Origin of the sequence: Oryzomonas rubra (assembly GCF_008369015.1) — a bacterium.
Taxonomy (GTDB): Bacteria; Desulfobacterota; Desulfuromonadia; order Geobacterales; family Pseudopelobacteraceae; genus Oryzomonas; species Oryzomonas japonica.
In genome coordinates this window covers 1-56,337 of record NZ_SRSD01000012.1, presented here as the reverse complement: position 1 = coordinate 56,337, position 56,337 = coordinate 1, and the positions used below count along the sequence as shown (strand labels likewise).

67 protein-coding genes, 1 tRNA gene and 1 pseudogene (1 of these 69 only partly in view) are annotated in these 56,337 nt (G+C 49.3%); 53 read left to right on the top strand and 16 right to left on the bottom strand.

Annotation, left to right across the window (positions count from 1 at the left end):
- The 6 genes from ET418_RS17120 to ET418_RS17095 all read right to left on the bottom strand — a co-directional run.
- Nucleotides 1-712, bottom strand: partial view of an HlyD family secretion protein gene (locus ET418_RS17120; RefSeq protein ID WP_149309717.1) — the 5' portion only. 377 nt of this gene lie to the left of the window's left edge; only the first 712 of its 1,089 coding nucleotides appear in the window; its start codon is at nt 710-712; its stop codon lies off the left edge, out of view.
- A gap of 4 nt (nt 713-716) precedes the next feature.
- Entirely contained in the window at nt 717-2,291 is a 1,575-nt protein-coding gene (locus ET418_RS17115; RefSeq protein ID WP_149309715.1) for an MFS transporter, read from the bottom strand.
- Entirely contained in the window at nt 2,288-3,865 is a 1,578-nt protein-coding gene (locus ET418_RS17110) for an efflux transporter outer membrane subunit (RefSeq protein ID WP_246153142.1), read from the bottom strand. Before ET418_RS17110 ends, ET418_RS17115 begins: the two co-directional genes overlap by 4 nt.
- Nucleotides 3,866-3,916: 51 nt before the next feature.
- Entirely contained in the window at nt 3,917-4,234 is a 318-nt protein-coding gene (locus ET418_RS17105; RefSeq protein ID WP_149309713.1) for a DUF190 domain-containing protein, read from the bottom strand.
- Between the two features lie 97 nt (nt 4,235-4,331).
- Complete coding sequence (locus tag ET418_RS17100) at nt 4,332-5,246, bottom strand: DsbA family oxidoreductase (protein WP_149309711.1); 915 nt, start codon at nt 5,244-5,246, stop codon at nt 4,332-4,334.
- Between the two features lie 100 nt (nt 5,247-5,346).
- Nucleotides 5,347-5,952: an isochorismatase family protein gene (locus ET418_RS17095; protein ID WP_149309709.1), complete on the bottom strand. Its 606-nt coding sequence runs from the start codon at nt 5,950-5,952 to the stop codon at nt 5,347-5,349.
- A gap of 217 nt (nt 5,953-6,169) precedes the next feature.
- Here ET418_RS17095 and ET418_RS17090 point away from each other — a divergent pair, with 217 nt between their 5' ends.
- Nucleotides 6,170-7,699, top strand: a complete 1,530-nt coding sequence (locus ET418_RS17090) for a sigma 54-interacting transcriptional regulator (RefSeq protein ID WP_149309707.1) — start codon at nt 6,170-6,172, stop codon at nt 7,697-7,699.
- A gap of 71 nt (nt 7,700-7,770) precedes the next feature.
- On the opposite strand, the pseudogene tnpA reads toward ET418_RS17090, so the two are convergent.
- Nucleotides 7,771-8,202 (bottom strand): annotated as a pseudogene (tnpA, locus tag ET418_RS17085) (IS200/IS605 family transposase).
- Nucleotides 8,203-8,563: 361 nt separating this feature from the next.
- On the opposite strand from tnpA, the gene ET418_RS17080 reads away from it, so the two are divergent.
- Both ET418_RS17080 and ET418_RS17075 read left to right on the top strand, forming a co-directional pair.
- Nucleotides 8,564-9,013, top strand: a complete 450-nt coding sequence (locus ET418_RS17080; RefSeq protein ID WP_149309705.1) for a DUF4118 domain-containing protein — start codon at nt 8,564-8,566, stop codon at nt 9,011-9,013.
- Between the two features lie 270 nt (nt 9,014-9,283).
- On the top strand, nt 9,284-9,637 hold the full coding sequence (locus tag ET418_RS17075) for a DUF4118 domain-containing protein (RefSeq protein WP_476703889.1): 354 nt from the start codon (nt 9,284-9,286) through the stop codon (nt 9,635-9,637).
- A gap of 12 nt (nt 9,638-9,649) precedes the next feature.
- Here the strand turns inward: ET418_RS17075 and ET418_RS17070 are convergent, their stop codons facing one another.
- Nucleotides 9,650-10,351 (bottom strand): GGDEF domain-containing protein, encoded by a 702-nt coding sequence (locus tag ET418_RS17070; protein ID WP_188055668.1) that lies wholly within the window; start codon nt 10,349-10,351, stop codon nt 9,650-9,652.
- A 279-nt stretch (nt 10,352-10,630) separates the two neighbouring features.
- On the opposite strand from ET418_RS17070, the gene ET418_RS17065 reads away from it, so the two are divergent.
- From ET418_RS17065 to ET418_RS17035, 7 genes are read left to right on the top strand one after another with little or no spacing between them, the layout of a single operon-like run.
- Complete coding sequence (locus tag ET418_RS17065) at nt 10,631-11,581, top strand: CopD family protein (RefSeq protein WP_149309699.1); 951 nt, start codon at nt 10,631-10,633, stop codon at nt 11,579-11,581.
- 7 nt (nt 11,582-11,588) lie between these two features.
- Complete coding sequence (locus ET418_RS17060) at nt 11,589-11,918, top strand: cupin domain-containing protein (RefSeq protein WP_149309697.1); 330 nt, start codon at nt 11,589-11,591, stop codon at nt 11,916-11,918.
- Complete coding sequence (locus ET418_RS17055; protein WP_246153140.1) at nt 11,908-12,531, top strand: HAD family hydrolase; 624 nt, start codon at nt 11,908-11,910, stop codon at nt 12,529-12,531. The genes ET418_RS17060 and ET418_RS17055 overlap by 11 nt, the downstream gene beginning before the upstream one ends.
- Before the next feature lie 47 nt (nt 12,532-12,578).
- Entirely contained in the window at nt 12,579-13,445 is an 867-nt protein-coding gene (locus tag ET418_RS17050) for a YitT family protein (RefSeq protein WP_149309695.1), read from the top strand.
- A gap of 47 nt (nt 13,446-13,492) precedes the next feature.
- Entirely contained in the window at nt 13,493-13,930 is a 438-nt protein-coding gene (locus ET418_RS17045; RefSeq protein WP_149309693.1) for a (deoxy)nucleoside triphosphate pyrophosphohydrolase, read from the top strand.
- Entirely contained in the window at nt 13,927-14,856 is a 930-nt protein-coding gene (locus tag ET418_RS17040; RefSeq protein ID WP_246153139.1) for a DMT family transporter, read from the top strand. The genes ET418_RS17045 and ET418_RS17040 overlap by 4 nt, the downstream gene beginning before the upstream one ends.
- Before the next feature lie 36 nt (nt 14,857-14,892).
- Nucleotides 14,893-16,131: an MBL fold metallo-hydrolase gene (locus ET418_RS17035; protein ID WP_149309691.1), complete on the top strand. Its 1,239-nt coding sequence runs from the start codon at nt 14,893-14,895 to the stop codon at nt 16,129-16,131.
- Between the two features lie 50 nt (nt 16,132-16,181).
- On the opposite strand, the gene ET418_RS17030 is transcribed toward ET418_RS17035, so the two are convergent.
- On the bottom strand, nt 16,182-16,436 hold the full coding sequence (locus tag ET418_RS17030; protein ID WP_149309689.1) for a hypothetical protein: 255 nt from the start codon (nt 16,434-16,436) through the stop codon (nt 16,182-16,184).
- Nucleotides 16,437-16,721: 285 nt separating this feature from the next.
- On the opposite strand from ET418_RS17030, the gene ET418_RS17025 reads away from it, so the two are divergent.
- Nucleotides 16,722-16,811 (top strand) — tRNA-Ser (locus tag ET418_RS17025).
- A gap of 102 nt (nt 16,812-16,913) precedes the next feature.
- Nucleotides 16,914-18,284, top strand: coding sequence for a tyrosine-type recombinase/integrase (locus tag ET418_RS17020; protein ID WP_149309687.1), 1,371 nt, complete (start codon nt 16,914-16,916; stop codon nt 18,282-18,284).
- On the opposite strand, the gene ET418_RS17015 is transcribed toward ET418_RS17020, so the two are convergent.
- The 6 genes from ET418_RS17015 to ET418_RS16990 form a co-directional block, all read right to left on the bottom strand.
- A complete protein-coding gene (locus ET418_RS17015; protein WP_149309685.1) occupies nt 18,281-18,619 on the bottom strand; it encodes a hypothetical protein in 339 nt (112 codons plus the stop codon). The genes ET418_RS17020 and ET418_RS17015 overlap by 4 nt on opposite strands.
- A 36-nt stretch (nt 18,620-18,655) precedes the next feature.
- A complete protein-coding gene (locus ET418_RS17010; protein ID WP_149309683.1) occupies nt 18,656-19,513 on the bottom strand; it encodes a hypothetical protein in 858 nt (285 codons plus the stop codon).
- A 404-nt stretch (nt 19,514-19,917) separates the two neighbouring features.
- A complete protein-coding gene (locus ET418_RS17005; RefSeq protein ID WP_149309681.1) occupies nt 19,918-21,549 on the bottom strand; it encodes a type IV secretion system DNA-binding domain-containing protein in 1,632 nt (543 codons plus the stop codon).
- Nucleotides 21,536-21,892 (bottom strand): hypothetical protein, encoded by a 357-nt coding sequence (locus ET418_RS17000; RefSeq protein WP_149309679.1) that lies wholly within the window; start codon nt 21,890-21,892, stop codon nt 21,536-21,538. Before ET418_RS17000 ends, ET418_RS17005 begins: the two co-directional genes overlap by 14 nt.
- The gene (locus tag ET418_RS16995) at nt 21,882-23,105 is read right to left on the bottom strand and encodes a TraI domain-containing protein (RefSeq protein ID WP_149309677.1); all 1,224 of its coding nucleotides are present in this window, start codon (nt 23,103-23,105) and stop codon (nt 21,882-21,884) included. The genes ET418_RS17000 and ET418_RS16995 overlap by 11 nt, the downstream gene beginning before the upstream one ends.
- A 3-nt stretch (nt 23,106-23,108) precedes the next feature.
- Nucleotides 23,109-23,678 carry a hypothetical protein gene (locus ET418_RS16990; protein ID WP_149309675.1) on the bottom strand — a complete coding sequence of 190 codons (570 nt, stop codon included), beginning with the start codon at nt 23,676-23,678 and terminating at the stop codon, nt 23,109-23,111.
- 1,849 nt (nt 23,679-25,527) lie between these two features.
- On the opposite strand from ET418_RS16990, the gene ET418_RS16985 reads away from it, so the two are divergent.
- The 39 genes from ET418_RS16985 (at nt 25,528) to ET418_RS16805 (ending at nt 53,235) form a co-directional block, all read left to right on the top strand.
- Nucleotides 25,528-25,755, top strand: coding sequence for a hypothetical protein (locus ET418_RS16985; RefSeq protein WP_149309673.1), 228 nt, complete (start codon nt 25,528-25,530; stop codon nt 25,753-25,755).
- Between the two features lie 150 nt (nt 25,756-25,905).
- Entirely contained in the window at nt 25,906-27,012 is a 1,107-nt protein-coding gene (locus ET418_RS16980) for a hypothetical protein (protein WP_149309671.1), read from the top strand.
- A 1,279-nt stretch (nt 27,013-28,291) separates the two neighbouring features.
- Complete coding sequence (locus ET418_RS16975; protein WP_149309669.1) at nt 28,292-28,501, top strand: helix-turn-helix transcriptional regulator; 210 nt, start codon at nt 28,292-28,294, stop codon at nt 28,499-28,501.
- Between the two features lie 72 nt (nt 28,502-28,573).
- The gene (locus ET418_RS16970; protein WP_149309667.1) at nt 28,574-29,086 is read left to right on the top strand and encodes a hypothetical protein; all 513 of its coding nucleotides are present in this window, start codon (nt 28,574-28,576) and stop codon (nt 29,084-29,086) included.
- Between the two features lie 4 nt (nt 29,087-29,090).
- Complete coding sequence (locus ET418_RS16965; protein ID WP_149309665.1) at nt 29,091-29,588, top strand: hypothetical protein; 498 nt, start codon at nt 29,091-29,093, stop codon at nt 29,586-29,588.
- A 34-nt stretch (nt 29,589-29,622) separates the two neighbouring features.
- Nucleotides 29,623-30,180, top strand: coding sequence for a type II secretion system protein (locus tag ET418_RS16960; RefSeq protein WP_188055666.1), 558 nt, complete (start codon nt 29,623-29,625; stop codon nt 30,178-30,180).
- Nucleotides 30,181-30,183: 3 nt separating this feature from the next.
- Nucleotides 30,184-30,729 carry a hypothetical protein gene (locus tag ET418_RS16955; protein ID WP_149309662.1) on the top strand — a complete coding sequence of 182 codons (546 nt, stop codon included), beginning with the start codon at nt 30,184-30,186 and terminating at the stop codon, nt 30,727-30,729.
- A 4-nt stretch (nt 30,730-30,733) separates the two neighbouring features.
- The gene (locus ET418_RS16950) at nt 30,734-31,291 is read left to right on the top strand and encodes a hypothetical protein (protein WP_149309660.1); all 558 of its coding nucleotides are present in this window, start codon (nt 30,734-30,736) and stop codon (nt 31,289-31,291) included.
- A 12-nt stretch (nt 31,292-31,303) separates the two neighbouring features.
- Nucleotides 31,304-31,804: a hypothetical protein gene (locus ET418_RS16945; protein ID WP_149309658.1), complete on the top strand. Its 501-nt coding sequence runs from the start codon at nt 31,304-31,306 to the stop codon at nt 31,802-31,804.
- Nucleotides 31,785-32,420 (top strand): hypothetical protein, encoded by a 636-nt coding sequence (locus ET418_RS16940; RefSeq protein ID WP_149309656.1) that lies wholly within the window; start codon nt 31,785-31,787, stop codon nt 32,418-32,420. The genes ET418_RS16945 and ET418_RS16940 overlap by 20 nt, the downstream gene beginning before the upstream one ends.
- 65 nt (nt 32,421-32,485) lie before the next feature.
- Complete coding sequence (locus ET418_RS16935) at nt 32,486-32,989, top strand: hypothetical protein (RefSeq protein WP_149309654.1); 504 nt, start codon at nt 32,486-32,488, stop codon at nt 32,987-32,989.
- A gap of 10 nt (nt 32,990-32,999) precedes the next feature.
- Nucleotides 33,000-33,542, top strand: a complete 543-nt coding sequence (locus ET418_RS16930; RefSeq protein WP_149309652.1) for a hypothetical protein — start codon at nt 33,000-33,002, stop codon at nt 33,540-33,542.
- A 15-nt stretch (nt 33,543-33,557) separates the two neighbouring features.
- Nucleotides 33,558-34,025 (top strand): hypothetical protein, encoded by a 468-nt coding sequence (locus ET418_RS16925; RefSeq protein WP_149309650.1) that lies wholly within the window; start codon nt 33,558-33,560, stop codon nt 34,023-34,025.
- A 154-nt stretch (nt 34,026-34,179) separates the two neighbouring features.
- The gene (locus ET418_RS16920; RefSeq protein ID WP_149309648.1) at nt 34,180-34,716 is read left to right on the top strand and encodes a fimbrial biogenesis chaperone; all 537 of its coding nucleotides are present in this window, start codon (nt 34,180-34,182) and stop codon (nt 34,714-34,716) included.
- A gap of 62 nt (nt 34,717-34,778) precedes the next feature.
- The gene (locus tag ET418_RS16915) at nt 34,779-35,387 is read left to right on the top strand and encodes a hypothetical protein (RefSeq protein ID WP_149309646.1); all 609 of its coding nucleotides are present in this window, start codon (nt 34,779-34,781) and stop codon (nt 35,385-35,387) included.
- 10 nt (nt 35,388-35,397) lie between these two features.
- Nucleotides 35,398-37,485, top strand: a complete 2,088-nt coding sequence (locus ET418_RS16910) for a hypothetical protein (protein ID WP_149309644.1) — start codon at nt 35,398-35,400, stop codon at nt 37,483-37,485.
- Nucleotides 37,388-39,172 (top strand): hypothetical protein, encoded by a 1,785-nt coding sequence (locus tag ET418_RS16905; RefSeq protein WP_149309642.1) that lies wholly within the window; start codon nt 37,388-37,390, stop codon nt 39,170-39,172. Before ET418_RS16910 ends, ET418_RS16905 begins: the two co-directional genes overlap by 98 nt.
- A gap of 350 nt (nt 39,173-39,522) precedes the next feature.
- Nucleotides 39,523-40,131, top strand: coding sequence for a zinc ribbon domain-containing protein (locus ET418_RS16900; RefSeq protein ID WP_149309640.1), 609 nt, complete (start codon nt 39,523-39,525; stop codon nt 40,129-40,131).
- A complete protein-coding gene (locus ET418_RS16895) occupies nt 40,128-40,439 on the top strand; it encodes a helix-turn-helix domain-containing protein (RefSeq protein WP_149309638.1) in 312 nt (103 codons plus the stop codon). Before ET418_RS16900 ends, ET418_RS16895 begins: the two co-directional genes overlap by 4 nt.
- Nucleotides 40,436-40,636 (top strand): hypothetical protein, encoded by a 201-nt coding sequence (locus ET418_RS16890; protein WP_149309636.1) that lies wholly within the window; start codon nt 40,436-40,438, stop codon nt 40,634-40,636. Before ET418_RS16895 ends, ET418_RS16890 begins: the two co-directional genes overlap by 4 nt.
- The gene (locus tag ET418_RS16885; RefSeq protein WP_149309634.1) at nt 40,633-41,268 is read left to right on the top strand and encodes a hypothetical protein; all 636 of its coding nucleotides are present in this window, start codon (nt 40,633-40,635) and stop codon (nt 41,266-41,268) included. Before ET418_RS16890 ends, ET418_RS16885 begins: the two co-directional genes overlap by 4 nt.
- 12 nt (nt 41,269-41,280) lie before the next feature.
- Complete coding sequence (locus ET418_RS16880) at nt 41,281-42,348, top strand: hypothetical protein (RefSeq protein WP_149309632.1); 1,068 nt, start codon at nt 41,281-41,283, stop codon at nt 42,346-42,348.
- A 719-nt stretch (nt 42,349-43,067) separates the two neighbouring features.
- A complete protein-coding gene (locus ET418_RS16875; RefSeq protein WP_149309631.1) occupies nt 43,068-43,709 on the top strand; it encodes a hypothetical protein in 642 nt (213 codons plus the stop codon).
- A gap of 441 nt (nt 43,710-44,150) precedes the next feature.
- Nucleotides 44,151-44,348, top strand: coding sequence for a hypothetical protein (locus ET418_RS16870; protein ID WP_149309629.1), 198 nt, complete (start codon nt 44,151-44,153; stop codon nt 44,346-44,348).
- Nucleotides 44,349-44,363: 15 nt separating this feature from the next.
- On the top strand, nt 44,364-44,537 hold the full coding sequence (locus ET418_RS18265; protein WP_188055664.1) for a hypothetical protein: 174 nt from the start codon (nt 44,364-44,366) through the stop codon (nt 44,535-44,537).
- Nucleotides 44,538-45,029, top strand: a complete 492-nt coding sequence (locus ET418_RS16865; protein ID WP_149309628.1) for a hypothetical protein — start codon at nt 44,538-44,540, stop codon at nt 45,027-45,029.
- Between the two features lie 160 nt (nt 45,030-45,189).
- Nucleotides 45,190-45,888 (top strand): hypothetical protein, encoded by a 699-nt coding sequence (locus ET418_RS16860; protein WP_149309626.1) that lies wholly within the window; start codon nt 45,190-45,192, stop codon nt 45,886-45,888.
- Between the two features lie 4 nt (nt 45,889-45,892).
- Nucleotides 45,893-46,291, top strand: a complete 399-nt coding sequence (locus tag ET418_RS16855) for a hypothetical protein (RefSeq protein ID WP_149309624.1) — start codon at nt 45,893-45,895, stop codon at nt 46,289-46,291.
- A 166-nt stretch (nt 46,292-46,457) separates the two neighbouring features.
- Nucleotides 46,458-47,111 (top strand): hypothetical protein, encoded by a 654-nt coding sequence (locus ET418_RS16850; RefSeq protein ID WP_149309622.1) that lies wholly within the window; start codon nt 46,458-46,460, stop codon nt 47,109-47,111.
- Between the two features lie 481 nt (nt 47,112-47,592).
- On the top strand, nt 47,593-48,063 hold the full coding sequence (locus ET418_RS16845; protein ID WP_149309620.1) for a hypothetical protein: 471 nt from the start codon (nt 47,593-47,595) through the stop codon (nt 48,061-48,063).
- A 434-nt stretch (nt 48,064-48,497) separates the two neighbouring features.
- Nucleotides 48,498-48,788: a hypothetical protein gene (locus ET418_RS16840; protein WP_149309618.1), complete on the top strand. Its 291-nt coding sequence runs from the start codon at nt 48,498-48,500 to the stop codon at nt 48,786-48,788.
- Nucleotides 48,769-49,041, top strand: coding sequence for a hypothetical protein (locus tag ET418_RS16835; RefSeq protein ID WP_149309616.1), 273 nt, complete (start codon nt 48,769-48,771; stop codon nt 49,039-49,041). The genes ET418_RS16840 and ET418_RS16835 overlap by 20 nt, the downstream gene beginning before the upstream one ends.
- Complete coding sequence (locus tag ET418_RS16830) at nt 49,026-49,457, top strand: DUF6573 family protein (protein ID WP_149309614.1); 432 nt, start codon at nt 49,026-49,028, stop codon at nt 49,455-49,457. Before ET418_RS16835 ends, ET418_RS16830 begins: the two co-directional genes overlap by 16 nt.
- A gap of 176 nt (nt 49,458-49,633) precedes the next feature.
- Entirely contained in the window at nt 49,634-50,299 is a 666-nt protein-coding gene (locus ET418_RS16825) for a recombinase family protein (protein WP_149309612.1), read from the top strand.
- A 3-nt stretch (nt 50,300-50,302) separates the two neighbouring features.
- Entirely contained in the window at nt 50,303-50,626 is a 324-nt protein-coding gene (locus ET418_RS16820; RefSeq protein ID WP_149309610.1) for a hypothetical protein, read from the top strand.
- 349 nt (nt 50,627-50,975) lie between these two features.
- Entirely contained in the window at nt 50,976-51,137 is a 162-nt protein-coding gene (locus tag ET418_RS18260) for a hypothetical protein (RefSeq protein WP_188055662.1), read from the top strand.
- A 64-nt stretch (nt 51,138-51,201) separates the two neighbouring features.
- Nucleotides 51,202-52,065 carry a hypothetical protein gene (locus tag ET418_RS16815; RefSeq protein WP_149309608.1) on the top strand — a complete coding sequence of 288 codons (864 nt, stop codon included), beginning with the start codon at nt 51,202-51,204 and terminating at the stop codon, nt 52,063-52,065.
- Between the two features lie 32 nt (nt 52,066-52,097).
- On the top strand, nt 52,098-52,619 hold the full coding sequence (locus ET418_RS16810; protein WP_149309606.1) for a hypothetical protein: 522 nt from the start codon (nt 52,098-52,100) through the stop codon (nt 52,617-52,619).
- 97 nt (nt 52,620-52,716) lie between these two features.
- Nucleotides 52,717-53,235 carry a hypothetical protein gene (locus ET418_RS16805; RefSeq protein WP_149309604.1) on the top strand — a complete coding sequence of 173 codons (519 nt, stop codon included), beginning with the start codon at nt 52,717-52,719 and terminating at the stop codon, nt 53,233-53,235.
- 185 nt (nt 53,236-53,420) lie between these two features.
- Here the strand turns inward: ET418_RS16805 and ET418_RS16800 are convergent, their stop codons facing one another.
- Nucleotides 53,421-53,708: an integration host factor subunit alpha gene (locus ET418_RS16800; RefSeq protein ID WP_338045094.1), complete on the bottom strand. Its 288-nt coding sequence runs from the start codon at nt 53,706-53,708 to the stop codon at nt 53,421-53,423.
- 213 nt (nt 53,709-53,921) lie between these two features.
- Between ET418_RS16800 and ET418_RS16795 the strand changes: the two genes are divergently transcribed.
- Together ET418_RS16795 and mscL are read left to right on the top strand one after the other, a co-directional pair.
- Nucleotides 53,922-54,803, top strand: coding sequence for a hypothetical protein (locus ET418_RS16795; RefSeq protein ID WP_149309602.1), 882 nt, complete (start codon nt 53,922-53,924; stop codon nt 54,801-54,803).
- Between the two features lie 756 nt (nt 54,804-55,559).
- Nucleotides 55,560-55,955 carry a large-conductance mechanosensitive channel protein MscL gene (gene mscL, locus ET418_RS16790; protein ID WP_149309599.1) on the top strand — a complete coding sequence of 132 codons (396 nt, stop codon included), beginning with the start codon at nt 55,560-55,562 and terminating at the stop codon, nt 55,953-55,955.
- Nucleotides 55,956-56,337: the final 382 nt, after the last annotated feature.

The following is a 56,337-nucleotide window of genomic DNA, read 5'->3' as shown; positions in this document are numbered from 1 at the left end:
GCGAGCCAACATTGACAAAAGCACCTTGACGCACGGAGCGGCGTGCCACCGTACCATTGATCGGAGCGATAATTTTAGTATACGAAAGGTTGAGTTCAGCAACCGCCTGTGCGGCCTTCGCCCGATCCAGCGAGCTCTCCGCTTTTTTCAGATCAGCTCCGAGTATTGATATTTGCAATCGTGCCGCTTCCACCCCGGCCTTGTCGCGATCCAACGCGGCCTTATGTACCAACAATTGAGCATCTGCATTCTGAGCTTCCTGGCGAGTACCCGAACCATCGGCTGACAAATTGCGATAACGCTCGGCATTGGCTTTAGCCAGAGCTATCGAAGCTTCATCAGACCTCACAGCGGCCTGAGCCTGCTGTATAGTTGCTGCTTGTCGCTTAATGGTCGCTTTCAGGCTTTCAGTGGCGGCCTGCGCTGATGCTGTCTCAGCTTGTGCACTCTGTACCGCAACCCGCAAATCGCGATCATCTATCTCCGCTAGCAATTGACCAGCCTTTACGGTTTCGTCATCGCTAACCAGCACACGTGCAATCTGCCCATTAACCCGCGGGGCTACCAGCGTAAAGTCCGCTCGCACGTATGCATCATCAGTGGATTGTTGATTCGCATCAGATTGATGATGCGTAAGAAGATAAATGCCTCCTCCGAGTACGGACACAAGAACGAGGCCGGTGATGATTTTTGCTGTTTTTGGAAGTGCCATTGTCTTATCCTTTGTTTGAAGAATTAATCGGTGCTGCGCTTTGCCGAACTGGCGCTGGTATGTAATTCATGCGTAATACGAAGGGAATAAGCAGCACCGCCAGCACGGCCAGCATCAGATAGCTATCGGCGTTGGCCAGTACAAAAGCCTGCTGTCGAGTACTGTCGTTTAATGCTGCAAGGTTGTCTGGAAATATCGGAATACTGGCTGACATCTGGCCAATACGATCAACGAGCATCTCCGAATGAAAATGTTGCCGCAGGTGGAAAAAATGACCGACCACCGCACCACCGAAGATTACTCCAAAGGCGCGCAACGTATTGATGGTGCCGGCCACAAAGGGGCCTTCCATCGGCTGCACAACGCTGGTTGTCAAAAACAGCAGACCAACCACGGCCATGGCCTGTCCAACGGCCTGCAACACCTGGGTCAGCACGAGTTGTTCGACAATCCAGTTGGATGTTATATGGGTACAGAACAGGCAAGCGACTGCAATCAAAGCGATTCCCGATGCCATCACAATACGGGCGTCTACCCACTTTCGATAAAACAATGCAGCTACCGCCAGCGATAGGACCGGCTGAGGCAGAGCAATGAGCAGTCCGATTGGTGCGCTTTGCTGACTGCGGTAGCCCCATAAAGCTTCAAGATGCATCGCCGGCAATTTTGAACTGGACATCATGACCATCAGAAGGAAAACGAAGACTGAAAACCCCACCCCCAGATTCCGTTTTTGTATAAGCAACTGCGGCTTGATGAAGGGGATCGGGTAATACCACTGGCTGATCAGAAAAACTACTGTCATCGATACACCACCACCAATCAGCCAACAGATCAGATCCGAGCGCCACCAATCCATGCGTTCTCCCTGATCAAGCCCAACAGCAATCATGCATAATCCGAGTACACCGCAGACCATGCCGAACCAATCGGTCTGCTCAAGTCGCTCGGGTCTGGTTGGATCCTGCGGAATACCCCAATAAACCATCACTATCGCCAGCAACCCGAGAGGCAGGTTCTGCCAATAAACCAGACGCCAATCAAACAAAACATCGGTCCAATTACCGGCCAGCCAGAACCCCAGATTAGGCGAGCAAGTGGCCGTCAGGGCATACAGTGACATGCCGTAGAGGCGAATCGGTAAGGGGAAGAAACGTAGCGCAGACAACATCAGAATCGGTATCAGCATGCCCCCTGACAAGCCTTGCAGGCTGCGCAACACCAGCAAGGCTGACAAGTCGTGCACCCAGGGGATGACAAAAGAGATCAGGACAAACAGTCCGGTCATCAGCATATGGAAGCGCCGTAGGGAAATGATCGTAGCCAGCCAGATAGAGAACGGCATGGCGATCAATTCTGCGGCTATATAAACAGTATTAAGCCAACTCCCCTCATCGGCCCCGAGGCCAAGTACTCCGCGGACATCGACCAGCGCCAGCGTGCCGACTCGGTTGCTGAGACCGGCCATCATGGCAGAAATCAGGATGCCAAGAAATCCGGTGAAAACGCGTCCACTGAAGGGTGTCGCAGACGGATTGCTTGGAGGCGTAGGAGTTGGCGTTCCCTGATTCATACTCATTGCAGCTTTCCTCCGGTGGTGTCTGCCTGTGCTGCCCACCCACCTCCAAGCGCCTTGTACAGGTTAACCATGGCTATGGAAATTCGGCTTGTGTTGTCTGCAAGTTCCAACTGACTGGCTAATAACGAGCGTTGCGCGGTCAGTACCATCAGATATTCGGCGGCACCTTGTTCATAGCGCCGTAGCGCAACATCATAAGCTTGTCGGTACTCATTGAAAGCCAGTGCCAGCTGTTCATCACGCCGCTGCACATCAGCATAAGTGCTCAACGCATCATCTACTTCATGCCAGGCATTCAGTACTGTTTGCTGGTACGCAATTGCGGCTTCCTGTTCGCGGGCCTTGGTTAACGCCAGCGAGCCTCTTAACCGCCCTCCCTCAAAAATAGGCAGATACAACGTTGGCCCGACTGAGAACGTGCGCGATGCCCAGTTACCAAAAGTATTAAGGTCCAGCGATTCTAACCCCAGATTACCAACCAGACTAATACGAGGATAAAAATCCGCTTTTGCAGCGCCGATAGCAGCTGTAGCCGCATGCAGGCGTGCTTCGGCTTGAAGGATATCGGGGCGACGGCGTGCAAGTTCAGACGACAATCCGATTGGCACCTGCCGTGGGACGGGTGGAATTTGGTGCGTCGGCATCAATAAGGCATTCAAAGCACGGGGGGGCTCGCCAAGCAATAGCGCAAGTGCATTCATCAGCGCATCACGTTGCTCCTCAAGGCGAGGAACGAGCGCTCTGATTGATGCCAGTTGTGCGCTGGATGCGGCTGACTCAAATTTGGTAGCTACGCCGTTTTTCACGCGGCTGTTCGCCAGCTTTAACGCCTGCTCTGCAATAGCAAGGTTTTGCTGTGTAATGTCCAATTGTGTCTGGACATGGCGTAACTGGATGTACGTGCGTGCAACCTCCGCTGCAATGGATACCCGCACACCTTCTCTTTGAAACGCGTTTGCCAGCATCGATGCCGCCGCAGCTTCGTTGTTCCGCCGGGCATGGCCCCACATGTCGATTTCCCAACTGGCATTAAATCCTGCCCGCATAATATCGTATGGAGCGTCAGGAGCACCCAGTAGCGCCATTTGGCCATTGGCGCTATCTGCTGCACGGGCATACATACCGCCAACTCCGAGATGCGGAAGCCCAGCTGCGTTGGCAATGCTAATTTGCGCACTACTTTGCGCCACACGCGTAGCGGCCAACTGTAGATCAAGATTGCCCTTCTGGGCACGTACTTGCAGTTCACTCAAAATATCGTCATTGAATAACGTCCACCATGATGTTTCCACTGTTCCGGCTACTACTTGGCTTTGCTGTGCATTTTTGTCGGTAGTGGCCTTAAAGAGATCAGCAGGTGGTACAACCTCAGGCCGTTTGAAGTCCGGCCCGACAGCGCAGGCGCTCAACATGCAGAAGCTCATCAATACTGGCAGAATGCGCATATGGCTCATATGCACCGAATATTTTCGTGTGACGTATGATCTTGTGCAAAATCTAGCCTTAGACTCTTCGAAATCATTATTATTTCCAAAACACATGATCTTCCCCAGAAATAGTGTTAAAGGTGCCAACCATACATCATAAGAACAGCACTAAAGTAGACACCTTACATTGAGCGATTTTTAGCAATCATCGGTCCTTCCGAATTCGATAGGTGACTTGACATAGAAAACATTTACTTTTTCCCGCTTTAAATGTTCTAAAAAGATCTTGGCGTTATCATCGCTGACAGCCATTGAGACTTCTATTGGTTGGTCAGACATGTCAAAATAGCCTACGAAGTGCAGCTTTCTCTCGCGGCCAAAACCCTCAGCAGCGGTGAACAATGTTGCGCCTTTGATGCCCAAGCTACGAGCCTCCTCAAGGAGCCACTCGCCCAAACACCGATCCTTATGGGTTCGATCCTGCTGGGTAAAAAATGTCAATTGATACCCATACATTGTCTTCTCCTCCTTGCATTGCTTAATCAATGGCAGCGAATTCCCGGTCTTCAAGCAGGATTTTTTGATGAATCATCGGTCTTGTGCTGCATGGCGATTAAACTGCTGCGCAGATGCCGGTCGCGGTGTCGCAAGCCATTGAACTGATTTGGGGTGAAATAAAATATCCGTTTCCCGCTTCACGTCGCGTAATCATCTGTTGGGTCAGTAGTGAGTCCACTGTTGACTGCAATTCGGCATCAGTCAGATCGAAAGTCATTTTGATTTCTATCGGCGAGACAGAACCATAAGTTCTTATAAACGCCATGATCGCCGCTTCGCTTGCCGGAGTTGGGCGTTCGAGTATTGTTCCGCTTGTCAAATATTCGATCACGACCTTGAACTCTTCATAACTTTTGTAGCCGCGAAGAAGAGTCTCCTTTTTCCCAAATCGTACAAGAAAAGTGGGAAAACCATGTGCACGGTATCGTGCCGTTGTCGCAAGGTCCTCTTCGAAAGCCTTCTGGGCGGCGCCGTGAGAAAAATCGTCCAGGAAACGGGCAACATCCAGGCCGACTTCTGATGCCAATTCCACCAGCACTTCGGCAGTATTCGTCAACTTCGCCTCGGCAGCCGACGCTTCACGGATGCGCCGGAGAAACCTGTTTGCCAGCACTTGATCCTGTATCTGTGCGGCTTTATAGGCAATGTTTTGCGGGTACGTGGACGGGTATTCTTTGGAAAACAACTTGAATTCTTCGCTTTGTACCGGCATTCCGTGGCGTTCGGAGGCTTCTAGCCAATGCTTGGCAATTTGTGTATTGGAGCGGACCGGATCTCCTCCGATATCGTTGTAGCTGTCGTAAAATGCCGTGATGTCCTTTACCAGTCCTGCCATGACATAACTAATTTTTACCTGTTCGCCAAATCTGGTTTCCAACTTGCGCAGAACAGGTTCGCTGCCCCAGCACCAAGTGCAAACCGGATCAGTAAATTCGATTATTTCAACAACATTGTTAATGGTTGTAGTCATGACTTCTCCCTTCCTTCATGAACGGGGCGTCTTCAAGCAGACGCCCCGTAGGTGCTACCGCCAGATTTTCGCTAGTCCCGCTGTAGGTCTGTTGCTATGCTTAGCTGGACGCTTTACCAAGGTGTACCAATATTTCCTCGAACAATACCTGGATCAGTTTGGAGCCACTTTCGCTTGCCCACGACCCCGCCAGCCCGGCGATAAGTTGAGTGGTCGAGGTGAGTGTCACGCCCGCCCGTTCCATGCGACGCAAGGCGGTTTCGTCGGATATCTGGGTCGGTGACCCTCCGGCATCGACTACCACCTGCACGTTGAATCCTTCCTCCACCGCGCTCATCGCCGGGTACACGACACATACGTCGTTGGTGAGACCCGCTATAATAAGGTTCTTCCGCCCAGTAGCCATGACGGCCGCTCTGTAGTTGGGATCGTCAAAGGCGTTCACTACGCCAGCACGTTTCACCCGGCGTGCGTACTCTTCCGGTGCGATCTCCTCCAGGTCTTTGATCAGAGGCCCTTGTGCCTGATCTTCCATGCTGCTGGTGAGAATCAGGGGCATATCAAGCGCCTTTGCCGCGCGAGCCAGCGCACGAGTATTGTTCCTGATCAATTCCTGTGGGATGTTTTGGCACCAACCCAAGGTTCCAACTTGGTGATCGATGAGCAGCATTGCAGTGTTTGTTGCCGTGAATTTCTCAGTTTTCATGTTTGTCTCCTTTCTTTCGGCCTTGTCTTTCTGATTAAATTATAGCGATATTCGTGCCAAATAAAAAAACAAATAATATCGGAATGTAACGTCTTACAGATTGGAATTAATACCAAATAAGGCAAGCAGATATTGCTAAATTTGACATAATATTATAAATTGTTAAATGCAGTAATGTGGTGGTCGCCGTCAGACTTTTTATATGGGAGTAATCATAATGGCCGTCAACAGAGATGAATTTTTTAGGGAAGTGACACTCAGGATATGCAGCAGCCTGGATATTGGGGTTGCCGTAAATCGCGCTTTCAACTACCTGCGAGAGCATTTTCCCTTGGACGAGATCTACCTGGACATCTACGACAGTAAACTCGGGGCGATCCGGCGCATCGTACACTTTGCGAAAAGTGGCGGCGAGGCTGCGGAAGAGATCTTACCTTTGACGGAACTGGTGTGGAAGTGGGGCAGTAGCCTTGCCGGACCACTGATTATGGATGCAGAGACTGTAAGCGGCCCCGCTAAGGCGATTGCAGAACTTGTCAAGTTGGAGGAGAATACGGATCTAGTCCTCCCTCTCCGGGTTGAGCAAGAGTTAATAGGGGTTCTTATTTTACGAGCATACGGCGAGAGGAGATACGAACAGGAGCATGCAGAGCTTCTGTCAGTTGTAGCAGACCCGTTTGCGTTAGCGCTAGCGAACGCCCTTTCTTACCGGGAAGCAATTCATTACCGGGACATCCTTCTTGATGACAACCGTTTCCTTAAGATGGAGCTACTCTCCCAAGCGGGAGACGAGATCATCGGCGGGAACTCAGGGCTGCGAAACGTCATGGAGATGGTTCGACAGGTTGCGCCGTTAAACAATACGGTGCTTTTAATGGGGGAAACAGGAACAGGGAAGGAAGTGATCGCAAATGCGATACATTTCGCCTCTTCGCGGAAAGACGGCCCCTTTATCAAGGTCAATTGCGGCGCAATCCCGGAAGGCCTTATTGACAGCGAGTTGTTCGGCCATGAAAAGGGAGCTTTCACCGGGGCTCTCACGGAAAAGCGCGGGCGCTTCGAGCGGGCCAGCGGCGGCACCATCTTTCTTGACGAGATCGGTGAGTTGCCGCCTCAAGCCCAGGTGCGGCTCCTGCGTGTACTCCAGAATCGTGAGATCGAGCGGGTTGGGGGGGATAGACCGATCCCGGTTGATATCCGGGTCATTGCGGCCACGCATCGCAACCTGGACAGCATGGTCTCGGAAAACAGGTTCCGGGAAGATCTCTGGTTCCGCCTAAATGTCTTTCCGATCATCGTCCCGCCTTTGCGGCAGCGTAAGGAAGATGTACCGGCTCTCACGAGGTACTTCGTCGAGCTGAAGAGCCAGGAACTTGGGGTTGCCATCCCCCCTGCCATTGCACCCGGTGCGCTGGAAAGGCTTGTGAATTATGGTTGGCCAGGAAATGTCCGGGAACTGGAGAACCTGGTGGAGAGAGAGCTGATAAGGCATCGGGGCGGGCAGCTTAGATTCGATTCCCTGCTGCCGAGTGATGGAGACAGTAAAGCACAACCTGATGCGGAAGGAAAAGCTGACGGCCCATTAAATCTTGATGAAGCAATGTCCTCGCATATCGGCAAGGTTCTCAGAATTACCAACGGAAAGATTCATGGTCCGGGAGGCGCAGCGGAGTTGCTCGGCATCAATCCCAATACGCTGAGGGGGCGAATGGGTAAACTCGGTATAATGTACAGACGAAAAAAGTGAAATACTCATAATAGATCACCAGTCATGACCACCCGCAAAGCGGGTGGCTTGAGGAAAGCTCCTAAAAAGGGCTAAGGGTTTTGGGTAAAGTCCAACTCCTCTTGCTTATCCTGATGCTCTTGGTCTCTCACATAAGCACGGATCATTTCTTCATCCAAGCCTATCGTGCTGACGCAGTACCCGCGAGACCAGAAATGTCTCCCGGTGAAACCCTGTTTGATACCATGTACTTTACGGTGGATGTGGATAGCTGATTTGCCTTTCAGATACCCTAACACCATTGCAATGCTGTACTTCGGTGGGGCACTCAATACCAGGTGAACGTCGGGCATGGCGTGACCCTAGATAAGTTCCACTTCCTTCTGGCTGCACAACTGGCGGATGATTTTTCCGACTTCTCCGCGAAGTCGCCCATAAAGTACCTTTTTACGATACTTCGGGACGATCACCACATGATATTTGCACTCCCATTTAACAGGGGATAAACTTTGCCACTCTCGCATGGCATTTCCTCCTGTTGAAACCCTTCTGGGCTTTCCTCAGGAGGAAGTGCCGCTGGAACGGCATAGATTTTTCAAGTCTCACCGGCAGAGCAGGTGGTTTGCTGAACCTCATCAATTATGATTATCATAATTGATGACTCCGTTCACTCACTCCCATGGTAGTATAATATTTTATGAGGCCATTCCCCACGGTCCACGCATGGAAGAGCCTTGAGCCAGGAGGAAAAGGAGATTGGCGTCCTGGCCCTCTATTCAGATATTTAGGACTTTTTTCAATGAACAGCAATTTGAACTGATCCTGCAAACGGGAGAGGATTCTACGTCTGTTCGGCCAGTTCCATTTTCCTGCCCAGGAGACGGCATGACATCCCCAAACGCAATTATGATACGAGGATGGAGCTATAGACATCCTCTTGCACTTGCACAGTACAAAACAGCGGCAATGCTCGTCAGTGGAGCATGCCTTATCTTACTGTGTTTCCTAGACTTCATAACCGGCTATGAATTCGGCTTCTTTATTTTCTATTTCATTCCTGTTGCCTTTGCTTCCTGGTACGGGGGAAAGAGAGAAGGCCTCGCAATGGCATTGCTGTGCGGTATCTGCTGGTACGTTGCTGATCGTCTCACGCACCATCCGTACTCGCGCCCATACTTCATATACTGGGAAACATTCATGCGCTTATTATCGTTCATTACCACATCCCTGACCCTTTCCCGCATCAGAGACCTAGTGCTAAACGAAGAGAGGCTTGCAGCGGAACTTCTAGCCGCCTACGAAGAACTGAAACAGTTGCGACGGCTATCTTCCTAATGTGGGAGCAGACATCAAAATCTCCAAAGGGACGATGGTCATAAAAATGTAAGTTTAAGTGATCTGTTTCATTTGGTTTACAATCATCGTACAGAAATACACAGTAGGCTTATTCTGCATAGTTTACATTTTGATGACTGATAAATCTGTTTACAATAAGTTTACATTTAGCCGGCCTTATGGTTATTTAAATGCCCATCCATAAACATTATACAATGCACTACCACGCATGTGTGATGACGAGGTAACGGCTACGAGTTCGGTTTTTTCATCTTTTACTTCATCCCGGTTTCGGTTTCGGCCTGGTTGGGCGGCAAACGCCCCGGCCTCTTCATGGCAGGCGCCTCGGCCATATGCTGGTATTTCTCGGACAAGTATACCAACCATCCTTACTCCCACGCCTACTTCATCTACTGGGAGATGTTCATGCGCCTGATCTCATTTCTTACCACGGCGCTCACCATCGCCAAGATCAGACAGATGCTGCTCAACGAAATGCAGCTCAATCAGAGATTGGAAGAAGCGCTCCACGAACTGGGCAAACTGAGGGAAAGCATCCAGGGAAATGAGCCCTCTCCCCCGGCGGGGCACGGGGGAACGCCCGAAGGCATTGAAGGGGATTGAAAGGGGTGAAGGTTACGGCTCGGCAATATAACGGTTTTTCCCGCTTTTCTTGGCCTGCTGCAGGGCATGGTCGGCCCGGCTGATGCATTCGAACAGCGCCTGACCGGGCTTGTACTCGCTGAGTCCTATGCTGATGGTGGTCCGGATGCCCGGTTTGTTGGCCTTGAATTCCGTCATGGCAATCGACTCGTGGATTTTCTGGGCCACCGCCAGAGCCCCCTCAATCGTCGTTTCGGGAAGAAGGATAAGAAACTCCTCGCCCCCCCAACGGGCACAGACATCCTCTTGGCGAACACAGCCCATGAAAACGCGCGAGATTTCCACCAGAACATCGTCTCCGGCATTATAGCCGTAGGTGTCGTTGATCTTCGTGAAGTTGTCGATGTCGGCCAGAATGATGGAAAAAATGCGATTGTGACGCTGGGCGCGGCTATATTCCTGTTCAACCTTTTCCTTGATGTGGCGGCGGTTCGCCAGACCGGTCATGGGGTCTATCCTGGTTGCCAGGTCCAGGGAGCGGTTAAGCTCCACAAGCTGGGTACCGAGAAGTTCATTCTCGTAGGCCAAGCCCTCCGCGTGGTGGGCGAGCTTTTTATAGCTCTCCAGCAGTAACTTGAACTTGGGGTACAGGGGGTTGCCCTCGGCGATGATATTCTCGAACTGACCGATGTCGTCAGGCAATGCCGATCCGGATATTTTTCTGTCCAAGGCCATGGTCCGCCCTCCACATGATGCTGCGAAGATCACCGCCGGAGAAATTGCCGGCATGTGGCTGTAATGTGTTACATTATCTGATTATATCTGTTTTGTCACGCTTCATCGCAGGTAGCCCCAATCATCCGGTCGGCATGCCGGAAGCCTTGCGTCGGGCGATGAAATAACGTAAGAATTGAGCATCACTGGAAACTCGTAATGAGCGGCAAACGGCAGATTGGGCGATTCAGGCGGTCTGCGTTCCGCCCAGTGTAGTGGTATCAGACAATGGAGGACCGCATGAAAATTGTGTTATATGCATTAACAATCGCCTTGATCGTATTTTTCAATACTTCAGCCAACGCCTCGGAAGAGTATGCGCAGCAGACCGGCAAGGAATGCGGTTACTGCCATCTGAGCCAGACCGGCGGCGGTGAACTGACCGCGGCAGGCAAGCGCTTTGAGCTGCACCATTCCTTGGCGGACGTCACGCCGAAGGCCGCCGAAGCGGCTCCCCGCGAACGCACCGGCGGTGGTGCCCTCTCCCACGCCGTCCGACTGGTGAGCGGTTACATCCATCTGCTGGTGGCCATATTCTGGTTCGGCACGATCCTCTATGTGCATCTGGTGCTCAAACCGGCCTACGCATCCCAGGGGTTACCCCGGGGAGAGGTGCGGGTCGGACTGGCCTCCATGGCAGCCATGGCCCTGACCGGCGCCGTCCTGGCACACTACCGGATCACCTCCGGCGAGATGCTCTTTCACACCCGTTTCGGTATCCTGTTGATGATCAAGATCTGCCTGTTCGCCATTATGGTCATCTCCGCCCTGGTGGTGGTATTCGTGATCGGCCCCCGCTTACGGGCAAAGAAGGAAGAAGCGGCCATCCCGGCCCCATCGGGCAAATCCACTTTCACGCCGGACGAACTGGCCTTTTTCGACGGATCCCTTGGCCGACCGACCTACTTCGCCCACAACGGCACCGTCTATGACGCCAGCGCCAGCGCACTCTGGAAGGGGGGCAAACACGCCGGGCGCCACCCAGCCGGCCAGGACCTGACCATGGTTCTCGGTCAAGCCCCCCATGGCGAAGACCGGCTGCTGGCCCTGCCCCGCGTCGGGACCGTCGCCCAACCCCCGGGCACGCCGACGCGGCCGCTCCATGAGCGGGTATTCTTCTTCATGGCATACATGAACCTGGCCATGGTGTTTGCAATCACCCTGATCATCGCCCTTTGGCGCTGGTGGTGAGATGGCCATGACGGAATCCGGTAACATGTTCAGCCATATCCCCCCCGATCTGCCTGCGGAGCTGTTCGAAACCCTGGCCCACAAGGGAACCGTACGCATCGAGCGCATCCTGTCCCACGGCCAAGCCACACCGGAGGGGGAATGGTACGACCAGGACCGGGACGAATGGGTGCTGCTGCTGGCGGGTAGCGCCGGGCTCCTTTTCGACGGGGAACCGGAGTTGCGCCGCCTGACCGCGGGCGATTATCTCATGATCCCGGCCCGAAGGCGCCACCGTGTGGCCTGGACCGCTCCGAACGAAACAACGATCTGGCTGGCGGTGTATATTGACGGATAACGGCACCAGATACGCTGACCCCATCGCGGACCGTTCCCACTGGGTTTTCGACCTGGACGGCACCCTGACCGTGGCGGTGCATGATTTTGCCGCCATCCGGCAGGAGTTGTCCATCCCCGATGGTTGCGATATCCTCGGTCACCTGGCCTCCCTGCCGGAGCACCGGGCGCGTCCGCTGCATGTCCGTTTGCAGGAGATCGAACTGGAACTGGCCCACATCACGGAGGCTGCCCCAGGGGCGCAGGAGTTGCTGGACCGTCTCTACAGCGCCGGCGCCTCCCTGGGGGTACTGACCCGCAATACCCGCGATAACGCCCTGCGCACCCTGGAGATGATCGGCCTCGGCGGGTATTTTGCTGTGGACGATGTGCTGGGGCGGGACGAAGCCCTCCCCAAACCGGACCCGGACGGCATTCACCGCCTGATGGCACTCTGGGGCGCGGAGGCGGCAACCACCGTCATGGTGGGGGACTATCTCTACGATCTGCAGGCCGGGCGCCTCGCCGGAGCGCTGACCGTGCATGTGGACACCACCCGTTGCTTCCGCTGGCCGGAACTCGCCGACATATGCGTCGGAACCCTGGAAGAGTTGGCTCTGCGGCTCGACCGGTAAGGCTCCACCGCCACACTATTTCTTGATTTGGGAGGATTTTTCAGATAATGCTCCGGACTCTATCCAAAAAAACGATCCTGCGGGAATCCCTGAATACGGTCCTGATTGTGTTGGGCGTCTTTTCTGCCGGCCTGGGGCTGAAAGGGTTTCTGCTCTCCAGCCACTTCATCGATGGCGGCGTGACCGGCATCTCGATGCTGCTCTCCCACGTATTGGGCATCCCCCTGGCGCTCCTGATCCTGCTCATCAACCTTCCCTTTATTGCCCTCGCCTACCGCCAGATAGGCATCATGTTCGCCATAAAGAGCACCCTGACCATCGCCGGCCTCTCCCTCTGCCTGACCTTTGTCCAGTACCCGGACGTCACACCGGACAAACTCCTGACTGCGGTTTTCGGCGGCTTTTTCATCGGCGCCGGCATCGGGCTGGCCATCCGGGGGGGGGCGGTCCTGGACGGCACCGACATCGTGGCGCTCTTGATCAGCAAGAACAGTAATCTGCTGAAGGTCGGCGACGTCATCCTGCTCATGAATCTCTTGATCTTCGCCGCCGCGGCCTTCTTCCTCGGCATCGAATCGGCCCTATACTCGATCCTCACCTACCTGGCGGCGTCAAAGACCGTGGATTTTCTGATCCACGGCATCGAGGAATACACGGCGGTGATCATCGTCTCGGAGAAAAGCGACGAGATCCGGGAGTCGATCGTGCGGGTCCTGAACCGGGGCGTAACAGTGTATAAAGGCCGGGGAGGAAAAACCGGCAAGGATATGCACATCCTCTACTGCGTCGTCACCCGCCTGGAGATCGGCAATGTCAAGAATGCCGCGACGGAAATCGATGAATCGTCCTTCATCCTGGTCCACCCGCTGTCGGATGTTGTCGGCGGCATCATCAAAAAACCGGCCTTGCATTAAGCGTAATAACGAATGGCGGCCGCAACCGCGCACCTCAAGAGCACTGAATGAAAGCGAATCCTGTGAAACCTCATATCCACGTAGCCTGCGCCATTATCGAACATGATGGGAGGACCCTGGCCGCCCAACGCAGCGAAACCATGAAGATGCCCCTCAAATGGGAATTCCCCGGCGGGAAACTGGAATCGGGCGAAACGCCCGAGGCCTGCCTTGTCCGGGAGGTGCGGGAGGAGTTGGCCATCGGCATCAACGTCGGCCGGGCGCTCCCGGTCGCAACCCATGCCTATGAAGCCTTCACGGTCACGCTCTATCCCTTTGTCTGCACCCCCGAAGACGGCACCGTGACCCTGATCGAGCACCGGGCCGTGGCCTGGCTGAAACCGGAGCAGATGCTCGTCCTGGATTGGGCCGAGGCCGATCTGCCGATCATCGCCGGCTATCTGGCAACCCGGTCCCTCGGGGCTGGAGAGGGGACGCAGCCGTGACCTCTCCCCAAAAGCCCGCCATGGGACAGGTCTACTTCATCCTGATCCTGACCACCTTCTTCTGGGGAGGCAGCTTCCTCTTCACCAAGATCGGCCTGAGAGAGATCCCGCCCCCACTCTTCGTCCTGATGCGTTTCAGCCTGGCAGCCATGATCATGCTGTTCGTCTCCGGCCGCCGGCTCAAAAATTTCAACCGGCAGATCCTGTGGCGCGGCGCCGCGGTCGGTGTCACCCTGGGGCTGACCAACATCAGCTTTGTCTTCGGCGTCCAGGGGACCAGCATCTCCCGGGCCGGAATCCTCAACAACCTGTTTGTTCTATTCATTCCGTTCATAGTAAAGATCGTCTGGGGCGATAGAATCGGCCGCATCAACCTGGCCGGCATCATCCTGGCCTCAGTCGGCATCTGGCTTTTGGCCACCGGCGGCAGTGAGGGGTTCAACCGGGGCGACCTGATCTCCACGTTCTGCGCCCTCATGATCGCCTGCCAGGTCGTGGCCGTTTCCAAACTGCTGAGGGACGACGATGTTTACCTGGTCTCGCTGGTGCAATTTGCCACGGCATCCCTGATGGCGGGATGCATCACCCTGCTGCTCCCGTTGCCGCATGTGACGCTGCACCGCTCCGCCCTCCTGTCGGTGGCCTACTGCGCCCTGTTCCCCACCGTGTTCTGTTTCACCCTCCAGAACGCCTACCAGCGTTATGTCACCGCCACCCGGGCCGGGCTCATCTACACCCTCGACCCGGTCTGGAGCCTGGTCGCCGGCTTCTTTATCCTGGGTGAACGACTCTCGGCCCGCGAATGGCTGGGCTGCGGGATCATTTTCATCGCTGTTGTCATTCCCCTGGGGGTACGCTACCTTATGGAGCGGAGGTTGGTGAAAAGGTATGTGGAAACAGAGGATGGGGTCCCCGGAGTGACATGATACAGCGCCGGGCCCCTGAGGAGGTGTTGAACAGCCATGGTCAGCGGCAACCATCGTCTTCCATTCCGCTATTGCGAGCCTGCCTGCTTCGGCGGCCTGCTGGATGATCCGCTCATTTTCCTGCGCATCCGTCCCATGGGACGGGCTCTGCTCTTCGACTGCGGCCAGATCGCCCACTTGGCCAAGCGGGTCGTCAAACCCATCGTAGCGGTCTTCATCACCCACGCCCACATGGATCACATCATGGGGCTCCCCACCCTGGTGCGCCACCACCACGCATCCCCTCGCCCTCTGGACGTCTTCGGTCCACCCGGCATCGCCGAACGGGTCCAGCATCTGTTGGGGGGATACGACTGGAATCTGGCCGAACCGACCTGGTTTACCCTGCGGCTTCACGAGGTCCACGCCGACCGCATCCTCCACTACCGTTTTCCCGGGCCAGACCGGTTCATAGGCACCTGTGAGGGGGAAGAACCCCGCATCGGCCGGGAGATCTGGGCGTGCCGTTACCTATCCGTCGAGGCCGAGATACTGGATCACAAGCTGCCGGTGCTGGCTTTCCGGGCCAACGAACAACCCCACTTTACCATTGACCCCGCCAAGCTGGAGGCCCACGGGCTGGTAGCCGGCGAGTGGCTGCGGGACTTGAAGACCAGGGTGTGGAAAGGTCACGGGCAGCATGAGGTGCTGGTCACCCGGCGGGACGGAGAAGGATCGAGGGAAGAACCGGCCGACGATCCAACAGCCCTGTACGAGGCCATCCGCGCCCAGGAGACGACCGCCTCCCTGGGCTATGTCACAGACGTCGGCTGGACCAGGGAAAACGTGGCCGTCATGGAGCGTTTCATGGGAGGCTTGACGCTACTCTGTGCCGAGTGCACCTTTCTGGAAGCGGATGTGCACAAGGCCCGGGCTTCCTACCATCTCACCACTGGCGACCTGAACCGTCTGGCGGGACGCCTGGCGCCACGTTACCTGCTCCCCCTGCACCTCTCCAAGAGCTACCTGCGCCGCACCGTGGATCTGTACCACGAACTGCAACCACCCCAGGGAACCGAGATCCTACGGCTCCCCAAGCACATTGTCCCCGCGCCGGTCGGCGTTGCCGACGTGGATGGCTGGCTGCGGCCAGGCGGAAGGAAAGGGAGAGAAACCGGAGACGCCACGGCAACCGACAGGAGTGTGGACACGTCAGCAACAACGGTCGAAAACAGCAATCAAGACCGGTGCAATCCAAGCAAAACAAGCCATGATAAGGAGCGTAGTATACTGTAACGAATCTGGAATCCGTCAGCACACTCGATACGAAAGGAGAGTTGGAGGGCTTAGCGGGGCTTAGTCTGTGGGGCCGCATCTTTGGTCTGGGCATCCTTGCCGCTGCCGTGCTGGGCGTCGGCCTCTGCAGCCTTTGCCATGGCTTCCCGCGAAATGGTCACTGAATCGCTCTTTGCCTTTTGCGTGTTCTTCTGGGCTATGGTGCCGACGACCGCCGCCGTAGCGGTGTTGTTCGCCTGGGCCAGTGGATTGAGGTTTGTCGGGTTCCCCACAATGACAGCGGGTGAAAGTTGAGCCAGCGGCATTGATAGCCTCCCTGTGATCGATATAGTATCTTTATCGGCAACGTAGGAACTATTTCAAGCGTTGCCTTCCGGTGGCGGCCGGAGCCGGCCCTCTTTCTTCTGCTCTTCTCTATGCAAGAGGAGACGTTTGGGTGGGCTCGGGGTCGATTGCCATTAATCCTGATACCCATCTTACGATCTGTCAATTTTTTAATATGACAAACAACGTGCAAGGCTTCTCGACGCCAGCCGCCATCTAGGGCTTGAGTTTTGAACAAAATTAGGATAGGGTACGCACTCATTTTTGGAGAAGTGGCCGAGTGGTCGAAGGCGCTTGACTCGAAATCAAGTGAACGTTTACTCGTTCCTAGGGTTCGAATCCCTACTTCTCCGCCAATATCAAGGGTTTGCGAGAACCTTAAAAAATATCTGATTGACCAAATGTGATATTTTTGTGATAACCCTCCTTGGAAATCGTTTCCGAGGAGGGTTTTTCATATGCCGAAAACAACGAAAACATCGCAACCAGCGCAACAATCTCCCGCTTCTGCCTCGAAAAAACCGGCCTCAAAAACCCCGAAAAACCAAAAAGCCAAACAATCTAAGCTACCTAAGGGAATTTTCACACGCACGAGTGATATCCTGTGGATAATGTGGACTGACGAGCACGGCAAACAGAAGAGAGTAAGCACCGGAACTACCGATGTTGAGATTGCTAAAACCCTATTACAGCGGCAGCGCGATAGGGTGCTAGTCATCAAACATCCTGAGCTGGCAGCGCATTACGAGCATATCGCCAGAAATGAATGCGGATTATTAGATTTTTTACAGAATATTTATTATAAATCCACCGATGCCGGCGAATTGAAATCCTTCGAGAGCCGAAAAACGATACTCAATAAATTTTCCAGATTTTACTGCCCCAATACTGACGAGAACGGCGAAAGGATTGACAAACCGTTATATTTATTGACTATTTCCGACCTCATGGAATACCAACGAAAGCAGATTGCCGAAGGCGTTAAACCTGGAACCATGAACCGACACCGGAGCCACATAAAAGTTATGCTGAAGTATGCCAGAGACACCGGTTATTTCCCAAAACTCAGCTATAAAATAATAGACGAAACAGACAGTTATAGGAAATTAACGGAAGAACAGCTTAGGCGGCGGGCGTTTTCGGCAGCTGATATTATCAAAATCCTTGAGACAGCTAAAAAATCAAAGCAATGCCCTGATTTATATGATGTTATTCGGATTGGACTGCTAACGGGATTGCGAAAAAGCAACATTACAAAAATGCCGTGGAGTGCTGTCAATTTTGAACAGAAACTGATTTACGCGCCGCCCAAGGGCAAGGGCAAGGCTATTCAAATAATACCGATGTCAGAACCTCTTAAAGAAGTTCTTGAAGCGCGCTTCAAGAATAAAAGATGTGACTATGTATTTTACATGCCTGACACCATGAAACCTCCGAAAAACGCATACAGGACGGCTTGGGAGGGGCTGTTGGACAAGTTGGGAATCAGAAAAAAATGGAAAAAAGGCGAGACAAGAGTTAAAGAGAATTCAGACATCGTTTTTCATACCCTGCGGCGGTCGTTTTCCTCGCACCTCGAAGACCGCGGCACACCAGTGACAATTATCCAAAAGCTGCTCGGACACGCTCACGTATCTACAACTGAGAGATACCTTGCTCAAATTCGTCCTATCACAGACCGCGTTGATGTGCTCAACGGCCTCGGGCCGCTGGTCGGCATCGTGCCCCCTCCGCCGGAGCCGGTTGAAATAGACGACGAAAAATATGCCGAACAGGTCTTCGGAGATTTTGAAATTTTTGACGATTTTGGTGACGATTTCGGTGATTAAGCCGCCATTGGCTGGCGGCTAGAAATTACGTCGTTTCCAGCACTTCTGAGCACATCTGCTAACATCCGCAGAATTTTTTCGCGTTCCGGCTCGCTCTGGATGCGCTGGCTGACCGTTACATCCACAACATCAAACAAGTCGCCGGCCGACGCCCATATAGCGTCATCAGTGCAGTCGATGGCGCCGTGAACAATAGCAGCAATTTCCGACATCAAACGATACTCGCTGTCGCCGTGCGCCTCGCAGCCATCCATGATAATATCGTAGATAGCTGTGACATTATTCGAAAAATCCGATACTATCGCCCTACGCTTTTCAATTAGTTTCTTTTCCATAACCCCTCTCCTTTTCTTTTCTTTCTTTTTTCCTTTTTATAGGGTCTCGCCGCAGGCTCGACCCATAGGGACTCCGGCTTGAACGCCTCCGTCCCTTGCGACGGATTCTATGTCCGTCGCAGCGGGCTTGCGTTGGTCAGATTGGATTCCACGCCCCGCTGGTTTGATGATGCGAATAGCTTCACGCAGCTCGTCGCTTGCCTTTTTCAAAATTTCAACAGGTATCCGCCGGTCGATGGTAATCTCCGACCTTGCCCCCGCAATTCTTTTAAAAACCCGCACAGTGGGCATCTTTATGCCTGCTTCACGGCAAAAATATTTAATGACCAGTGCCGGAAGGTGAATACTCCGGCGGTTCAGGACAATATCGACCCGCAGCACTCCGTGTTCATCTACTGTGCTGATATTGTTGATGTAAAATAACCTTTTCATGCCAGCCCGCAGTTCTTTCAGGTCGTGGGGCAATAAGCAATTTTTATCACAGCGCCCAATGAAGACATACCCGCCTGGAAATGGCGTCAGGACAGTCACAGCATCCCTTTCGACACGGTCGATGGTGCCGAGAATAATAGATTGTTTCCATTCAGCCAAATTCCCATATGCCTCCAAAGCGGCGTCGCGGGTAAGCAACTGCTTTATGGATTGAGCGACATAATGAATAAACCTCCGACCCAGCCGAGAAGGGTCAATATCAACATGCTTAATGCCGTCATCCCCTTTATCGCGCCAGGCATAAATCAGCACCTCATCGTCGGCCATTTTGACGTTGACATCGAGGTGCGTCACTGTCATTAGACACGTCTCAATCGCTCCGCGCACGGTCTCGGATACCCGTGCCTGGGGTAGCTCGTATTTGTCTGCCAGACCGGATATATAGCGTTTATTGAGCTTCATTTTGTTGCTTCCTCGTGAGCCATTTACAGAATTCGTGTCTCATCTACTGTCATATCGAATTTCATCTTTCCTGATTTGATGTAGGGGCGAAAATATGGAGAATCAGAGTCTCGCCGCGTGTCATATGTAATACGTTGCAAACGCTGGAAAAATTACCGCGTATAGCACAAAAAAATCACACCACCTGGACCCCCCAAGAAACCAAAAAACCAAGAAACCAAGAAACTCCCACCAGCCTCCATCTCCAACCTTCAACCCCACAAGAAACAAAGAAACCAAGAAACTAAAAAACAACCCCCTCCCCCTCCATCCAGCCCCTCAAAACAAAGTCGATAAAAAGAAAAAAATCGGACAGGAGTTTGCCCCCTGCCCGACCATTATTTTCATGCCACTTCACAGCTATATCAGTTCCACTTTATGGGACCATAATCCTTTTTCTGCGGCTGGGTTTTTCCGCCGCCTTTGGCTGGCGATGACTTCATTGCGCCAGCAGGGGTAACGTTCGCATGAGTGCGCTCAAATACCCGCTTCGAGAAATCGAGGGGTTCCCAGACCCGAGCTGGCTCATAAGTGGCTCGTATTTTTGGAATATCAACACCAATCCTAATTTTGCTTCTGGTAACGAATGCCGGAGTGCGGGTTTTGTTCGGCGTGTATCTCCATATTTTTCCGTCGATGTCAGCAATGAACCCGCCGACCGTATTCCCGCCATCACGGAATTTGGTCTGCCCTTTCAGCAGGTTTGGGTCAACAATGAATTTTTCTTCGCCGAAAAGCGCCCCAATAAGTGGTAGCTTGCTCCATGGCGATTCTGGCAGTGTCCCTAAGTTTTTCGCCAAATATTCGCAAGTGTCCATATCTTTTATCTGCATGATGATTTTCACGGTCGTGTTACTGAACAAAGACTTACCGAAGTATTCACTCCCCATGTCCTGCGCGAGGTCGGCTTGGGTTTGATGGGCGACAATCACATACAAGCCGGCGTCGCGGGCTTTATTGAACAGGTCGAGCTGGTTGCCGTCAGCCAGCGAGTTGTATTCGTCGATAATCAACGCCATCTTGACCGCTCTGCCGTAATAAGCTTGAAGGTGAGCAAGCGCCAATTTAAGCGATGCAACCAGCATTTTCATGGCACATATCATCATTCTCCGATTGAGCATAACAGGGAAATAGCAAAAACTGATTTGCCCCTGATGCAGCGCCGTCTCGGGGTCCCAATTTGGGGACGTAGAACAGAATAGGGGAGCAAGCAGGTCACTGCACAGAGCACGCATCAGCATTTGTGTGCCCTTATAATTTTTCAGGGCATCGCGGGGGCTGACCCGCCATTCCTCAACATAATTAAACGTATCCATATAGACATTCTGGTCTATGATTTCTCCGGCATCGTTGTAGCACAACTTCAACAACTCCTCGGCGCCGGCAAGGCCGCTTAGGGCTGCTTCAATGTCGAAATATGTGTACCCCATGTTAGTCAGCTCGAAAACCGACATAATTTTGGTTATCACGTCAATTTTTAAGTCTTCATACCATTCGGCCTTGGCATTATTCGAACGCTTAAATGCGTCATCGTGGACAGCGACCTTTTCCTCTTTCGAGAAAACCAAAAGTGGGTTCCAGGTAGCCGAGGTCTCACAGTATTCCGGCGACTTGACGGGTGAGACAAAAGCAAACTTGTCAGTTTTCCCAAATTTAACGCACGCTCGCCAGATGTCGTGGAATGTTTCGATGGTGCCTGGCCCGCCCTTGCCGTCGATATAAAACAATCCGTAGCCATTTTTGACGAGCTGATAAGCAAACTCGCGCAGGAGCACCGTTTTCCCGCACCCCGTTGAGCCGAGAATATAGACGTGACGGTTTAGTTCTCCCTGTGAAATCACGATTGGTCGAACGAGACCCTCAATAGCTTCATCAGTCAAGCACTCGCCTTCCCCCAGCACAACCCCGCCCTTTGAAATATCTTCATTTCCGGCGGTTTGCTGTTTAGCTTCAATCCTGTCGGCAATTTTTGCCGCAACGAAATTAATCAATCCCATTTTCAACCCCCTTCATATCAATACCTATATCAATGCCATTTTCTTTATCAGGACCAAACAGTGGTACCCACACATCCTGGGCTTTTATAATTTCCCCGCCGGCACTAATTTTCGGAAAATCTTTCTTCGGGATGAATCGCGCAAACCGTATATGCTTATTCACGTTGGTCACATCGCGAAGCACCTCAGCAGCTGTTCTCATGCGATAAATCCTGCGTTTGGATAGTTCACGCGCTGCCGAATTTAGCAACTGTGCCAGCATTGAAGAATTCACATATCCGGCTGTTTCGGCTATTTCAATCAGTTGATATCTGATGTCCATTAATCTGATGTCATTCATCATAAATACTGCCCTCCTCTTCTAGTTTCGCTTCCGGCGCCAACGCCGGCTGTTCCACCGGCTGTTCGCCGGCCGGCGCGAGATGCGCGCCCTGAAACCTATTAATCTGTTCTGTGTTAAAAACTTCATCCAATCTGAGCATAATGAGGTTAAGTCGAATATCTTTGAAAGACCCGTCTTTTCTGGCTTTACGGATATTCCAGTAGGCAAATTCATTCCCATTTTCTCCGCGCATCTGGACCATGCCGGCTCTATCAAGCATGCCGACAATTAGTGCGTCGCTGACCCTGTATTTAAGCTCGTTTATGTAAGCCTCACGGAGTTTTTCCCACTGCACGGGGTTCAAAATGCCGATAGCGTTAAGCTCTTTAAATATAAAGAATTGCTTGTTTTCTTGCCATTTGAACGCCCCGTTGAAAATTTGCATTTTCAGTAATCCGAGAAACCGCAATGCTTCATCTCGACCTTCGCGATTAGCATCTTCCGCAGATTGTTCTTGGACCTCTGACGGCAACGGCAACACCGGTAAAGCCGGTTTCTGGCCAGTTTTAATATCTACGACCTGATTTCTGTTTGCTTCTCCTGTCGCCTCAGCGGCGGATGCCCCGTCAGCATTTTTGAGGAGAAGTGCAATTTTCGAATCGGCGACGCGGTCGGTGTGGTGGTTCACCACCGCTTCAACCATCTCAGCCAACAATGACGGCTCCACGGATTTCAGAAAAAACTCAGGCAAAAACTGATACATCAGCAACGCCGAAAGCCAGCGATGCTGTTCGCCATTGCGGTCAGATGTCTTTCCGTCTGATACCCAATCCTGCCGCCATCCATTCAGCAACAATGGATGATAGTAGTAGCCATTGGTCTCAACGCCGTAATAGCCAACCTTGCCGATGTCATGGAGCATTCCCGTTAAAAACAGCGCTATGCGCGTCATTTCGTCGCAATCTCCGGTTTTGCTCAGTGCTACCATGCGAAATGCCACGTCCATTGAATGGACGAACAGCCCCCCGCGCTGTGCGTGATGATGGCGCATTGAAGCGGGGTGGCCACCGCAGACTGTCATGAATTTCTCGACGCACGGGATGACCTCGGGGTTTCTGATACCGATGCAAATCTCGACTTTCGAGCGCACATCGTTCGGCAATCCCCCGTTTACGGGGGGTACTGACTGTTGTGCCGGCGCTGGCGCTTGTTTATTTCTCGAAAATCCGAACATTTCTTATTCCTCGTTTTCCTGCCTACTTTTTATAAGTCTCAATTTTGTCCGCTCTTGGTTGGCTGGTATCAGCCCCTCGGCCACCGCCTCGGCCAGTACCCGCGCGCGCATACGGTAAAGTTGGGCGCGGGATTTAAGGCCCAGGTAATCGCTGATTTTGATGATTTTCTGCTGACGCACCAGCGCGCGCATGCTAAACAGAATGTCCATTTCGTCGTGCTCACAGCGGATTTGATGGGGAATACGCAGGTACCGACGCGCCCATCCGAGCTGGTTAAGCCTTATGAGCAGATTTTCGGCAATGCGCTGCTCGTAATCGCCGTAAACAGGACAGTTGTCGTTGATATACCTATCTATTGCTCGCACGCGCAGTTGGTAGATGTAGGGGGCGCTGATAAGGCCCATGTAGTCACGAGCGTCAATCACACCGCCGGTTTCAAGAACGTCTTGCATGTCGCCTGACACTGCGTCAGCCGCACTGACTGCTATATGGGTCATCGGGCGGACGTAGACTCGTCGCCCCCCGTAGCCGATTTTGATGAATGACTGCTTGATTTTGTCGATGAGCCGCATGTTTTCTCCGTTATTATTTCGGTGGTGTTCGCGTGTGTCTCTATTGTTTAATACGTTGCAGCACGGAGAAAAATTACCGGCGACTGGATATTTTTTTAGTTGACGCAATGGCGCTTTATGGGACTGCGATGCTTAATGGTGAGACGGGCTTTATGGGGAGGCAGGAATATGCTGAATGGGGGTGCAATGCTTTATGGAACGGCGTGCAGGCTTTATGAGGTGCGATGCTTTATGGACCGGCTTGTATGCTTTAAGGGGACAGCTTTTAGGCTTTATGAAAGGGCAGGCAGGCAGGCTATACGGGAGTGGCTTTATGGTTAGACTGCTTTGCTGATTTGCTTCGCTGTTTTGATTGGTTGATATGATTAATGCTCTGATTGATGATTAGCACAGACAAACCCAACATCCGCGCGCATGACTGCGTTTTGGTCGGTTGTTGGGATTTTTGTTTGTGCGCTGCTAGGGGTTTTTGTGGTTTTGACAGCCTGCTTCATGCCCGCCACAGCGGGCGCTCCCCCTTCGTCGCTCGGCGGCCCCAGCCGCCAGCAGCGACTTGCCTCGGGTCGAACGCGCATGACAGTGCTATATGCGAGACCCCGCCGAGACAGCGCAAATGTCATCATCAACGCCTGTCTCCAGCTTGGGGGTCGAACGCGCATGCAAAGCCACGGCGAGACCCCACCCCGTAGCCGCGCGCATACTATCCCTCGGGCGGCCCCGCTCGGGTCGAGCGCGCATACCAAACTCACGCCGAGACCCGCCCCGTGGGGGAACGAACGCGCATACTATCCCCTTTGCGAGTTCCCCCACCCCAGAGACGGTGCGCATGCCATCCACCACGCCCGTCTCCCGCCGGAGGCGGCAGGAGACGCACTGACAGTTGCTTTTCGCGCATGCTGATAAAAGGACGGCAAGATGAGCGCAGTGCGGGGTGACAGCCGAAGTAGCTGCAGATGACAGTCATGCGCAGCTACCACCGGCAGGGGAGCCGGCGGATCTGACTGTCATGTGCGTCGACTCGAGGCGGGTTTCCACAAAAGCACTGTCAGATTTCTTCGGCGGAAACCCGTATACGAAAATACGGAGTCAGACCATGACTGTCAGTGCGAAAGGCGGCAGGCGGGAACCGGCGAAAATAACGGTAGCTGCGCGGTTTTACGGGTGGGAACTCGCAAGCAGGATGGCATGTGCGTTCGTTCCGAAGGGGGTCTCGGCGTGGGGATGGCATGCGCGCTCGACCCACCCATACAGCAAGCCGAGAGTAACACTGATGCAGGTTTAATGAGGCTTTTCGGGCAAAACCCGTGGCGCTCCGCGAGAATACGAGAATATCTGGCTCGGGGGTGCGGGTTGTTTGTTCGTTTTTTTAAAACAAGGGGTTTTTTATTTTTTTGTGCTTCATGGGGTTGTTTATTAGTTTCTTAGTTTCTTCCGCCTTTCGGCGTTGAAAACCACGCTGGCTGCGCATCTTCGTAAAATGATAGTTGCTAAAATCCGACATGCCGTGAGGGAAATAGTTGCTATTTTCAGACACGGCTTGGCGGTGATTAGTTACTAAAATCCGACATAACATCCTTCCATTGGTTTTTCCGGCAGTTTTTTTCGTTCAACTCACCGTTTATCAAAAAAAATACGGGCCATGAAAATATTTTTTTTCGTGCTGATAAGCGTGGTGTGGTGGCACCCTTCTTTGACAAAACACAAAATACATGATAGATAACTATATGTATTTATTGATGTTTTGTTTGACAAACGCATTTTTTGTGTTACACTGTATACATAGGTTGGAGATGCAGGGCAACGGTTTGAATTTGCAAACCGACCCGTGACGCGGCAGGAGGGTGAAGTTATGAAAGCGCAATTTATTGAAAAAGGGTTTTCGGAGGCAGAGATTACACAGGCAAACAGCATCGCGCGGCAGCATGGCTATGGTGGAGCAAAGGTAAAGAGAATAAAATCGTTTCGAGGACGTCTCCTGGTTACAGAAAATACACCACTGGTGAGTATGTGCCAAACTCATATCTATCTAATTTTGGTTGGAAAAACACGTACTATCAGAATGCCGAGACAGTCGTAATGATTAAGACATCAAAAAAAGCCAAAAAAGCCAATTAAGCCAGCTAGGGGGCGGCGATCCGCCGCCCCCTTCCCCATAGACCCCAGCCGACTCGTAACACCCCACCTGACCAAGCCGACCCATAAAGCACATTATAAGGAGTTTTTGAATATGGGAAAAGATAAGAAGGTTGAATATGTCGCGCTTGATTACGAACTAACGCACGCCGGATTTTTCCGGCTTAAACCAGGGCGGTCTGATATCAAAATTCCATGCACTGGCGGCTACTGGGAGGTCAATGGCGAGATGCCTACCTATAAGCACCTCGACGTATTTTTGGGTGCTTTAAGACATTTTGAGGAGATGGAGCGCAAAGGCCAGGTGCAGCGTGCCGAAACATACAACGTGTCGGTCAAAAACCCGAAAACTGGCATTATGGAAGAGCGAAAGCGGGGGTCGTTGACGGTTTCCGCCTCCCGCCGGCAGTTATGTTTGTATTCCGGTCTGGAACCCAACGGGGCAAATTATCGCCTCCTAGATGATGCATTGTGGCACCTGGCGGGGCTGAACGCACGGAAGCTGATTTTTGCCAACGGCGAAAAATACCCGAGCGAAATTCGCATGATGAAAATATTAGCTATTCACGACCGCTATGGCGATAAAAACGTGTTGGTTTGGGATGAGGATTTTATCGAACACTGCAAATCGAACCGACTGCTCATTAGATATCGCGAAATTCAACAGCTGCGGACCCCGCTGCTGAAAGCTTTGGCGTTATTTGTTGAAGGCAATGAAAAACACTTCGCTGGCCAAGGCGTTGTTGAAGAACGCATATTTTCATACCTCGGACTTACAAAACCGAAGCGTCCGAAAAACGAAAATTTGCTTGATATGGCAGCCTATGATGTGACGGTGAAACAATATGCTCTGGAAACAAGAACGCTCAGATTTAAGCTAAAAAAAGCTCTAAAAACGCTTGAAGAGATGGGTTTTATTCTGAAATTCCACGTCCGTCCATATAGAAAAACCAACGTTTACTATGTTGGTAAGGATAAATTATGTCCAACTCGTGGCAGCCGTAAGAATAAAAATGATAAAATACCGGCGCAGGTAACGATAGCTCCCCCGATAAATCGCCCAAATTTTAAAGAGGAGAGATTTTATTACTGCAAAAATCCGAAATTGGCACCAGATGCAGTGCTGTATCCGCGCAAATATTATATCGAAAATAGTATTGAACAAGCATGGACTGAGGGAGGGCATGAAGTATTTTTTTAGCTCTGGAAAAGTTCGACGAATTTGAAACAAGATAATCAGCTCTGGTTGTAAAAAGTTCGACTAATTTGAAACAACTCGAAAAACATAGCCCCGTAAGTCTTTAATTTATAAAGGTTTGCGGGGCTTCTTATTGCGAAGTTCGACGAATTTGAAACAAATCAAAAAGTTCGACGAATTTGAAACAAAAAGTTCGACGAATTTGAAACAAATCGCCTGAAAAAGTTCGACGAATTTGAAACAGAAAAGTCTGTGAACTCCTATTTTATGCGTTTTCGCGGGTTTTACAAGATTATAAAAGCTTTAAAGATTTATCAAAAAAGATAAAAAATAAAAGACTATAACTCCGGCGCCCAAAAAACTCCGGCGCCACCCGCGAGGGCTTCGCTTACAAAACCAACTCTCCGAGTGTTATACATCCGATAGATAAATACATCGTAAAAATCGCTTACAGGTCATTTTTGGCGTTATTTCCGATTGAAGCACACTACCCCATTGGTTTTGAAATTTATGCGCTCTATCGAGCTAAAATCGCTTAATTTAACAAAAAGCAGATGAATGCTGGCCTTGCGGCCAGAACTTAGTTGCCTTCGGCAACCATCACGGGGGCTGCTAGCGCCCCCTACGGAGCTGATTTCCCCTATGGTGAAATCACTCCTCCCCCGCAGACCGATGACATTTTTTCTGATATTGTCTCCGCTCCGCTTCGAACAACATCAGAAAAAAGTCTCGGTCCTTTACCAGTCCTGATAATTATTTATTTTGAAGCCTCTTTAAAAGCTTGCCGTAAGCAACAACATGTGGAAGAAACCCCGCCAGAACCAGCATTATCCGCATCACCTCTCGGCGGATTTTAGCAACTAACCGGCCCCCCAAAAGCCCGCTACCTCTATTCGGAGGCTACATATGCCTCCGAATAGGCGGAGGAATTCAAATTCCAGCCCCGAGAGTAGCAGCACAGCCCCATCAATCAAGCGCTAAATCATCGCTACCTCATCTATCAGTTTCGTTTTTACGGCTCATTCAGGTTCTAATTCCGGCGCCCCAGCGCCGCGCGGAGGGGATTCTTCAAAATCGGCAGCCACGCGGAAATTTTTCATTATTTTTAAATCATCAAAAATATCGCAGCCAGCGTTATTTTATGTGACATATTGTAATATATATCATAATAACATATTGATATTACGTTATTATTTGTAAATAATTACTTGCACACAGTATACATTTTGAGTAACAATTAATTATAGATGATTGATTATTTCTGACACGGAGGATTTATAAAATGAGAAACAGAAAAAGCAATGCTGATGGGCTGGAAGTGGTCTTCGTTACTGACATCTGCGAAGTTTTGCAGGTTGAAAGACAAACGCTATACGCCTGGTTTCGGAGTGGCAAATACCCATTTTTACGGCGTATTGGCGGAAATCGTATAGGCACTACGCGAGGCGAACTGAAAAATTTCATTGAAGGAAAAATTTCGAAGCACAAGTAATTTTTCTCCGCGCCGCAACGTATTACCAATTAGCGCACCGCGCATACCCTAAAAAAAAGGAGCAACAAACACATGAAAATGAGAATTACAGCATTGGTAGCAGCAATTTTGGCCCTTTCCGCCGCCTCAGCTATGGCTACGGATACATCATTTAACGCCGCAGTCAACGTGACCACGCCCATCCAGGCAACCGTGGTTCAGAATTCTATGAGCGTCAATTTGACTCGCCTAAATCCAGCTGTCACCGATTTTGCCGCCGGCGACGCAGCCTGGCTGTCGAGCACGCCCGTCCGCATCGACTTTGTGTCGAACCCTGGTCAGGCCATTGGCGTCAGCGGTTTGTATAGCTCGCTTACGCTCAACAACGGTAGCAATACAGCCACCCTGAATTCCACTTGCCGTTGGACCGAAACCCCGCCGCTGACCTCGGCCACCGACGGTACCGCTTGCGGAACGTCTATCACGCCGGTGGGGTATTCGTTTTCAGTGTATCTGTTCCCGACCTCCGCAACTCTGGCAGCCGGCGCGGCCGGTCAGGGCGCATTCAGTGCTAACAACGGCCACTTGACGATGGAATACATGTAAACCAATGAAGAGCTTGATTTTACACATACTCTTCGCAGTTATGCTCATGCCGGCTGCTGCCATGGCCGGCGTGAGCACGCTGCCAATTCGGGGTGAGCTGATTATCGTGACACCAATCCAAATCGAGATGCTTCAAAACACGATGAGCGTCAGGATTGACCGCCGCTTCGGGCACGACACACACTACGCAGACACTGACCAGGCTTGGATTTCATCGACGCCAGTGGTTGCAAAGGTTGTCACTGAAACTGGCCGAAAAATGCACATCAGCAACACCCCACTCACCATGGTGGGAGCCGCCGGAACGGCACAGATGAAATACACCTGCCGCTGGGGTTACGCTCCAATGGCAAACCGGCACCAGGGAATGGACTGCGGAGAAACGATTGACCCCATTGGGGATTTTTGGATTTATCTGTTTCCGACTGAGGTCACAACGGATGAGTTGGACCTGTATGACAGCTACACTAATAGCACAAACGTATTAATAAATTTTCAGTAACACTGCATCTGCAAATGTAATGGAGGGAATTACAATGAAAACGAAAGTGTTTAAAAAAGGCAATAACAAGGGATTTACTCTGGTAGAACTACTGATTTCGCTGGTAGTTATAGCACTGATAATCGGTCTACTTGTCGCATTTTTCGGCAATCCGTTAAGCAAATCCAACAGTGATAGCGCTGCTATCAGCGTAATGGACGATATGCGTCAGTTTTGCCAAGCGGAAGCACAATATTACGACAAAAAAGGCACTGGAATTACTGCTCTCAGCAATTTTGTGAGCGCAGGATTGTTCCCCAAAACAGGCGCGGTCCCTACGCCGAATGCGCATGCAGTCAGCGTCGCTGGGACTGCTTATACTCTTGATACAACCACTTTTGCCGATATCACCGGAAAAGTGCAGAGCACGGCAGTTTTGACTAACGTGCCTGATGCTGTATGCAAATCATTCAACCGCCAGTTCGGTTCGAATTCCGTAAACCCAATCGGTGATGCGATTGCTGCTGGTTTTTCGGCTTCGCAAGACCCTCAGTGTTTTGCAACCGGAACCGCCGACACGAACACCATCGTCAAATTTCTCGATAAGCCATAAACCATGACGAAACGTATATTTTCCATAGCCGCGGCACTCGTCGCGGCCCTGTTCTCCGCCGGTTCGGCGGATGCCAGCACTTATACCGGCACTGTTAATCGTTCGATTACGGTCTATGGTTCGCCGATTATTGTGAGCAAATATGCTGATATGAGCCTGTCCATAAAATCAAATGCTACCGGCAAAAATACTTATGCAGATACTGATGCCGAGTGGTCCCTAACAAGCCCGCTAATTTATACAGTTTCTTCTGACTGTAATGGCACCTCCGCCAGCGTGACGCTATCTCCAACCTTAAATGCTTCGGCATCCCTCTCAGGTAATCCAGCTAATATTCAGTTCGTATGTCGAGCTGCATCTGGGAGCATTCCGACGACGAAAACCATGGGTGTTGATTGTTCAGTGTTTTACAATCAAAATTCATCCGGTGAGACCTGTAACGCAGTTTATTTTTCGTTTATTCCTGTTTCAGTAACGTTCGGCACTGCGAACACTGCTGGCACCTACTCCGGCGCCGGCACGGCAACGCTGGATTACATGACATGGTGAAAGCATGAAAAAGCTATTGATTATCATAACAATTTTGTTAATTCCGGCATTTTCGTTTGCGGCAACTCAGACCGCCAACGTGGCTATGACATATTCATCACCATTGAGCATCACCGAAATAACGCCCTGGTCGCTGCCGTTGCAGTTTTGGAATCCGCGAAACTATGGAGCTGCGGCTATAAGTAATGCCGACCTCAGTTTGACGACCACCAAATTTGGGGGAACAGTTGCCCCGCTAAATGGACAAACTCCAGGATGTTTTAAAGTCACCGGCCAGGGAGGCATGAGCTACACGATTTCCGGTCTCACTTGGACTTCGATGAGCGGTGATAAAAGCGGAACCATCACCCTTGGAGCGAACACATTTGTTGCATCGACATCGACCGTGAGCTGCGCAGATGCGCTCACTCAGGCTTACTCAACATGGGTTTCGACTCGCACGATGGCTGCCGGCGGAGTCCAATACATCAGTTACAAATTTTCTGGATTGACACTTAGTTTTTCGAGCAATCTTCCTCAAAACTACTCGTTAGCATCAATGCTAACGTTGAGCTACAACTGACTGAGGCGCACCATGGGACGAATTATACACATAATTTCAATTATTATCGGCGTGATGCTGGCCGCTTCGGCAGCATGCGCTTCGACTGGTTCCATGCCGATGAGCGTCACCGTCTCAGCGCCGGCTTTTTCAGTGACCAAAAACTCTGACATGAGCGTTAACGTTTCACCGCTCGGACAGACTTCGTTCGCGGATACCGATGTGGCTTGGCTTTCAGCCACGCCGGCCAAATTTGGAATTACCAGCGACTGGAACATTCAGATGAACATAATCCCCCCGCCGACGATTATCCTTAGCAATGGTGCAGACACAGCAACCATAACGGTTTTATGTCGTTTTGGGTCGACATCCCAGCCGCTTTCGAAAACCGATGGAGTGGCGTGTGGGGTCAATACCGTTACTCAACAAAACTCCTATGTGACGCTATTTCCCACATCCATCACGTTTTCCAGCACACCATCCAACGGCGGGAAATACACCGGTGCTTCAACCCTTGGAACTGAATATTATTGAGGGCTTTATGATGAAACGCATAATTACATTAATACTCGCAATTACACTATTTTCGGTTGTTTCAGCACATGCGGCGACCACCGCTGGCAGCGGTTCGGGGAATATAACCATAGCGTACATGTCGCCGATTTCAATCACAGTTGAAACCCCTTGGTCCCTCGCGCTCACCAGGACCGGCGGCACTTCGTATCGTAACTCATCTTCGACTTCAGGGACGTGGAATAGTGTTGGTATCAACGGCAGTTCGTCAGATTTTGACGCATCACAAACCCTTTCAGCACAGCAAACGGTGGGCTGCATTCAGATGTCTGGATACCCGAGTAAATCCTTTATTTATTCTATTTCTCTTCCCACGTCGTTGGCGGGCAGCCATGGCGGGACCATGGCACTCCAATGGAATTCCGGTTATGCCCAGGACGCAAGCTCTTCAATTTCATGTGCTGATGCTATATCTCAGCTCGGGAATCGCACCTCGGACGCTGGCAGTTCGCTGACTTTATCTGCTTCCGGCACACGTTACGTCGCGTTTCGGTTTATCGGCCTTGACGTAAAAATCACCAGCGTGGAGCCGCAGGCGTATAGCGGGGGCGCCAATTTTACGATGGCTTATCAATAATTTTGCGGAGCAGCGGTAATTTTTCTGCCACTCGCAACGTATTAATAATCATGGAGACATGCGGAGTGAAAGTCATAATTATAATCATAATAGCGGTCATTATGAGCGCCAGTGCAGCGTTTGCCGGTGCTATATCATCACAGATGACGTTCACTATTAACGGATATCCGATAACGTTGACGAAAAATGCGGATATGTCATTTCGGCTCGGCTCCGACGGCTCCACACTTACGCACAGTGACACGGAAAGTGGCTGGGTCACGGCATCGCCGGTCCAAATTTTGATGACCAGCGGATACGGTTATTTAATGACGCTTATGTGGGATAACAGCGTCGTTTTAACAAATTCCGCCTCGCCATATGGCACGGCCACCGTCACTCTGGTATGCCGATGGGCGGCCGGTGGGACTTATCCAGCCAGTAAAACGGCTGGTTCTGATTGTTCGACGTTGACGCCAACGTCGTCAACGACTGCGATTGCGTTATTTCCAACGAGCGTGACGTTCGATTCAAACAATCAAACCGGCGCATATACCGGAACCACCCAGATAAACGCAAATTACTACTGAGAGCCATATTATGATGAAAACGCTGATTATCACATTAATGTTGACGATATTTGCCGCAACGGCCTGCCAGGCGGTCACGTTGAGCGAGGGCTTGACTGTCACCTATACAACGCCGTTGACTATCACAGATACTCAACAATGGTCGATGACACAGACGCTGACAACAACGTCCACCGGCGCATTCACAAATCAAAGTTTTTCGGCGATGTTCGGCAGCACGGTCAATCAGACCATGGGCTGCGCCACGATAACCGCCAACCCCGCCACTTCAATGCAAATTATCATCACATTTCCAACAACTTTGGCCGGAAATCGTGGAGACACGTTAACCCTGGTCTCTGGCTGGACACCGATTTTTCGGATTTCCGAGGTATCCTGCGCCGCCGCTATCTCCGGCAGTAATGCCGCCAACCCCGTAACCACGACGTCTGGAACTCTATATGTCGCTTGGGGTGTAAATCCAGCAACTATCGCGTCTGGCGGGTATTTAACAGGGGTCCGCCGCAGCGAAACATACACCGGTTACGGAACTGTTGACGGCGAATACAACTAATTTTTGAGGTTAATTATGAAACGAATAATGATGATTATAGCAGTTCTCACGCTCTCGGCGATGCCGGCCATGGCTTCATTGACGATGAGCGGCTATGGCGGAACGCTGAAAATCGGACGAGTGGCAGGGCAGACAGCTTACACCTCTGGCGACCCCAATTTTTACACATATTCTCTGGTCCCCATCCATTACTACGTCTATGGCGGCACAGCGTCACAGTCACTGACCACGTTTTCATACCCAAGTAGCGTAACCATTGCCAACGGCAGTGATAACGTCCAAGTAGCCCTGGCGTGCCGGACAAAAACGACCGGCTACCCGACCAGCTCGAGCGATGGAATTGCCTGTGCTACCCCGCTTGTGCTGTCTGCTGGTGGGGTTGTCTATATCTCGTTAGTGCCCTCTGGTGCGACGTTTTCGGCTAACAACACCGCCGGAACTTATGCAAGCGGAAACACAATTACGGTGACTGTAGCACCATAATTTTTTCACTTCAATTTTTCCCACCTTACAGCATCCCACCTCCATTAAGCCCCGATTTTGGGGCTTTTTTCTGCTGATATATCGGTAATTTTTTCCATGTTTGCAACGTATTAACAGATATACACACGCATAATAGCGCGGGAGGGAGGACGCGATGAAAACTCTATTTCTCACAGTATTAATTGCCTTAATTTCGGCGCCGGCCCTGGCACAGCTGCAGGTGTTCGCGAATAACTTGGAAATGAAAAACACAACGAAATCAATTGCAATCACTGAAAAAACGCCGCGAGTAATTCCGTTGAAAAACACTGATGATGGCAGTGGCGACGTGATTATCAAAATCACAGCTATGTCAGCGACCAGCACACCGGAACCACAAAATGCCGATTGCAGCACGTCTCTCCGTGTTTTTCCGCGAGTTCTGACCATCAAGGAGGGTGAAGAACGGATTGTTAAAATCCTTGCCAGTGGGAGTGGTGCATGCCGTCTTGCGTTCGAAACGTCATATTTTCCGCCAACACCAAAGAGACCTGTTCACGTGTCTATTCATGCGATTATTGATGTCGAAGATACGGCGTTAGCTGCTGCTATTTCACATCAAGCCGGTGCTATTATTCCGGTGTATGTCAACAAGCAGCCGCAAAAGGAAACCACTGAAACTTTTCGGATTTTTTTAGCTCCACCTCGGTAATTTTTCCGCCGCTCGCAACGTATTAATAGAGAGACACACAACGCGACGCGGAGGAAAAATCAATGAAAACTATAATCTCAACAATCGCAATAATTGCAGCAATGGCGGCATTTACAGCACCGGCCATGGCTCAGTTGCAAGTGTATGATTATTCGTTGGAGATGCAGAAAAGAGTGCCGAAGTCGATTTCTTTGGTGAACAGTGAAAACGGCTCTGGCGAAGTCACCGTCAAAATCACTGTAATCCCCGATAAATCTACGCCCTATCCAGACGGAACGCCTGATTGCAGTAAAAGCCTCAAAGTTTTCCCGCGAGTGTTGAAAATCAAAGAAGGCGAAGAGAGCGTCGTTAAATTCCTTGCCCCCGAGGTCGGAGCGTGCCGGATTACGATTGAGTCAATCTATTCTCATCCTGCACCAGCGCCAGCATCGGCCCAGGTTCCGACATCTGCTCCGGCCCCTGCGCCTGCGCTCGCAAATTTACCGGCTCCGAAACAATCCCAGGCGTCAATTACTTTCGGCCTTGGCACCAATATTCCTGTGCGCGTGGATATTAAAAGGCCGCCGCAGGCGTTGATTGACAGAGTTTTCGCGGAACGAGCTGCCCAAGCAGCAAAAACAGCCGAAGAAGCGGAAAAAGCCGCCAAAACCGCCACTCCGGCGGCGAAATAAGAGTGTTGGCATGCTGCGGATAATTACAGTCATAGCCATAACCCTGCTCGCTGCGGTTCCGGCGTTCGCCGAGGAATATCTAGCGACGCTTGCTGTCGATGGGCGGGCGATTGGTCAATATCTGCTTGATGATAACAGCGGAAAACTCACCGTCGACAAGGCGGCGATGGCTGCTATTGGTTTCAATGTCGGGAACGTAAATAATGCCATGGTGCCAGTTTCGATGCTTGAAAAATCTGGAAAAATTGACTGGAACGCACAGAAACAAATTCTCAATTTTGAGCCCGAAAATCCCGAGTATTTCCGCGCGGCGGCGGCTAAAAACGCTGCAAAGCCGGATAAAATCATCACGCCGAAACCAGCTTTGGACTTGAAAGCGTTGGATTATCAAATATCAGATATCATGAGTAATCGCAGTAATAATGCCTACTCGCTCTCCGGCAATTTCATTGGTCGGCTATATTATACTGATTTGGAACTGCATCTGGATGGCGGCTCAGGTAGCTCGACGTGGCAAAACAGCCTGGTTGGCGAATGGCGAGACGAAAAAAATGAGTATGTCAAATCGGCTCGCTTCGGCAAAATCGACACTTACAACGGCGCAGCACTGAGCAACGAACCATTTTCTCGGTTCGGGGCGTTCGGGTCCGACGCATATACAGTTTATTTTCCTATCGGCAGCCGGCTCGATATTTATCGGAACGGGCTGTTCGTGGGAACTGCGACCACAACCTCTTCGGGCTACGATATTAAACTCGACCTGCAATATGGTTCGAACGACTACAAAATCATCGCTTATTGCCCAGACGGGTCTGTGCGAGAGACCAAATTTCGTAAATCCATCGACAGCTATCTCGCCGATAAGGGAAAAGTGCGTTATACCATCGGCGGCGGCGCAGAACCGGACAACCATGGTGATGGCGCATATATCGCACGTTTGAGCTACGGCGTTTTGAGTAACACAACTATCGAAGCTGAAGCGACCCGCAGCGGATCTGTCGAAGCCCAGAAACTGACGCTGTATTCGAGAATTTCGGAGGAATTATTCCTCACGGCATCCGCCGAAAACAACGGATTTAACGTCCAAGTCCAGGGTTCAAAAGGTATTATCGACGGAAATATTAATGTGGGCCGCGACCCCAGCGGAGACTATATCAACGGCGGCCTGACTGTTGGTGTCTGGGGTAATCCTTATCTGTATGCGAGCCACACTCAAAATAACGACCGTGTCAGGGTTATGGGTAATATTTCGGTGCCGGTTTTAACGTGCCACGCTACCCTCATCCCATCTGTCGAATTTGAACACGATAAAACGACTGGTCTGGATACCCGTCGGGCCTCTTTAATGGGCATCTGTCCCGTTCAGCAACTTGCACGAGTCCAAGCGAGCTGGGCCGGCGAATGGAACCCCGAGACGAATAATTCGACATACCAATTTGATGTAATTCGCGATATTCCAGATTTCGGGAATATCACGCTTTCATCGACACTGAGTCGCTCAATTGACCGCTCCATGCACGTCGAAACATTGGAGGGGAAGCTGAATTTTCAGTCGTGGCAATACGCTTCAATTACTCTCGACATCACAAACCGCCCAACACAAGGCGATACGTCAGCGATGCTGATGTTGACCGGCTCCCTGACCCGCCATGGTGCCACCAGGGACCAGCAAGCGCAACGTGCGACGGTGTTTGTCAGCGCGTGTGTTGACAAAGCTGGCGCCGGAAAATGCGATGATAATTCGGAGAGCGTGGACACAGAAATTGTCATCGACGGCTCAACCAAAAAATTGCCAGTTTTACTGAGCGACATCGTTCCTTACCGGCCTTATACAATCAAAGTTTTGGATGCCGTGGGATTAGTAGCAGAGAGCCACACCATCGAATTTACAGGCAATCGTGGGCAAATTACATCAGTGCAAATTCCATTCGCTGAATTAACTGACCTCGACGGCTACGTTGCCCCCCGTCGAGACGGTGTAACGGTTAAATTATTGCTTGATGGCAAGGATTACCTCACAACCACCACCGCTTTCGGCGGATACTGGTATTTTTCAATTCCTTCCAACCTCAAATCCAGAGTTGCAATTTCTTATTAATGTCGGGCCTCTGCGCCCGACTGGTTCATTTTTGCAAAGAGATTGCTATTTTAGTATTTTCCCTGTTATCCTTCCAACACACGATAAACAAACGATAAATTACGGACAATGTGAGGCGAAAATGGCTTCTAATAAAAATCGGGATGATTTCACCCCAGACACCATCAACAAATTAAGACTGAGGGTTTCTAACAGGTGCTCGAACCCATCATGCAGAGTGACTACCTCTGGACCAACCGCTGACCCACAAAAAGTTAATAGCATTGGTGTAGCAGCACATATTTGCGCAGCCGCGCCAGGGGGGCCGAGATACAAAGCATCAATGACGCCAGCACAACGCAGCCATATTTTAAACGGAATATGGCTATGTGCCAGCTGTTCTACGGATATTGATAGAGACCCCAATCGTTTTGATGAAGACACTTTATATCGCTGGAAAAATGAGGCGGAAAGGCTTGCCCGCGAGGAATTGGGGAAGAAGCTCCCTGATAAAAAAGATGCAATCGATACAGTCGCCGCCGCTTTAACGGGCCTTCCGACAACTTTTATTCCGAATGCAATTGAAAATGTTTGCGTAGCGTCAACGCAAGCACTTGAAAAACTGGACCCCCGATTCATGATTACTGCTTCATACCAAGATAAATGCACCAATTTTTTGATTCAGGCGAGGGAAAATGTTCAAGGTAAACTCCAAATAGAAAAGGAGTTCGGACAGGAATTTACAAACAAATTTAATGAGTTAATAGCACATGGAAAAACGTTAGAGATTGATTCAAGCGCTATCAAGATGACCGGTTCAAAATTGTTTGAAGAGTTACATACAGATAAAAAAGGAGTTTTTCAAATCAAATCTTCATTCAGAAAACCAGCAATTCATAAATTCTGGTTAGTTAACAAAAATAATGAAATTTTCTTTTTGGATGATTTGGTTGGTGAAATTATAGTAGGAAGGGATTCATTTTCTTTTAAAGGTACTGCATTTAACGATATTTTAGAATTTTCATTCACACAACCACATACCAAAAATCCTTTAAAAGAATTTACTTTTTCTATGGTTGTTGACTTCAATTGCTGGAACGGTAAATCAGTTAATTCAATGCAATATTTCGACAAAATTTATAATTTTTTCGACTTGTTTGTTGAACAAAAATGGCAGCTTTTTACTAAATTTGAAATCGAGGGTAAAGAAATATACTCAAACAAGAGTCCTAATTTTAGCGACACCGATGATTTACACAACCTTTACATATCATTACGTTATGTTTTTCTTTTAAAAGAAGTATTGAAATACTTAAATATTGACCTGAAATTCAATTCAAATTTTGAATACATACCAGAATTACACGCCTTATTGAGCGATATTTATCGAATAGCATCTGGTAAAAATGTATTGTCAGCTGATGAAATTGCTGTCCAAAGCTGTGCAATAACTGCTGACAAACAATTACATAACATTAATACGCTATATAATGCAACCGAAGCAGCATCTATTACTATAAAACAAAGAGCACATACCGAAGTTGAAATATTTGGTCAAAAGGTTATTTTACCAGCTATTTCTTATATATATACAAAAGTTAAACCTAAATTTGTAGATGATATTTCTACAATAAAGCCAAATCAGGATTGTCATATTGAATGGGTACCGGAACTAGATTGTCAATGTATAATTGATATAGTTAAGTAATTACTTAATCAATAGAATTTCATAATAATTAATTTATTACCGATACAGATTTGTAATAATTAGTATCCACTTCTCTTTTTCCAACCTTTTTCCAACCTTTTTTCTATCTTTTCCCCCTTAAAATCTTTTTTCTCTTTTAAATCCACTTTTTTTAAAAAAATATTGCACCCACAAAAACACCATAAAACATCGACCACACCGCATTTATCTTGTGTTGCGTAATGATACAAATTATGATAACTATACGTTTTTTATAAATTATTAGTTGTTTTTGTGTGTATTATAGTGTAATATAATATTAGGTATTGGGAAATACCTCGGAAGCACGGAAGGAGCACAGGTATGAGACAATGTCACGCGAAAGGATTTGGTTCGAAGTTGAAGCACAGGTAAAAAAGGCCGCACACCGGAAATATGGCGCTTTCGGAGAAATGGCTGTTGAAGACATTGTCTCCGAAGCAACTGTTCTGGTGCTCTCTGGGTATTTTGACGAGAGAGACACAGACAACATTTCACAACTCGTTTTCGATTCTGCCGTAGCCGCTGGCATCGCAAAACGCCCCGCCACATCCGAAAAAATCTGTCCCCAATGCGGGTCCATCCACGAATACCGAAACAAAATCTGCACTGCTTGCGGCGCTGACCTCGATGGCGCGGAGCGCATGTTTTTCAGCACCATCACATCCGACGTTTTGCCGGAAGTGACCGATTTTTATGATGTTAACGCAACTCTCTCTCAGCTCGAAATAATCCAAAACATCTATACATCGATGAACGACGAACCACAGGCCAGGCACATCATGCAGATGGTCATGTCCGGCGAGGTTGAAACGCTGGATGAGGCCAGCGGCCGCCTCGGCATGCAGCCCAATGGCGCACACCGCACTCTGCGGCGTGCAGGGCGGAAATACGCTGAGCGTAGAACTCAGCTGGATATCGAAATGGAGGTAGCAGCATGAAAAAACAGAAATATTACACTATTCCAGAAATCTGCGAAATCCTCAAAATAGCACGCCGGACGGCTTATCTCTGGGCAAAAAACGGCACTCTGCGCACAACGCCAGGAATGAGAGTAATTCTCGTTTCGCACGAAGATTTATTGCTCACTATCCCCTGGCGCAGCTGCAAAGCGTCGCGAATTTTGAAAGAGATGCGGCTTGAGGAGGAAATGGAGAGTTTTTCGCGGAAGCGCCGGCGGGCACGGGCTGATAGGGATTTCTTCGATGCAGGGAGTCTGATAGACAATCAAATTGGAGGTGGCAAATGAACTGTATTCACAAAACGTTACTTGGTATCGCAGCAGTTTTGATGTTGGTTGTAGGAATGCGAGTTTGGCATGAAACAACACATTACCAGCATTTGCCGAGAGTGATGAAAAATGCTGATGGAAAGCCACTGACACAACAAGAAGTAGAAGAAGCTTTTAAAGCTAATAATCAAGCAAAAGGAGGGAATAACAAATGATAGGAAATCTCAGTAATCGCAAATTTTCGCAGATGGTGACCATTGTTCTTATCGGTGGTCTTGGGTTTTGGGCATATCGCAGAGCTGACCATGTCATCGTCACGTATCATCAGCAGTATTTGATTCACCAGGGCACGGGCATCGTCGAACAGACATTCCGAGATAAAGAAGACAAATTCGAGCGTGACTGGGACAGCTTCGGTTCCGGCGGCCTCGGCCCGCAGGGCACTTCGCCGGAGTCTCGCTCCCTCGGTATCGCCAGCAACGGCAGTCAGCGGCATCTGGCACTGAACGATGCGCCGGCCGCCGGTGACAGCCGTCCAACAGCTTCGGCGCAGAAAGAGGCGCCGGTTGACCAAAGCGTGCAAGCCGATCCGGCGCAGGTCGCAAAGGATTACGCTCGTGACAGTCATTTCAAACCCACGGCTGATATGCCCAATCCAGCATTAGCTGAAGCGTCAACCATTGGGCAGTACCAGGGATTACTTAATCTGTTTTTCGGCAAATTCCCGCTGGCGAGGGTGCTCCTGGTTGCAGTTCTTCTCGGCGCCGGTTGGATTGGTTATCGCAAATTGAGCAGGGCAATCGAAGAGGAACTCGTCCGCCGCCAAGTCAACCAATCTGGGCTATAAGAGGGGGAAATTATGAAAACTATCGTAATGATATTTGCAGTTGTTCTGTTAGCCGCGCCGGTCATGGCGGCTAACAGCAGTTCCGACACTAAATTGGACCAATCCATCGGGAAATCCGTAGATGATATGTATAAGCGCAATCTGGCGAAATCGCAGAGCCTCGGGAAAAAAGAGGCTGAAACGAACAGCCGAGGGCGCGACCATACTAACGCCAGCTCATTTGAACGTTCTGGAAGCGTTCAATCCGGCGGCGCCGCCGAGGTCGCTGTTACTATCGACCAAATTATGGCGGACGCTTTCGCACAACTCGAGCATGATGGCATTGAGCCGTTCGCGAGCTGTCATGTTGTAACCAGCCCGCTTTTGCCGACCGACATCGGCATCAATGCTACCAACGGCTACGGCGAAATTTACGTTCACGCTGCTCAATATTATGCAGAGTTGGCACGACAAAATCAGTCGATTAACGCCATCATCAATCCGCAAGCGGTTAGAGAGTATATTTCATGTCTCGGCGGCTATGGCGCTTATGGTTATGAAGCGTATATCCGCGCACAGAAAGCAATTTCGGGGTATAACGCAAAGCTCTCGCGCAATAAAAAAACCAAACAAATCGTTGTTTCCGGCATAGGCTATGAGGATTTTGTTAACACGATTGTCGCTGAATTAAAATATGTGATAGCCCATGGTCTCACTGACGCCGGCGTCAAACGGCAATTTAGCCGCTTAATGGCTGATAAACAGCGTCCATGCACGTTTCTCAAAGCGACTGAAAACATTAAATGCGGTTCAACTGTCGTAACAATGGACGCTCTGCCAAAGCTCGTATCGTCCGGAGTTAATATTTATGGCAACGGCATTTTCGGATTTTCGGGTTCATTTAAAGTGTCTACGAGCTGGTCATATGCCAGCGCTCTTAAAGATATGTCGAGCGACAGCCGTTATTCCCGTTTCGCGGCGGATGTTAGCCGTTTTGCTGACGAATTAGAAAGTCGCGGAATGACCAAGGAAGCCGCTTATGCGCGCAAAAAAGCTGTCAATCTCGCAAATGCTTCGAGCCGCACCCAAGCCGAGCAGTAACACCCTATCCCCGCCCTGCGGGGGTCAACGCATTTAAATTTAATTCGTAATGCTCTTCTTATCAAAAAAGCGCATTTCCCTCGCCACCTGGCGGGGGTTTTGTGTTTTGTATCACATCATGTTACAAATAAATATTAATAATTGCTTGACTATTATTAATGTATTTGCTAACATATATACATCTACTAATTTTAATTAGTAGCAATCACGTCCGTAACGGACGACTTTAAGCGCTCACAGCGTCGTTTCACTGGCTCTCATCAGCTTCACCAAGGCATTCGCGTGCCCGTTGTTGTTTTCGTTTCACCTCCATTCCGCGCTTGCAGGCGCAACAAAGAGCCTCATTTGGGTAACCCCCGAATGGGGTTTTTTGTTGTGCCTGCAAGCACCGCAAACGCTGTAAACATGGAGGTTTATTATGAACAACGACACGCGAATGGTTAAGGTAATCACAAACGAGGGCTACGATTATGTGATGCGCAGTTGGTTAAATCATTATGTTTCGACAGGGTACGTGAAAGCTCTGGCTTAACGAAAAGGATGGCAATGGATTAACAATTAAAATATTGAAGGGAGGGTGCAGTCATGACGACGGCTATTTCATACGTTGTGGCCAACAGCACTAGAACAATAACAGTGGCATTTGCTATTGTTTTTGTTTTTGGGCTTGTTTGCCGTTTCTAAGAGGTTCCCGTTGTCCGCTGCACTTGTCACGTTTTGTGGCTATCGCAGTGTGCAGAGACGGGCGTTGGATTAACAAAGGCGAGTTTTTTGGCTCTCCTTTGGAGACCAATGCTCGCCGCAAAAAGCTGCACACTACGGCGGATTTTTTGCGTTTGCAAAAAAATACCGACGTGTTTACTCAACCAGGGCCGTTGACATTTTTGTCATCATCACCCCTGGTTGAGTTTTTTACTTTTTACAGCGTCAGCTGGGTCCACAGGACACTGGCATCTGTGGATCGAGCCGACGCTGTAAAATTTAATCTCAAAACAATGGAGGTATTACCAATGAAACGCTCAACTCGCAAAACCCGCAATGAAATTACCCGTCGTATTGAAGCCACCGAAACCCGCATCGTTCGTGACTATAAAGCCTATGCTTTTATGTTCATCTTCGCTGCTATCACTGTTCTTCTCGCCGTCTGTTGCACAACTTCCAACATCGATTTATTCAAAACCTGCTGTCTCTGTGCTGTTCCGTTTGTTTTGACTATCTGGTTTTCTCTGAATAGGTTTGAAGTTATTGTTGTTGAAGTTGCTTGCACAGATAACACCTATGTTCGCCCGACGCTCATAACTGATTTTGTTTCTGCTAATGTCTCAACTTCTCAGTTTGAACGCTACATGGCACACAAGTAACACCCCACACCGGTATAACGACATGTTGATATTTTTATCAACCCCTGTCGTTATACCGAGCTTCTTTTCTTCCTTTTTTCTGTTTTTTTGAGTCAACGAAATACTCGTTGATTGAAAAAAGCAGAAAATATAAGTGGAGAAAGGGGGATATATGCTACGCATCCGTATCCGTAGTCTTGAATTTTCAGTATCTTGGGAAGAATTTTCCCGCATCAACTGCATTGCCTGTGGCGGCGTTGAGATACTGAAAATCACCTGAAAGAGCGGGGGTTTACGCCTCCGCTTTTCGTTGCTCAATGGTAATACATTGTGATACATAATAAGTTAATTTGTAGTTATTTTGATATGTTTTAAATTATTTTGTTGCATTTATTTTTATTTAGCTGTATACTATTATCATAGGTTGGAATTTTATGAATATTTGCAATGGAGGACACTAAAATGAACGCACCAACTCTCAAATCCCCTTTTTACTACGCATCCGTGGCCGTAACTCGCGATGTTACTGACATTCCCGAAATTGATAGGAATATCGCTGACGGCCTCGCTCTGATTGTTTTTTGCGCCATTATTTACTTGTTGGATACGCACTACGCCTGGCACGAAGTGTTCGCACCGCTCGTCAATGGGCTTAAATAAAGAAAGGACGACATTATGGATAACGCAATCACAAGAACCGCGCGTGCAGACGAACGTCAAACGCTTTATATTCTTTCCGGCATATGTTTCGTCGCCGGCTTGGCAAACGCCATAAGCTGCAATGCCGCTGGATTTGTGGTCGGAATTTTTGGTGGTATTTTAGCCTTTGCTGCCGCGAAAATGAGATAAATGTTCTTCATTCTATGCTTTACGGCGCTGATTGCTGGACTATCATTTTTACACGAACTCGCGCACTACGCCGCCCTGCCGCCGGAATTGCGGCGGGATGTCGTAATCTGCATCGGCCACCCTGCTTTACCTGGTATCGTGCTGATCCGTGACCGGCACTTGACTATCAGACTGACTATTTTCCCCATTTCCGGCGCCATCGGACTCCCTACATACGTCCGCCCCAGCGCTAGTTTCCTTTTGGCCGGCCCAGCGGTGTCACTCATCGCCGGCGCCGCCCTGCTCACCGCTGCATACCTCCTGCATGGCACGGTCCCCGTGCGGAGTGTGCTCATCGCTTCTGTTTGCGGCACCGCTACTCTCCCCCAGCTCGCCGAAGCTTTGACATACACTGGCGGATGCGTCGGTGTGTGCCAGTGCGTCATCAACCTCCTCCCTCTTCCAGGGAGCGACGGCTATCATCTGTATTCCAGTAACAAACAAAAAAACTAAAAAACTAAAAAACATCAGGCTGTTTGGTAATTTTTTCCTGCGCCGCAACGTATTAATACTAGAGCCACGCGGAAAATCAGCCGGAAGTGGAGGGCTATGGCTTTTACGGTCTGTATTTGTAGTCATTAGCATTAGATACTTAATTTACGGAGGAAAACAAATGAAACGAATAGTCATCATTATGTCAGCGGCCCTGTCGCTGACGGCATCCGCAGCTTTTGCGGAGGGGAGTAAATATGACGATTGGCAGTGCGGCGCATATTTAAGTGCCCCAAAAATTGTGCCAGTTCAAAACATCGAAGCAGCAGAGGGGATACAAGATTATATTAATGTCCAGCGTTACAACCTACTCGCACAGCGACTTGAAAACCAATTCGGCGGATACTCCATCGAAACCATCGGAGTTTCCGGCGCTGGCTACAAGGGAACTTACAGCTATGCACAATTTTTGCGTAACGCTGAAAATCTCTTATCGCATATAGATACCAAAACTTGGCAGCGCTTGGCGGCAGTTTACGGTCGCACACACTGCGAGCATCCAGACCCCCGATTAAAACTGAAATACAATTGGACAAATGGTGAGGACATCTGCGTCGACGATGGTCTGGCGGCGCTCAACGGACAGCTTAACCGGCGCGAAACCAACGATGATAAATTGGCAGCGCTGTGGCAAGTTTTGTTTATTCAAGCAAAAACATTAAGTGCTAATGGCGTAATTAATTCCCCTGTCCAACGTTTGGTTGCCAGTCTGTTTTCGTGCGACACCAGAAACATCAACAAAATTCTCAGCGAAAACAGTAAGCAAGCTGAACATCTGGCGGAATATTGCAAAATTTTGCAGAAAATGGAAAGGAGATAAAACGATGATAAAACGAATGATTTTGGCAATATTGGCAATGGTGACTCTCACAACTGGCATAGCAAATGCTTCTCTACTAATTAATATTTATCGAGATACTGATATGCGTGAGGATATTGATAACCAGAATTTCAGAGAGTCTGATATGTTTATAGCTGGGTTAGCTGAGGGGACGGAAAATGCGTGGAACAAGCTTTTCGGCGCGGTATCGACTAAAACTTTGAATATCGACAATGGCGTTGGTCAGGAGCGAAATTTTGGGTATCAAACGTATGTCATAGCAACTGCTGACAAGCTTTTACAGTCGCCGCAAGTCACGAAATTTTGGGAGATATCGTTCCCGTATGCAAAATATCTCACGCCGTCTGCTGCCACAGCAGCCAAGCCTTCGCCTGATAAATGATAAGCTAATACAATAATAAACAGCCGAAAAACGAACCCGTGGGATTGCTCCTGCGGGTTTTTTTATTGCTCAGCGGTAATTTTTTCTCCCGTCGCAACGTATTACCAAATAGAGACACTCGCCGCCAGTTTTGCGGCAAAAAATACGACAAATGGAGGAAAACATTATGAAAAGGGTAATAACAGCAATTTTGGCAATGGCCGCAGCTCTCGCCGGCTGTGCTTCTGGTGGCGGGCTTCAATGCAATTCAGCACACGACACGCTGACTGTATGGACAAAACCAGCGCAGTCGCCGGAAGAGTTCCAACATCTTGCTCGGTTATATCAGATTTCGGAACATGCTTACGCTTACGGCACCACCAGTCCTCATTCGCAAAACATCGCTTCCGGCGTCGTTTTCTCGCCAAATGTGCCGGTAGTTATGGCGGTGAATGTGAAGCTCGAAAATGGTGATTTAAGCCGCGAGGTCACCGGCGTTTATCTCGTAGATGATAGTGCGTGGGAGGATTTGAAGATAGCTCTCAAATATTCAAAAAGAACGTTCAATTCCTGCCCCGCCAGCGACAAAATTGTCAACTGCGGAGATAATAAAGCTAATAGATGCAATGGCGTGCAGGTTTTGAAGGATTTTGATGTCATCGCGTCTCAGTTTTTCAGCCAGGCGCTGACATACACTGGCAAAGCGGGCGGGAAATTCGCAAAAATTTTGGAACGGAACGCGACTAACGAAACCGTCTCCGCATTCTTCGAAAACCTCGCTGCTGACGGCTCTGAACTGGATGAGTTCGTCGCTACAGTCCGCGCCGAGCACCAGAAATAAAGAGTGTAAGCAAAAAAAAATCGTATGTAGTGGTAATTTTTCCGAAATCCGCAACGTATTACTAAATAGAGACACACGACAACCCGCACCAGCTGACCCCGCTCTTAATCGAGCACAGCTGTGCGGGTCGTTTCATTTCGCGGCCTTGCCGCAAAAAACAAAGGAGAAGAAACATGAAAAGTACGTTGAAAGCTGTGTCAGCAGGAACGAAATTCACTTAATCCGCATGTGGATGGACGGCCTGGGTCTGTAGAATCTGTATGTAGTTCATTCCGGCCGGCAGCAGCATCCAAGCTGCCGGCTGTTTCACCGCCCCGCGCACCGTCGCGGCGCTTAAATAGCCGGAGGATGCAAAATGAGCACATAAATGTTAGCACTTTTGCGAAACGAACAGGGCAGCAAATCACACCAACGTCAAGACCACGGAAACCGCGCACATCCCTACATGCTGTGGCACCGCACACTTCCACGAGAAAATTATATGACTGATTTGGATAGCATCGAGTGGGAACAGGACGAAAATGGCAACCCGCGCCCCGTCGTAATGTTTGAGATAACAGCGCATACCGGCCATGGCGAAATTAATGCCAAATATCTCAATGCAATTTTGGAGAGGATACGGGAGAGAGATTTCCAGGGCAAAGCCGCTGTCGTGGCTGCAAATCTGCTGGGGGTGGACGTTTATATGCTTTTATTTCAATTTCGAGATGACGGGAAAAAGAGTTTTTGTCTCTATAATTTATCTTCAGGCAGAGGTTGGTTGCGGCTCACTGAGTCAGGGTTTATCAACTTTTTGAGCTACGTTCGCAGTCTGCCGCCCTCGGAACGGCGCAGCCTGCCCGTTTCCGGCGAGTGCTCGTGCCATGGCGTGATTATCGAGCGTGACCACAATCGGGTCTGCACCGGATGCGGCGCCACGGTGCCGATGGATATGGATGTCGAATTATTCTGACCCCGCCCCACTTTTCGCGGGAATGACCAGAAAAGGCGGGTGATGCGATGGAATAAGCACACATATATAAACGATTGGAAGATATGTGATAAGAGCTGGCTTTTGCTGGCTTTTATCATTTTTTCCCGTGATACGTTGTGATATATTTATTACATAATGCAGCAATAGTGCAGTTTTATGTTGACAAATAATAAAAATAAAGGTATACTTCTATACATGATTGACGGCTGGAACGGTCCCCTCCCCTCCCAAGGCGAAGAGGCCCACCGGAGGCAAATCCCCCGCCTCCAGGGTCTCAAATCTCCCCCGCCCGCCAGAGTGGGGCCGGCCAGCCGAAACGACTACCAAGCTTTTTCCTTCCCCTCCGATCCTGGCGGCTCCCCCCGCCAGGATCTCTTTTTCTCTTCCACCTTCACCCCCACACCGGAGGACCAATGCGAGTTTATGTTCCAGAGTTCGAACATCAAAAATATTGCCGCCTCGAAGTTGTTCCCATCTCCGAAACGGTCACCGCCAAAAACAGCGACATGACTGAATATCATATCGCGGAAAGCCCGCAGGATGCGCAGTTTTGGTCAATCCTTGGGTATACAGACAGGGGCGCCTGTGACGTTCTTTGCGACACCGAAACCGCTGGCGAGGCGGAGGAGTATGCCTGCAAAATTTTTGAGACGATTTCATTTATCGAAAGGAGGTTCCGTCGTTATGCCCGCGCACAGAATTGAGCAGCTGTTGGAGCACCACGCAAAACTCATAAAAATCATGAATGATATTTCGGAAACTGAGGGGTTATCCGAGGATGTTATATGTGACACCAAGGTGCGCGATACGCTCAAAGAATTAGTCGAATTAATGAGATGCGAGATGTTTCTGATGTTGGATGCTCTGGACAGGGCAGTTTTTGCGTCTCCGGCGGATGTTGCCCAAATTCGAGCTATCACAAAAAAATTCGGGAGGGAGTTATGCAAACAGCCCTGATTTGGAGATACACCAGAAAACAAGCCGTAGCTGACGGGGTCTTAATTGACATAACTGAAAAATATGGCGACATCTGTCAAAAATTCTACTCCGACATTCCAATTACCTGCTCAGCGGAGGTCTACAACAATTTACTGCAGACTGTGGATGCGGTCGGCGACACAACAATCGAAGAACAGATTCACCAGCTGCTGTGGTTTAGCAATAACCCAGACAGTTCCGAATTTTCAAATAATGGCGAATTTGAGATTGCGCGTTTTTTGGCCCGCAACCTCGTCGGCCAACCTGAGTTGCTGGCAACGGCTTATTATAACACCGACGAAGACCGAGACGAAATCATGATTACCATGCCGGCAGAGGTTTTGGGTGACGCGGATGATGACGGCTCATATTTGATGCCGAAAGCAGAAAATTGAAAAGGAGGTGATAAAAAAACTGTCAACATTAGACGGTCATTTGTATATCACAGATGTAATAACTAATTCATGTTGATTAAATATTACATATATGGTATACTTAATTATGTTTAAATATTGCATACCTGAAATATTTGGTTTGCATACATACCGTTTAAGGTTGACGAGGTGCCAAAATGACAACATTTGGATATATTCGAGTTTCGCGGCGAACCCAGGACCCCGAAAATCAAAAACTTGAAATTCTTCGGTTTGCGAACAATCAGGGAATTACAATTCCGGACGAAAATTGGATTGAGGTAACCATATCTGGCGGAGCGGCACGCGCCTCACGGAGAATTCAGGAATTGGTCGATAAGATTGAGCCTGGGGACCAGTTAATAGCGACAGAACTCTCCCGCCTCGGGCGTTCTGGTATAGAAGTTCAATTGCTTGTAAATGAGTTATTGACCAAGGGCGTCCGCCTTAGGCTTATTAAAGAAGGGTGGGACATCGACCCCGCCAGAAAAGGTCTTGACCTATTTACTGAGCTTATGGTTGCCATTTTCGCAGCTTTTGCACAGATGGAACGCCGGTTAATCTCGCTCAGAACCCGCGAAGCCCTCGCTTCCAAGAAACAAGCTGGTGTAAAATTGGGCCGGCGAGTTGGGTTTCAAAAAAGCAAATTGGACCCGCATCGTGAAGAAATAATAAGCAAACTCCAATCCGGCGTGCCGGCTTCAAGAGTTGCAAAAGACTACAACATTTCGCGGACATCGCTTTATTTTTGGATTAACAGTCGCAATCTCTCGGACCTCTGTGCCGCTTCGCCACCGGAGGCCCCAAAACAAATTGGAGAATGATATATGTATGAGCTGGAAATCAGGGATTGCCCCGACTGCGGTGTTGAGCCAGGGGCGGTACACCGCGCTGGTTGCGACATCGCCCGATGCCCTGAGTGCGGACGACAAAAAATTAGCTGCGGCCATAGTTCGAGTGTGCATGCTGTATGGGATGGTGAATATCCTGGCATCATGGACTGCCGCCGCCTTGGACTGTGGGCGATATTCGACGGAGAGCATTTCACCCCTTGTGGCGCTGATGAGCCTGGCGCCATCGAAGATTTAAATCGTCTATATCGAGAATATGTGTGGAACAAATCGACGCAGCAGTTTGAATTACCGAAATAACACATCCGGCTCAGGGCGCGCCACCACGGTTCAGTATTCTCGCGGAGCGACATGGTCTTGCTCCATAAAGCCTGATATGTCGCGGCACCGGTTTTTAGCCAGCTCGCTTGGTGTCGTGGCCGTTCCCTCCGGTCACTGTAAAAGCTTTATGGTCGCCACCAGCGAGCTGGCGGCTCTGGTCGCGGTCGGTGCCGACCGCTTGAAAACCAAAAATGGTGAGACATAATATGGATATAGTGTTCAATCGTGATGAACTGGAAACTGCTATGAACCTGCCGGTGGTCGGCAATGTGCCGGCGGACCCCGCCGAAACCACATGGCATGTTCGACAAACAACAGGAGGTAAAATATGTTCGGTCCCGACGATGACTTGCTGAGTATTTGGAGCGATGATTTGATGGCGGCTGTTTGGGACGATGACCCGCCATCGTCGTCATTTGATAGTAGCGATGACAGCAGCTCTTCCAGTTTCAGCGATACAAGCAGCTGGAATAATGATGACAACTGGTAAAGCCGCCCCCGACACGGACTGTGTTGGGATAATCAGCCGGAGGATGTAACCATGGATACATAAAATGAAATACAATGATGAACTCAAACGTAGCTGCGGTCATTTCGAAAAAGTCGTTTTTACGGCATTCGATGAAACTTCATTTACCGAAACCCTCGCGCGACACGCCGCTTTACCCTGCCATTCCTGTTACCTTGCCGAAAAGCGCACGGACAAAACAATTCGTGTGGCCATGTCTGTTAGTAAAAAAATGGACGATGGCCAGCGGCTTATTATACTCTCAATCGCCGGTTCTATTTCCGCCGAAACCGCCTTAATCCTCGAACAGCTTGGGTTTGGAGTCCAAAAATCTGAAAATGGAAAACCCGCCACTCCACTCAAGCGATTGAGATTATTTTTCGACAGAGATAAAGCCTGTGAATTATTCAAACATCTTCGTGACACCCTGCCGAAAGAGTATAAATTTATAAACAATCTCGAAAAAACGTGGATTTCCGATATTGCAGAGAAATATAATGTCCCGCTCAAATACCTGCGTATTGCGGCTAAAAGGTTATCAATTCCCGAACAGTTGGAAGGGCGTTATATCGGAATTATGTGCGCAATAGCGGAATTATATGCTGATACGGAGTTTATTTCATCTTCCATTTCCGGCGTTGCTAAACAGCGGCGTGGAAAAATCATCGAACTCTGCGAACTAAATCCGCTGGAAAAATGGTATTTTAGCCGTTGCACAAATATCCCTATTGGGCAGAAAATACCAACATATAAACAGCTTTATGGGGAGGCGTCCGGCCTTTTCCGTGGTCTGGAACTCAACGCTTTTCGCGGGATTGCCCGCCGCATGCGCAGTAAAATTGGCTATGCTCGCCGAAAAGCAGCAAAAACAGGGCGTAAAACTGACACAGTAAATAAACATACTATTTAATGTGTAGTCGCTGACAACACCAGGAGAGCAAAATGAAAATCCACCTCGGCATCCGCCCCCCGCACCTGGGGCGCTTGCGGTTTTATAAGGTTCCGATAAAAGTCATGGAGCGCAACCTCAATCATCACAAATGCCGGCGGCTTGCGGCAGCGATCCGCGCGGCCGCCGCCGCTGAAAAACCCGAGATAATGGCGAACAACGCGCAAAAATTATTCGTGATGATTGATGAGATGACCTGGGCGCTGTGGTCGAGCCAAGCTGCTATGTTCGTAAACTACCTGCTTATGACACTTATAGCCGCCAGCGCGATGTCGGTAGCTGCCCTTGCCCTTGGCTCGAGAGCCGGCTTGTATGCCGCCCTCACGCTCGGGGGTGGAATTACCGTCGTGCGCTCAGGCGTTATCGCATATACAGAGTATGTCTGCCGCATACTTCGGGAAACGGCTTCTGAGCGCGAGCGTGCATACACGAGCATGTATTTTCGCGATTATGGTCTCACACTCGAGATGGCGCCGGATAATGAGCAGGAAATCACACAACCCTCCGTAAAATAATTTAGATAATCCCCACCACTGCGGCATTATCGCCAGCTTTATGGCACATCTTGACACCAAATTTTGCCCGTGCGATACTCAGACAACGAGGTGATAAATGGCAAAAGACATTACAAAAACTGAAAAACGCGGGCGCCCCGCCATCATCAAGGAAACAGCACCTTCGGTCGTTCACATCCGCGTCAGCGACGAGATGTATTCAAAGCTCGTCGGTGCCCAGAAAAAGGGCCTTTGCAAAAATACCAGCGACCTCATTCGAGATTTTATAAACGAGGGCATCCTTCGCCTCGAGCTTCGCCATGGCAGCTTGACCAACGAAAAATTGCCACCTGCAATCTCCGAAAACAGAGAACTGCTGGCTATCGTCGACACACTTCACATCACCATGACGTATTTCAACGATAGCCGTGCCGGCTTCGTGGCACGCGAACTTTCCGAGGTGCAAACCATTATTCAGGAAGCTCAGATGTCCGCTCCCGAGTTTGTGTCGCTCAATCTACAACAAGCCCTGACAAAACTGGAAAAACTCGCCAAGGACAACGTCAAAGTCCCCATCATCTCCGAGCGTATCCAGCCGCTAATTCTTAGTTTGCGCCAGTATATTCCATCGCACTGAAATGCCTCCGAAAGGCGATTTCAGTATGATATATATGACTTCCATATGAGATTGATGTGGGGTATATCACACCAGAACGGCGTGTATGCCCCATTTTAGTATGATGAATGTGTGAAGGAAGTAGGATGGAAGTGCGATGAAAGTATGATATATCAGACTATGCGCGTTGGCGCTTTATGGGCGGGCTATTCTTCGTCGTTGATATGGTTTCGGAGGAGCGTGGAGGCTTTAAAAGAGACAACTTTGCGAGCGTCAATGGTGAGGTCATCACCAGTCTGTGGGTTCCGGCCTCGGCGGGGACTTTTGCTTTTAACCTGGAAGTTTCCGAAGCCGGAAACCTTGACGCTCTCGCCGGATTCCAAGGTTTCTTTGATGATTTCAATAACATGCTCAACGTAGTCTACTGCTTCGATTTTGGAAACCCCAAGGCGTTCCGAGACAATATCTGAAAGTGTAGCTTTTGTCAGCGACATATGTGCTCCTACCGGTGATTTAAAGTCGCTAATATGCTCTGAATTGCTCCGTGATGTCAAGCGGTTAGTAAAACAAAAGAGGTATTATGTTGTGAATATTTGGTTGTTTTGTGGTATTGCTGTGGTTGTGATGGTTTTGCTGATATGGCTGGTATTTTATATCGCAAATAGCGACCAAAAGCCCAAATAATGCCGTAAAAAAGGTGAATTTAAATGGATATATTTATTAATATAGTTAATAAAATACCTGCAACTTTTTGGGGTGTTGTTGTCGGCTCGCTCTTTACAATAATTGGTATTACTATAACAAACAACTCAAACAACAAACGGCTACTAACTCAGCTCAAACATGAGCGAGATATAAAGAAACAAGAAAGAGAATTGACACTTAAAAAAGAAATATATTTAGCAGCCACAGAGGCAATTTCATTAGGATTGAGTTTAGCTAGTCGTTTATCAGATTTAAATATTACTTATAATAAGGTAATTGAACCGTTTTTAGATAAATCTTCATCAATTGCTAAAATATACGTTGTTGCAAAGGATGACACAATTAAGTCAACTACAATATTTATGGAGGAATTATCCGGTATATTGCTTAATATTTCACGTAAACGTATTCAACTTAACGTTATGAGTGACAAAATGTCCTTAATTCAAAAACAAATTGACCAATCCACTATTGAACGTGACTATATGACATCACTGATGAAGCAATTTAACCTGGCTGGTGCTTCTGACAGCCAACGGTTGAGTGTTTTTCAACATAATTACGACGTTGAAGCAGGAAAAATCAAGACTCTTTCGGCAGAAAAATTGGAACTTGAGCTAAAATTGTTTGCGGAACAAATGGCATTAGCACAGGAGTGCCAATCAAAGACATCTATTCTAAATAAATTAATTATTCCTATTATTACAAATATCCGCGCTGAACTTGAACTTCCATTTGATGAATTGTCTTACACAAAGATAATTGAAGAGAGTCAGAAAAAACAGAGCAATTATCTTAACCAGTTTATAGCCGGTGTTACAAAGGATTTGGAACAGGTAATAACTAAGGAAATAGACAAAGAAAAGGAGCTTATAAATGTCTAAAATTTGCTGTCATGAACACGTAAAAAAAGAGATTATGTTTGGAACGGCCACAGGGGATAGTATATGTGTTGAATGTAAGAACTCGTTTGCATCACAGGAAGAGTTGAGGGAAGCTCGCGCCGCCGCTTTAGCTGCAAGAAATGCCGACATATCTCAACCCAAGCCGGATAACCAGAGCAAACCATAAAAAATCACTGATTATTCAGGTATTATCACGAAATGATTGATTTGTCATAGCGTGTGATTTTTTTGTGATAATCGCAAACGTGAAGTTTGAAAAAATGCAAACCTGGACCCTAAGCGGCTTTACAGAGATAATACGCAATTAAAAAATACCGCTCACTAACTACCTATTTTTGTAGACAAAAATTATTTTACCCTTTGTTTTCAAGCAGTTAAGTCGCCAGAGTACAACGGACTCGAAATCAAGTGTGGGGGTGACTCCACCTAGGGTTCGAATCCCTACTTCTCCGCCAGTTTACGAGCGAAGCCAGTCTTTTACAGACTGGCTTTTTTCGTTTTATGTAGCAGATATGGAGCAAAGGCAATAACGGTTCCGGGAAATGAATGTCCGCAATTGAGCGTTGGCAATCGGAACAGTTCGTATCCGAATGCACATTTATCCCTGAAGCAAAGCAAATTATTCTGAGCCGCCATTGACTAACCAGTTTCAGGTGCTAATAATTTAAAACATATGCAATTACTGTATGATAATAGAGGCCAAAATGAATCGATTCGACTGAAGGGGAGACCATCATGAGTATGATGAAAGAGTTCAAGGATTTCGCCGTAAAAGGAAATGTGGTCGATATGGCTGTAGGTATTGTCATAGGTGCTGCATTCGGTAAGATTGTATCATCCTTCGTGGGTGATGTAATCATGCCCCCGATTGGTGTCCTGTTGGGCGGAGTCGATTTTTCCAGCCTGTCGATCATTGTTAAGGAAGCCGTGGAGAAAAAGCCGGCAGTGCTTATTAACTACGGTAAATTTCTCCAAACTATCATCGATTTCACGATAATCGCTTTTGCCATATTTATGGCGGTAAAGGCTATTAATTCGCTTAGAAAAAAGGAAGCAGCGGTGCCTCCGGCACCATCTAAGGAAGAAATATTGCTCACTGAAATAAGGGACCTGCTCAAGGAAAAAAAATAGTTTGCTCCAGCGATTCATCACCCCGGTCCGGCCCGGTTCAAGGATCTTGCTCACGAAGGGGTGTTCATCTGCCTTGCCATCAGAGAAAAAGATCTTTTCCGGAATAGCCAGATTCAGGTCAAAACCGAGGTGAACCGCGGCATCCATGACGCCATAACATGGCGTAGTTATGGAATTGAGCCGTCCTGTTTTTTAAAAGTCAAAATAATAATTCGGCAACAATCTGTTATTATTCACACGTTAAAGAACACTACGGTTAAAGCAATTTTCCAACCGGACACTTCCGATATCGGGTATAAATAAAATAAAAAAGTCCTTGACGTCCGGGTATATTTATTTTATCTATAGTTCAACTAGACATGATATCGAAAAAGACCAAATA

Bases quoted from the DNA above. Each gene is read 5' to 3' on its own strand.
- ET418_RS17115 (WP_149309715.1), bottom strand. From the start codon at position 2,291: ATGAGTATGAATCAGGGAACGCCAACTCCTACGCCTCCAAGCAATCCG.
- ET418_RS17105 (WP_149309713.1), bottom strand. From the start codon at position 4,234: ATGTATGGGTATCAATTGACATTTTTTACCCAGCAGGATCGAACCCAT.
- ET418_RS17100 (WP_149309711.1), bottom strand. From the start codon at position 5,246: ATGACTACAACCATTAACAATGTTGTTGAAATAATCGAATTTACTGAT.
- ET418_RS17095 (WP_149309709.1), bottom strand. From the start codon at position 5,952: ATGAAAACTGAGAAATTCACGGCAACAAACACTGCAATGCTGCTCATC.
- ET418_RS17090 (WP_149309707.1), top strand. From the start codon at position 6,170: ATGGCCGTCAACAGAGATGAATTTTTTAGGGAAGTGACACTCAGGATA.
- ET418_RS17080 (WP_149309705.1), top strand. From the start codon at position 8,564: ATGACATCCCCAAACGCAATTATGATACGAGGATGGAGCTATAGACAT.
- ET418_RS17070 (WP_188055668.1), bottom strand. From the start codon at position 10,351: ATGGCCTTGGACAGAAAAATATCCGGATCGGCATTGCCTGACGACATC.
- ET418_RS17065 (WP_149309699.1), top strand. From the start codon at position 10,631: ATGAAAATTGTGTTATATGCATTAACAATCGCCTTGATCGTATTTTTC.
- ET418_RS17060 (WP_149309697.1), top strand. From the start codon at position 11,589: ATGACGGAATCCGGTAACATGTTCAGCCATATCCCCCCCGATCTGCCT.
- ET418_RS17050 (WP_149309695.1), top strand. From the start codon at position 12,579: ATGCTCCGGACTCTATCCAAAAAAACGATCCTGCGGGAATCCCTGAAT.
- ET418_RS17045 (WP_149309693.1), top strand. From the start codon at position 13,493: ATGAAAGCGAATCCTGTGAAACCTCATATCCACGTAGCCTGCGCCATT.
- ET418_RS17035 (WP_149309691.1), top strand. From the start codon at position 14,893: ATGGTCAGCGGCAACCATCGTCTTCCATTCCGCTATTGCGAGCCTGCC.
- ET418_RS17030 (WP_149309689.1), bottom strand. From the start codon at position 16,436: ATGCCGCTGGCTCAACTTTCACCCGCTGTCATTGTGGGGAACCCGACA.
- ET418_RS17020 (WP_149309687.1), top strand. From the start codon at position 16,914: ATGCCGAAAACAACGAAAACATCGCAACCAGCGCAACAATCTCCCGCT.
- ET418_RS17015 (WP_149309685.1), bottom strand. From the start codon at position 18,619: ATGGAAAAGAAACTAATTGAAAAGCGTAGGGCGATAGTATCGGATTTT.
- ET418_RS17010 (WP_149309683.1), bottom strand. From the start codon at position 19,513: ATGAAGCTCAATAAACGCTATATATCCGGTCTGGCAGACAAATACGAG.
- ET418_RS17005 (WP_149309681.1), bottom strand. From the start codon at position 21,549: ATGGGATTGATTAATTTCGTTGCGGCAAAAATTGCCGACAGGATTGAA.
- ET418_RS17000 (WP_149309679.1), bottom strand. From the start codon at position 21,892: ATGATGAATGACATCAGATTAATGGACATCAGATATCAACTGATTGAA.
- ET418_RS16995 (WP_149309677.1), bottom strand. From the start codon at position 23,105: ATGTTCGGATTTTCGAGAAATAAACAAGCGCCAGCGCCGGCACAACAG.
- ET418_RS16990 (WP_149309675.1), bottom strand. From the start codon at position 23,678: ATGCGGCTCATCGACAAAATCAAGCAGTCATTCATCAAAATCGGCTAC.
- ET418_RS16985 (WP_149309673.1), top strand. From the start codon at position 25,528: ATGAAAGCGCAATTTATTGAAAAAGGGTTTTCGGAGGCAGAGATTACA.
- ET418_RS16980 (WP_149309671.1), top strand. From the start codon at position 25,906: ATGGGAAAAGATAAGAAGGTTGAATATGTCGCGCTTGATTACGAACTA.
- ET418_RS16975 (WP_149309669.1), top strand. From the start codon at position 28,292: ATGAGAAACAGAAAAAGCAATGCTGATGGGCTGGAAGTGGTCTTCGTT.
- ET418_RS16970 (WP_149309667.1), top strand. From the start codon at position 28,574: ATGAAAATGAGAATTACAGCATTGGTAGCAGCAATTTTGGCCCTTTCC.
- ET418_RS16965 (WP_149309665.1), top strand. From the start codon at position 29,091: ATGAAGAGCTTGATTTTACACATACTCTTCGCAGTTATGCTCATGCCG.
- ET418_RS16960 (WP_188055666.1), top strand. From the start codon at position 29,623: ATGAAAACGAAAGTGTTTAAAAAAGGCAATAACAAGGGATTTACTCTG.
- ET418_RS16955 (WP_149309662.1), top strand. From the start codon at position 30,184: ATGACGAAACGTATATTTTCCATAGCCGCGGCACTCGTCGCGGCCCTG.
- ET418_RS16950 (WP_149309660.1), top strand. From the start codon at position 30,734: ATGAAAAAGCTATTGATTATCATAACAATTTTGTTAATTCCGGCATTT.
- ET418_RS16945 (WP_149309658.1), top strand. From the start codon at position 31,304: ATGGGACGAATTATACACATAATTTCAATTATTATCGGCGTGATGCTG.
- ET418_RS16930 (WP_149309652.1), top strand. From the start codon at position 33,000: ATGATGAAAACGCTGATTATCACATTAATGTTGACGATATTTGCCGCA.
- ET418_RS16925 (WP_149309650.1), top strand. From the start codon at position 33,558: ATGAAACGAATAATGATGATTATAGCAGTTCTCACGCTCTCGGCGATG.
- ET418_RS16920 (WP_149309648.1), top strand. From the start codon at position 34,180: ATGAAAACTCTATTTCTCACAGTATTAATTGCCTTAATTTCGGCGCCG.
- ET418_RS16915 (WP_149309646.1), top strand. From the start codon at position 34,779: ATGAAAACTATAATCTCAACAATCGCAATAATTGCAGCAATGGCGGCA.
- ET418_RS16910 (WP_149309644.1), top strand. From the start codon at position 35,398: ATGCTGCGGATAATTACAGTCATAGCCATAACCCTGCTCGCTGCGGTT.
- ET418_RS16905 (WP_149309642.1), top strand. From the start codon at position 37,388: ATGGCAAGGATTACCTCACAACCACCACCGCTTTCGGCGGATACTGGT.
- ET418_RS16900 (WP_149309640.1), top strand. From the start codon at position 39,523: ATGTCACGCGAAAGGATTTGGTTCGAAGTTGAAGCACAGGTAAAAAAG.
- ET418_RS16895 (WP_149309638.1), top strand. From the start codon at position 40,128: ATGAAAAAACAGAAATATTACACTATTCCAGAAATCTGCGAAATCCTC.
- ET418_RS16890 (WP_149309636.1), top strand. From the start codon at position 40,436: ATGAACTGTATTCACAAAACGTTACTTGGTATCGCAGCAGTTTTGATG.
- ET418_RS16885 (WP_149309634.1), top strand. From the start codon at position 40,633: ATGATAGGAAATCTCAGTAATCGCAAATTTTCGCAGATGGTGACCATT.
- ET418_RS16880 (WP_149309632.1), top strand. From the start codon at position 41,281: ATGAAAACTATCGTAATGATATTTGCAGTTGTTCTGTTAGCCGCGCCG.
- ET418_RS16870 (WP_149309629.1), top strand. From the start codon at position 44,151: ATGAACGCACCAACTCTCAAATCCCCTTTTTACTACGCATCCGTGGCC.
- ET418_RS18265 (WP_188055664.1), top strand. From the start codon at position 44,364: ATGGATAACGCAATCACAAGAACCGCGCGTGCAGACGAACGTCAAACG.
- ET418_RS16865 (WP_149309628.1), top strand. From the start codon at position 44,538: ATGTTCTTCATTCTATGCTTTACGGCGCTGATTGCTGGACTATCATTT.
- ET418_RS16860 (WP_149309626.1), top strand. From the start codon at position 45,190: ATGAAACGAATAGTCATCATTATGTCAGCGGCCCTGTCGCTGACGGCA.
- ET418_RS16855 (WP_149309624.1), top strand. From the start codon at position 45,893: ATGATAAAACGAATGATTTTGGCAATATTGGCAATGGTGACTCTCACA.
- ET418_RS16850 (WP_149309622.1), top strand. From the start codon at position 46,458: ATGAAAAGGGTAATAACAGCAATTTTGGCAATGGCCGCAGCTCTCGCC.
- ET418_RS16845 (WP_149309620.1), top strand. From the start codon at position 47,593: ATGACTGATTTGGATAGCATCGAGTGGGAACAGGACGAAAATGGCAAC.
- ET418_RS16840 (WP_149309618.1), top strand. From the start codon at position 48,498: ATGCGAGTTTATGTTCCAGAGTTCGAACATCAAAAATATTGCCGCCTC.
- ET418_RS16835 (WP_149309616.1), top strand. From the start codon at position 48,769: ATGCCCGCGCACAGAATTGAGCAGCTGTTGGAGCACCACGCAAAACTC.
- ET418_RS16830 (WP_149309614.1), top strand. From the start codon at position 49,026: ATGCAAACAGCCCTGATTTGGAGATACACCAGAAAACAAGCCGTAGCT.
- ET418_RS16825 (WP_149309612.1), top strand. From the start codon at position 49,634: ATGACAACATTTGGATATATTCGAGTTTCGCGGCGAACCCAGGACCCC.
- ET418_RS16820 (WP_149309610.1), top strand. From the start codon at position 50,303: ATGTATGAGCTGGAAATCAGGGATTGCCCCGACTGCGGTGTTGAGCCA.
- ET418_RS18260 (WP_188055662.1), top strand. From the start codon at position 50,976: ATGTTCGGTCCCGACGATGACTTGCTGAGTATTTGGAGCGATGATTTG.
- ET418_RS16815 (WP_149309608.1), top strand. From the start codon at position 51,202: ATGAAATACAATGATGAACTCAAACGTAGCTGCGGTCATTTCGAAAAA.
- ET418_RS16810 (WP_149309606.1), top strand. From the start codon at position 52,098: ATGAAAATCCACCTCGGCATCCGCCCCCCGCACCTGGGGCGCTTGCGG.
- ET418_RS16805 (WP_149309604.1), top strand. From the start codon at position 52,717: ATGGCAAAAGACATTACAAAAACTGAAAAACGCGGGCGCCCCGCCATC.
- ET418_RS16800 (WP_338045094.1), bottom strand. From the start codon at position 53,708: ATGTCGCTGACAAAAGCTACACTTTCAGATATTGTCTCGGAACGCCTT.
- ET418_RS16795 (WP_149309602.1), top strand. From the start codon at position 53,922: ATGGATATATTTATTAATATAGTTAATAAAATACCTGCAACTTTTTGG.
- mscL (WP_149309599.1), top strand. From the start codon at position 55,560: ATGAGTATGATGAAAGAGTTCAAGGATTTCGCCGTAAAAGGAAATGTG.